The organism is Victivallaceae bacterium (assembly GCA_036659455.1).
Lineage (GTDB): Bacteria > Chlamydiota > Chlamydiia > Chlamydiales > Chlamydiaceae > JAVXCN01.
On sequence record JAVXCN010000001.1, the window covers coordinates 346,201 to 403,871 of the forward strand.

55 protein-coding genes (2 of these 55 only partly in view) are annotated in these 57,671 nt (G+C 39.2%); 26 read left to right on the forward strand and 29 right to left on the reverse strand.

Annotated elements, in window-relative coordinates; translation table 11 throughout:
* Positions 1-1,087, forward strand: partial view of a chromosomal replication initiator protein DnaA gene (gene dnaA, locus RSA43_01540; GenBank protein ID MEG2495970.1) — the 3' portion only. The gene continues 263 nt to the left of window position 1, outside the view; only the last 1,087 of its 1,350 coding nucleotides appear in the window; the start codon falls outside the window, past its left edge; the stop codon is at positions 1,085-1,087.
* A 25-nt stretch (positions 1,088-1,112) separates the two neighbouring features.
* The gene (locus RSA43_01545; GenBank protein MEG2495971.1) at positions 1,113-1,664 is read left to right on the forward strand and encodes a polymer-forming cytoskeletal protein; all 552 of its coding nucleotides are present in this window, start codon (positions 1,113-1,115) and stop codon (positions 1,662-1,664) included.
* Here RSA43_01545 and RSA43_01550 read toward each other — a convergent pair.
* The gene (locus RSA43_01550; GenBank protein ID MEG2495972.1) at positions 1,661-2,272 is read right to left on the reverse strand and encodes a hypothetical protein; all 612 of its coding nucleotides are present in this window, start codon (positions 2,270-2,272) and stop codon (positions 1,661-1,663) included. The two genes, RSA43_01545 and RSA43_01550, sit on opposite strands and share 4 nt — an antisense overlap.
* A 292-nt stretch (positions 2,273-2,564) precedes the next feature.
* On the opposite strand from RSA43_01550, the gene RSA43_01555 reads away from it, so the two are divergent.
* The 4 genes from RSA43_01555 to nqrE are packed head-to-tail and all read left to right on the forward strand — an operon-like array spanning position 2,565 to position 6,415.
* A complete protein-coding gene (locus RSA43_01555; protein ID MEG2495973.1) occupies positions 2,565-4,097 on the forward strand; it encodes a Na(+)-transporting NADH-quinone reductase subunit B in 1,533 nt (510 codons plus the stop codon).
* On the forward strand, positions 4,090-5,028 hold the full coding sequence (gene nqrC / locus RSA43_01560; GenBank protein ID MEG2495974.1) for an NADH:ubiquinone reductase (Na(+)-transporting) subunit C: 939 nt from the start codon (positions 4,090-4,092) through the stop codon (positions 5,026-5,028). Before RSA43_01555 ends, nqrC begins: the two co-directional genes overlap by 8 nt.
* Positions 5,025-5,669 (forward strand): NADH:ubiquinone reductase (Na(+)-transporting) subunit D, encoded by a 645-nt coding sequence (gene nqrD, locus RSA43_01565; GenBank protein MEG2495975.1) that lies wholly within the window; start codon positions 5,025-5,027, stop codon positions 5,667-5,669. The genes nqrC and nqrD overlap by 4 nt, the downstream gene beginning before the upstream one ends.
* 8 nt (positions 5,670-5,677) lie before the next feature.
* Positions 5,678-6,415, forward strand: coding sequence for an NADH:ubiquinone reductase (Na(+)-transporting) subunit E (nqrE, locus tag RSA43_01570; GenBank protein ID MEG2495976.1), 738 nt, complete (start codon positions 5,678-5,680; stop codon positions 6,413-6,415).
* A gap of 6 nt (positions 6,416-6,421) precedes the next feature.
* Here nqrE and RSA43_01575 read toward each other — a convergent pair whose 3' ends face one another.
* The 8 genes from RSA43_01575 to RSA43_01610 form a co-directional block, all read right to left on the reverse strand.
* Positions 6,422-6,886 carry a hypothetical protein gene (locus RSA43_01575; protein ID MEG2495977.1) on the reverse strand — a complete coding sequence of 155 codons (465 nt, stop codon included), beginning with the start codon at positions 6,884-6,886 and terminating at the stop codon, positions 6,422-6,424.
* The gene (locus RSA43_01580; GenBank protein MEG2495978.1) at positions 6,852-7,160 is read right to left on the reverse strand and encodes a hypothetical protein; all 309 of its coding nucleotides are present in this window, start codon (positions 7,158-7,160) and stop codon (positions 6,852-6,854) included. The genes RSA43_01575 and RSA43_01580 overlap by 35 nt, the downstream gene beginning before the upstream one ends.
* Positions 7,161-7,274: 114 nt before the next feature.
* Positions 7,275-7,634 (reverse strand): glycine cleavage system protein H, encoded by a 360-nt coding sequence (locus RSA43_01585; protein ID MEG2495979.1) that lies wholly within the window; start codon positions 7,632-7,634, stop codon positions 7,275-7,277.
* Positions 7,631-8,248 carry a hypothetical protein gene (locus tag RSA43_01590; GenBank protein MEG2495980.1) on the reverse strand — a complete coding sequence of 206 codons (618 nt, stop codon included), beginning with the start codon at positions 8,246-8,248 and terminating at the stop codon, positions 7,631-7,633. The genes RSA43_01585 and RSA43_01590 overlap by 4 nt, the downstream gene beginning before the upstream one ends.
* Positions 8,249-8,266: 18 nt before the next feature.
* The gene (locus RSA43_01595) at positions 8,267-10,354 is read right to left on the reverse strand and encodes a hypothetical protein (protein MEG2495981.1); all 2,088 of its coding nucleotides are present in this window, start codon (positions 10,352-10,354) and stop codon (positions 8,267-8,269) included.
* Positions 10,355-10,454: 100 nt separating this feature from the next.
* Positions 10,455-11,864: a phosphatidylserine/phosphatidylglycerophosphate/cardiolipin synthase family protein gene (locus tag RSA43_01600; protein MEG2495982.1), complete on the reverse strand. Its 1,410-nt coding sequence runs from the start codon at positions 11,862-11,864 to the stop codon at positions 10,455-10,457.
* A gap of 24 nt (positions 11,865-11,888) precedes the next feature.
* A complete protein-coding gene (locus RSA43_01605) occupies positions 11,889-13,292 on the reverse strand; it encodes a phosphatidylserine/phosphatidylglycerophosphate/cardiolipin synthase family protein (protein MEG2495983.1) in 1,404 nt (467 codons plus the stop codon).
* Positions 13,293-14,009 (reverse strand): hypothetical protein, encoded by a 717-nt coding sequence (locus tag RSA43_01610; GenBank protein ID MEG2495984.1) that lies wholly within the window; start codon positions 14,007-14,009, stop codon positions 13,293-13,295.
* A gap of 197 nt (positions 14,010-14,206) precedes the next feature.
* On the opposite strand from RSA43_01610, the gene RSA43_01615 reads away from it, so the two are divergent.
* On the forward strand, positions 14,207-16,735 hold the full coding sequence (locus RSA43_01615) for an ATP-dependent Clp protease ATP-binding subunit (protein ID MEG2495985.1): 2,529 nt from the start codon (positions 14,207-14,209) through the stop codon (positions 16,733-16,735).
* Here the strand turns inward: RSA43_01615 and mnmA are convergent.
* From mnmA to RSA43_01660, 9 genes are all read right to left on the reverse strand, one after another.
* Positions 16,704-17,795, reverse strand: a complete 1,092-nt coding sequence (gene mnmA, locus RSA43_01620) for a tRNA 2-thiouridine(34) synthase MnmA (protein MEG2495986.1) — start codon at positions 17,793-17,795, stop codon at positions 16,704-16,706. The genes RSA43_01615 and mnmA overlap by 32 nt on opposite strands.
* Positions 17,796-18,089: 294 nt before the next feature.
* Entirely contained in the window at positions 18,090-18,701 is a 612-nt protein-coding gene (locus RSA43_01625) for a hypothetical protein (protein ID MEG2495987.1), read from the reverse strand.
* A 68-nt stretch (positions 18,702-18,769) separates the two neighbouring features.
* Entirely contained in the window at positions 18,770-19,450 is a 681-nt protein-coding gene (locus RSA43_01630; GenBank protein MEG2495988.1) for a PTS sugar transporter subunit IIA, read from the reverse strand.
* 3 nt (positions 19,451-19,453) lie between these two features.
* Positions 19,454-19,939 carry a PTS sugar transporter subunit IIA gene (locus tag RSA43_01635; protein ID MEG2495989.1) on the reverse strand — a complete coding sequence of 162 codons (486 nt, stop codon included), beginning with the start codon at positions 19,937-19,939 and terminating at the stop codon, positions 19,454-19,456.
* Positions 19,940-20,398, reverse strand: coding sequence for a dUTP diphosphatase (dut, locus tag RSA43_01640; GenBank protein ID MEG2495990.1), 459 nt, complete (start codon positions 20,396-20,398; stop codon positions 19,940-19,942).
* Between the two features lie 17 nt (positions 20,399-20,415).
* Positions 20,416-21,339 carry an acetyl-CoA carboxylase, carboxyltransferase subunit beta gene (gene accD, locus RSA43_01645; protein MEG2495991.1) on the reverse strand — a complete coding sequence of 308 codons (924 nt, stop codon included), beginning with the start codon at positions 21,337-21,339 and terminating at the stop codon, positions 20,416-20,418.
* A gap of 66 nt (positions 21,340-21,405) precedes the next feature.
* Positions 21,406-22,032: a superoxide dismutase gene (locus RSA43_01650; protein ID MEG2495992.1), complete on the reverse strand. Its 627-nt coding sequence runs from the start codon at positions 22,030-22,032 to the stop codon at positions 21,406-21,408.
* A 30-nt stretch (positions 22,033-22,062) separates the two neighbouring features.
* Positions 22,063-23,829, reverse strand: coding sequence for a phospho-sugar mutase (locus RSA43_01655; protein MEG2495993.1), 1,767 nt, complete (start codon positions 23,827-23,829; stop codon positions 22,063-22,065).
* An 80-nt stretch (positions 23,830-23,909) separates the two neighbouring features.
* Positions 23,910-24,407: a DUF5070 domain-containing protein gene (locus RSA43_01660; protein MEG2495994.1), complete on the reverse strand. Its 498-nt coding sequence runs from the start codon at positions 24,405-24,407 to the stop codon at positions 23,910-23,912.
* Between the two features lie 37 nt (positions 24,408-24,444).
* Here RSA43_01660 and rnc point away from each other — a divergent pair, with 37 nt between their 5' ends.
* From rnc to RSA43_01675, 3 genes are read left to right on the forward strand one after another with little or no spacing between them, the layout of a single operon-like run.
* A complete protein-coding gene (gene rnc, locus RSA43_01665) occupies positions 24,445-25,194 on the forward strand; it encodes a ribonuclease III (GenBank protein MEG2495995.1) in 750 nt (249 codons plus the stop codon).
* The gene (radA, locus tag RSA43_01670; GenBank protein ID MEG2495996.1) at positions 25,184-26,545 is read left to right on the forward strand and encodes a DNA repair protein RadA; all 1,362 of its coding nucleotides are present in this window, start codon (positions 25,184-25,186) and stop codon (positions 26,543-26,545) included. Before rnc ends, radA begins: the two co-directional genes overlap by 11 nt.
* The gene (locus RSA43_01675) at positions 26,520-27,254 is read left to right on the forward strand and encodes a hypothetical protein (GenBank protein MEG2495997.1); all 735 of its coding nucleotides are present in this window, start codon (positions 26,520-26,522) and stop codon (positions 27,252-27,254) included. The genes radA and RSA43_01675 overlap by 26 nt, the downstream gene beginning before the upstream one ends.
* Here RSA43_01675 and RSA43_01680 read toward each other — a convergent pair.
* On the reverse strand, positions 27,235-29,328 hold the full coding sequence (locus RSA43_01680; GenBank protein ID MEG2495998.1) for an HDIG domain-containing protein: 2,094 nt from the start codon (positions 29,326-29,328) through the stop codon (positions 27,235-27,237). The two genes, RSA43_01675 and RSA43_01680, sit on opposite strands and share 20 nt — an antisense overlap.
* Positions 29,329-29,535: 207 nt before the next feature.
* Between RSA43_01680 and dnaX the strand changes: the two genes are divergently transcribed.
* Positions 29,536-30,861: a DNA polymerase III subunit gamma/tau gene (gene dnaX, locus RSA43_01685; GenBank protein MEG2495999.1), complete on the forward strand. Its 1,326-nt coding sequence runs from the start codon at positions 29,536-29,538 to the stop codon at positions 30,859-30,861.
* An 8-nt stretch (positions 30,862-30,869) separates the two neighbouring features.
* Positions 30,870-31,163: a YbaB/EbfC family nucleoid-associated protein gene (locus RSA43_01690; protein ID MEG2496000.1), complete on the forward strand. Its 294-nt coding sequence runs from the start codon at positions 30,870-30,872 to the stop codon at positions 31,161-31,163.
* A 5-nt stretch (positions 31,164-31,168) separates the two neighbouring features.
* Here RSA43_01690 and ptsP read toward each other — a convergent pair whose 3' ends face one another.
* From ptsP to RSA43_01705, 3 genes are read right to left on the reverse strand one after another with little or no spacing between them, the layout of a single operon-like run.
* Positions 31,169-32,908, reverse strand: a complete 1,740-nt coding sequence (ptsP, locus tag RSA43_01695) for a phosphoenolpyruvate--protein phosphotransferase (GenBank protein MEG2496001.1) — start codon at positions 32,906-32,908, stop codon at positions 31,169-31,171.
* 3 nt (positions 32,909-32,911) lie between these two features.
* Positions 32,912-33,223 carry an HPr family phosphocarrier protein gene (locus RSA43_01700; protein ID MEG2496002.1) on the reverse strand — a complete coding sequence of 104 codons (312 nt, stop codon included), beginning with the start codon at positions 33,221-33,223 and terminating at the stop codon, positions 32,912-32,914.
* Positions 33,220-34,032 carry a hypothetical protein gene (locus RSA43_01705; protein MEG2496003.1) on the reverse strand — a complete coding sequence of 271 codons (813 nt, stop codon included), beginning with the start codon at positions 34,030-34,032 and terminating at the stop codon, positions 33,220-33,222. Before RSA43_01705 ends, RSA43_01700 begins: the two co-directional genes overlap by 4 nt.
* On the opposite strand from RSA43_01705, the gene RSA43_01710 reads away from it, so the two are divergent.
* Complete coding sequence (locus RSA43_01710) at positions 34,024-35,508, forward strand: ComEC/Rec2 family competence protein (protein ID MEG2496004.1); 1,485 nt, start codon at positions 34,024-34,026, stop codon at positions 35,506-35,508. The genes RSA43_01705 and RSA43_01710 overlap by 9 nt on opposite strands.
* A 7-nt stretch (positions 35,509-35,515) precedes the next feature.
* Here RSA43_01710 and RSA43_01715 read toward each other — a convergent pair whose 3' ends face one another.
* The 4 genes from RSA43_01715 to RSA43_01730 all read right to left on the reverse strand — a co-directional run bounded on the left by RSA43_01715 (position 35,516) and on the right by RSA43_01730 (position 39,766).
* Positions 35,516-37,558 (reverse strand): thiamine pyrophosphate-dependent enzyme, encoded by a 2,043-nt coding sequence (locus tag RSA43_01715; protein ID MEG2496005.1) that lies wholly within the window; start codon positions 37,556-37,558, stop codon positions 35,516-35,518.
* 34 nt (positions 37,559-37,592) lie between these two features.
* Positions 37,593-38,756: a molecular chaperone DnaJ gene (gene dnaJ, locus RSA43_01720; GenBank protein MEG2496006.1), complete on the reverse strand. Its 1,164-nt coding sequence runs from the start codon at positions 38,754-38,756 to the stop codon at positions 37,593-37,595.
* A gap of 13 nt (positions 38,757-38,769) precedes the next feature.
* Complete coding sequence (gene rpsU, locus RSA43_01725; protein ID MEG2496007.1) at positions 38,770-38,946, reverse strand: 30S ribosomal protein S21; 177 nt, start codon at positions 38,944-38,946, stop codon at positions 38,770-38,772.
* Between the two features lie 175 nt (positions 38,947-39,121).
* Positions 39,122-39,766 carry a hypothetical protein gene (locus tag RSA43_01730; protein MEG2496008.1) on the reverse strand — a complete coding sequence of 215 codons (645 nt, stop codon included), beginning with the start codon at positions 39,764-39,766 and terminating at the stop codon, positions 39,122-39,124.
* Between the two features lie 224 nt (positions 39,767-39,990).
* Between RSA43_01730 and lon the strand changes: the two genes are divergently transcribed.
* The 8 genes from lon to RSA43_01770 all read left to right on the forward strand — a co-directional run bounded on the left by lon (position 39,991) and on the right by RSA43_01770 (position 51,333).
* The gene (gene lon / locus RSA43_01735; GenBank protein MEG2496009.1) at positions 39,991-42,483 is read left to right on the forward strand and encodes an endopeptidase La; all 2,493 of its coding nucleotides are present in this window, start codon (positions 39,991-39,993) and stop codon (positions 42,481-42,483) included.
* Between the two features lie 272 nt (positions 42,484-42,755).
* The gene (locus tag RSA43_01740) at positions 42,756-43,253 is read left to right on the forward strand and encodes a hypothetical protein (protein ID MEG2496010.1); all 498 of its coding nucleotides are present in this window, start codon (positions 42,756-42,758) and stop codon (positions 43,251-43,253) included.
* Between the two features lie 67 nt (positions 43,254-43,320).
* A complete protein-coding gene (locus RSA43_01745) occupies positions 43,321-44,253 on the forward strand; it encodes a ribonuclease Z (protein ID MEG2496011.1) in 933 nt (310 codons plus the stop codon).
* A 23-nt stretch (positions 44,254-44,276) separates the two neighbouring features.
* Complete coding sequence (locus RSA43_01750) at positions 44,277-45,257, forward strand: tyrosine recombinase XerC (protein MEG2496012.1); 981 nt, start codon at positions 44,277-44,279, stop codon at positions 45,255-45,257.
* Positions 45,258-45,306: 49 nt separating this feature from the next.
* Positions 45,307-46,893, forward strand: coding sequence for an ABC-F family ATP-binding cassette domain-containing protein (locus RSA43_01755; GenBank protein ID MEG2496013.1), 1,587 nt, complete (start codon positions 45,307-45,309; stop codon positions 46,891-46,893).
* A 47-nt stretch (positions 46,894-46,940) separates the two neighbouring features.
* Positions 46,941-47,531 carry a Maf family nucleotide pyrophosphatase gene (locus RSA43_01760; GenBank protein ID MEG2496014.1) on the forward strand — a complete coding sequence of 197 codons (591 nt, stop codon included), beginning with the start codon at positions 46,941-46,943 and terminating at the stop codon, positions 47,529-47,531.
* A complete protein-coding gene (locus RSA43_01765) occupies positions 47,513-49,246 on the forward strand; it encodes a HEAT repeat domain-containing protein (protein ID MEG2496015.1) in 1,734 nt (577 codons plus the stop codon). The genes RSA43_01760 and RSA43_01765 overlap by 19 nt, the downstream gene beginning before the upstream one ends.
* 2 nt (positions 49,247-49,248) lie before the next feature.
* The gene (locus tag RSA43_01770) at positions 49,249-51,333 is read left to right on the forward strand and encodes a hypothetical protein (GenBank protein ID MEG2496016.1); all 2,085 of its coding nucleotides are present in this window, start codon (positions 49,249-49,251) and stop codon (positions 51,331-51,333) included.
* 3 nt (positions 51,334-51,336) lie between these two features.
* Here the strand turns inward: RSA43_01770 and def are convergent, their stop codons facing one another.
* The 3 genes from def to tpiA are packed head-to-tail and all read right to left on the reverse strand — an operon-like array spanning position 51,337 to position 52,941.
* Entirely contained in the window at positions 51,337-51,873 is a 537-nt protein-coding gene (def, locus tag RSA43_01775; protein MEG2496017.1) for a peptide deformylase, read from the reverse strand.
* Complete coding sequence (secG, locus tag RSA43_01780) at positions 51,866-52,168, reverse strand: preprotein translocase subunit SecG (protein ID MEG2496018.1); 303 nt, start codon at positions 52,166-52,168, stop codon at positions 51,866-51,868. The genes def and secG overlap by 8 nt, the downstream gene beginning before the upstream one ends.
* A gap of 11 nt (positions 52,169-52,179) precedes the next feature.
* The gene (tpiA, locus tag RSA43_01785; protein ID MEG2496019.1) at positions 52,180-52,941 is read right to left on the reverse strand and encodes a triose-phosphate isomerase; all 762 of its coding nucleotides are present in this window, start codon (positions 52,939-52,941) and stop codon (positions 52,180-52,182) included.
* 198 nt (positions 52,942-53,139) lie between these two features.
* Here tpiA and xseA point away from each other — a divergent pair, with 198 nt between their 5' ends.
* The 5 genes in view from xseA to RSA43_01810 are tightly spaced (at most 15 nt apart) and all read left to right on the forward strand, a layout consistent with a single transcriptional unit that may run on beyond the window.
* On the forward strand, positions 53,140-54,636 hold the full coding sequence (xseA, locus tag RSA43_01790; GenBank protein ID MEG2496020.1) for an exodeoxyribonuclease VII large subunit: 1,497 nt from the start codon (positions 53,140-53,142) through the stop codon (positions 54,634-54,636).
* A 15-nt stretch (positions 54,637-54,651) separates the two neighbouring features.
* The gene (xseB, locus tag RSA43_01795) at positions 54,652-54,894 is read left to right on the forward strand and encodes an exodeoxyribonuclease VII small subunit (GenBank protein MEG2496021.1); all 243 of its coding nucleotides are present in this window, start codon (positions 54,652-54,654) and stop codon (positions 54,892-54,894) included.
* Positions 54,891-55,157, forward strand: a complete 267-nt coding sequence (locus tag RSA43_01800; protein MEG2496022.1) for a hypothetical protein — start codon at positions 54,891-54,893, stop codon at positions 55,155-55,157. The genes xseB and RSA43_01800 overlap by 4 nt, the downstream gene beginning before the upstream one ends.
* Positions 55,158-55,171: 14 nt before the next feature.
* Positions 55,172-57,088, forward strand: coding sequence for a 1-deoxy-D-xylulose-5-phosphate synthase (locus tag RSA43_01805; GenBank protein ID MEG2496023.1), 1,917 nt, complete (start codon positions 55,172-55,174; stop codon positions 57,086-57,088).
* Positions 57,085-57,671 carry the 5' portion of an NAD(+)/NADH kinase gene (locus tag RSA43_01810; GenBank protein ID MEG2496024.1) on the forward strand. 283 nt of this gene lie beyond the right edge of the window, so the window shows 587 of its 870 coding nt (coding positions 1-587); it begins with the start codon at positions 57,085-57,087; the stop codon falls past the right edge of the window. The genes RSA43_01805 and RSA43_01810 overlap by 4 nt, the downstream gene beginning before the upstream one ends.

The window sequence follows — 57,671 nt, forward strand, 5'->3', positions numbered from 1 at the left end:
CGTCATCAAAAAGGAAAGCGTTTATCCTGGAGTTTCGGAGGCTCCTCAAGAAAATTTACCGGAAGATTTCGTCTGCAAATTAAACACTTCTTATCGCTTCGATAATTTCATTGAAGGACCTTCCAACCAATTCGTTAAATCCGTAGCAACCGGCATTGCCGCTAAGCCCGGTCTTTCTTATAACCCTTTATTTATTCATGGAGGAGTGGGATTAGGGAAAACTCATCTTCTGCATGCTATAGGTCATTATATAAACGAGAATCACAAAAAACTCCGTATTCATTGTATTACTACGGAAAGTTTCATTAATAGTTTAGTTGATCATCTAAGAGCCAAATCCGTCGATAAAATGAAAAAATTTTATCGTTCTTTAGACGTGTTTTTAGTCGATGACATCCAATTCCTACAAAATCGTTTGAATTTCGAAGATGAATTTTGTTCAACTTTCGAGACGTTAATCAACTTAAAAAAACAGATTGTGATTACTAGCGATAAACCTCCTGCTCAATTGAAACTTTCCGAAAAATTGGTGGCTCGTATGGAATGGGGCTTGGTTGCTCATGTCGGAGTTCCGGATTTGGAAACGAGAGTGGCCATATTACAACACAAGTCGGAACAGAAAAATTTAAAAATTCCTCAGTCCATCGCTTTCTTTATTGCCGAAAATATTTACGGCAACGTTCGACAGTTGGAAGGAGCCATTAATAAATTAACTGCCTATTGTCGTCTTACCGGACATGAAATCACGGAACACATGGTTGAGGATACTTTGAAAGAACTCTTTCTGCCTCCTGTCAAGCAAAAAATATCCTTTGATGCGGTACTTAAAAGCGTCGCTACCGTTTTTCAAATCAAAACCTCTGATCTCAGAGGAACTTCAAGAACGAAAGAGATATCTTTAGCTCGTCAGGTCGCCATGTATCTGGCAAAAACCTTGATATCCGATTCCATTTCAGCTATAGGAAAAGAATTCGGTAAGACGCATTCCACGATTTTATATTCCTGTAAAACCGTAGAACAGAAATTAAAGGAAGATGAAGGTCTTAAAAGATACGTTCAACTATGCAAAAGACATATAGAATCATAAATTAATTTTTCGGAGAAGCACTCATATGTTTAAGAGAAAAGGTACATTTGATGATCCTCAAAGTTTATATGATGATGAAGCTCCCGTAATGCTGGGTTCTTTCAAGTATTCGGACAGAAAAGAAGGTCCTCCTAATATTTTCGATACGCGCCGCCCCCCTTATCCTACACATAAGGAAGACATTAAACAATGGTCCGGAGAATCCCCAACATCTCTGATGACTCCTATAGATAACACGGATGAAATACCCGAGACGACTCTCGGTGAGGGAGTATCGTTCAAAGGAGAGCTGGCTTTTGAAAGATTGTTACGTATAGACGGCTCTTTTGAAGGAACTCTCGTCTCTTCAGGAAAAATCATAGTAGGTCCTTCAGGAAGCATCAAAGCCGATATCGAAATGCAAGAGGCCATCATTGAAGGCCGTGTAACGGGAAATATCAAGGTTAAGGATAAAATCGAACTTAGAGGAGGAGCGGTCGTGGAAGGAGATATTACTGCAAAAACACTTTGTATTGACGAAGGTGTTTCCCTCATCGGTTTCGTTCGGGTAATCGGTGATTCCGTAGTCGAATCTTAGTGTAAAAACAAGAGCAGTCTATCAAAAAAATTACGATTAGGATTTAAAAAGCGATATCCCTTAAGACGAAATTGCTCATAAGATTCTCCTAAGATCAGTACGGTTTCGGTTGTCGAATTTCTTATTGTCGGATTATTGAAAGCCCTAATCTTTTTATTTTTAATATTCAGTTTTTCGGCAACCGCTCGTCCCAATTCAAAGATCGGATCGTATGTTATGCGACGATGCGATAACGAAATGATTGAGCTCGGTTTGAATTCGTTCATTAACGAACAATTGACGATTTTGTCCCTCAACCATCTCATAACGTCTTTATCCCCTTCCGATACGGCATGAATCAATTTCATTGATTGAAAAGAAGTTTCGAATAACACTAGGGATTTTCTAATTCCGAATGTCTCATTACACGTTTCACACAACATTCCCGTCTTCGGAGATTCCGAAACGCAAAATCGACAAATAGTCTCTTTAAACGGAAAAGATGCGAATCCGTCTCTGCATGCGTAACAAATACGATATCCTTTTTGATTGCAAAAAATGCAAAAAACGGGGAAAACGTGATCTACGAGTGTTCCGATAAAAATGCTTAAATTTCTGTTCCAATCCATAGTCGGAATACATGCAATCGCAAGGTAAAATATTAAGCCTTATACATTAACGAATATTCTTTAGTGAGTCATCGTAATTTCAATTTATTTTCCGAAGAAACAATAATCTTCCGATAATTGCGACGATTTTAACTCCAATACTCGCAAAACCGATTATTGAGTTTTTATCACTTAAATCAAAAATCAGTGCCTTGCCTTTTATGATTCTCCTGATCGACTATTTGCCTTTTTTATTTTTAAAATTCAAAAAAATTTGCTACGTTCTTATTGAATGCAAAATAAAGATAATACAATGCTACGCAAGCTGATCAATTATACACTGGTTAAACTCAACAACGGAAAATTCAAAAAACTTCATCCTCTGACGGACGCTATTGATTCCTTTTGTTTTGAACCGGCACTGAATGCCGAATCTCCACCTTTCATAAGAGATTCCGTCGATGTAAAACGATGGATGACACTTGTCATAGTTGCACTTCTCCCTCCGATTTTTGTTGCCGTGTGGAACGCCGGAGTACAAAAAATAATCTATTCTTCCGGAAACGGACAGTTAATGAATGATTTTCTTAAAGCTTCTTTATCATTAAAGAGCTATCTGAGGTTTACTTTTTCTTCAGGACGTTATCTTCAAATCATCAAAGCAGGCTCCTTAATTTTTTTTCCTCTCTTGATAATCAGCTATACGGTTGGGGGAATTTGCGAAATCGTTTTTGCCGTATTCAGAGGACATAAAATTGCCGAAGGCTTACTGGTAACCGGAATCCTATACCCTCTTACTCTTCCTCCGACCATTCCTTATTGGATGGCTGCTTTAGGGATAGCTTTCGGAGTGATTATCGGTAAAGAGATATTCGGAGGAACAGGTATGAATATCCTAAATCCGGCACTAACGGGACGAGCTTTTCTTTTCTTTACGTTTCCTGCTTCGATGACGGGAGATGTTTGGGTGGGAAGCAATACATCCGTGATCACTCAAAGTCTAAGACAAATGAATCATTCTCTTCAAATTCCTATTGAAGGATTTACGCAGGCTACGCCTCTTCAAACTTTAAACGCTCTTTCTCCGGCAATAAAAAAAGTTCACGTCGATGCCATCGCAGCTAATATCTTGCATAATTTAGATATTGTGAGTTCTCAAAAACTAATAATGCAACAATTTACCTTATGGCAACATACACATCCTGACCTAATTAACGGTTTTTTAACTTCTTCCGATCTTCAATCCTTTCTTTCCGCTCCATTTGAACAGGGGGGCTTGGCTTTAGCTCAAGGACAATTCGATTCCGCTTATTTGGCATCCGATCTGATTTACGGTTTAGGTAAATTTTCTAACGGTAATTTGTTCTGGGGTAATATTCTCGGCTCTCTGGGAGAAACATCAACCGTTGCCTGTTTAGCAGGAGCTATTTTTCTCATTATAACAGGTATAGGTTCTTGGCGAACCATGCTCTCTTTCGGACTTGGAGCCTTCTTAACGGCATGGTTATTCAAATTTTTAGGAATCGAATTAAGTTCTCAAGGAGCCGCTTGGGTTCCTGCTAAATTTTTTATTCCGGCTTATAGACATTTAATGATGGGCGGTTTGGCATTCGGACTTGTGTATATGGCAACCGACCCGGTTTCTTCCCCTTCTATGAAAAAAGGAAAGTGGATCTATGGCCTGCTTATCGGATGCCTAACCATAATCATTCGACTTACCAATCCGGCATACCCGGAGGGTGTCATGTTGGCAATATTAATGGGAAACGTCTTGTCACCTTTAATTGATTATTATTCCGTAAGAAGTTACAGAAAAAAAAGGAAGACCTGTGGCACAGATGCTTAAAGACATAAAAAACGTTATCAATAAGTCCTGGTATGTTCTTTCTTTCATTTTGATCTTGTGTTTTTTAAGCGGGCTTCTTTTATCAACAGTTGCTTATGCTCTTAGAAAAGCACAAGTAAAAGCCGTAGAATTCGATAAAAACAAACAAATGTTAATTGCAACACACGTTTTAAATTACAATGATATCTTCCTAAAACGAGACAACGATACTTTTGTACCCGCCTATTATGATGTCAAAGCCAAGATCTTAAAACCGTTTTCCTTAGGAGAAAAAATAGTCCCTTTAACTATGGGTGCAATTAATGAGTTCTCCCTTGCTTTCATTAAAAGTTTCGTTACGGATTCTCAAGGAAACATTTTTTCCTTGGAGGAAAAAAATTTAACGATTGACGATTTTTATTCTTCTAAGGAAAAGAAAAACAAAGGATTTTATCTTTTTTATGTTCTTTTAAACACGGCTACCGGCTCTTCTCCAATAACCTCGAAATCTCTGCTATCCGTTCCGAGTCCGATAGCTTCCATAATTATTCCGATTTCCGGATTCGGATTATGGAGTCCCATTTACGGATTTTTAGCTCTTGAAAATAATGGTGACACCGTATTGGGAACTACTTGGTATCTCCAAGGTGAAACTCCGGGATTAGGGGCAAATATTACGGATCCCTCTTGGCAAAAACAATTTTATAACAAAAAAGTATTTTTGAATTCTTCGGGCGTCACTAATTTTCAAACGGCTTCTCTAGGCATTAATGTAATAAAAGGAAGTGTTGCCGCTTCTCTAGCAGACTCCCCAAAAGCATCGGTATCCGTCGATGGTATCTCGGGAGCTACTTTGACATGTAACGGCGTTACGGAAGCCTATGCTTCGTCATTAAAACCTTACAGACAATTACTCATTAAATTTCATAATCTTAATGGTACGAATAAATGATGATTCCGAATAAAAAACTTACGTGTTTAAACGTTTTTCTCGATCCTTTGTGGGATCAAAATCAAATTCTGGTTGCCGTTTTAGGAATCTGTTCGGCTCTTGCCGTAACCACGACGGTCAAAACTGCTTTAACTATGGGTATTGCCGTCAGTTTGGTCACCGGATTCTCATCGTTAATCGTATCTTGTTTGAGGAAAATCACCCCCGATAGAGTACGTATGATTGCTCAGCTCATTATTATCTCTCTCTTTGTTATTACTATCGATCAGTTCTTAAAAGCTTTTTTTTATAATTTGGCCAAAACGCTTTCCGTATTTGTGGGACTGATCATTACGAACTGCATCGTTATGGGTCGAGCCGAAAGCAAAGCACGTCATGTTTCTCCGATCCTTGCATTTCTTGACGGATTGGCAGCAGGTTTTGGTTACGGCTGGGTCCTTTTAATCGTAGGAGTGATTAGAGAATTTTTGGGATTCGGGCAAATTTGGGGTATTCAAATTATTCCCCTAAATTGGTATGCCTCGGAGAATTTGCCCAACGGCTTCCAAAATCTCGGTATTATGGTTCTGGCTCCTTCGGCTTTTTTTATCCTCGGGTGTATGGTATGGATCATTAAGTCAAATAAGAATCGTTCACGATAGGAGGATATATGTGGTTGGGATCTTATCACTGGATCAACCTGTTCGGAATATTTCTGCAATCGACCTTCATACAAAATATCCTCTTAGCCAATTTCCTCGGAATGTGCAGCTATCTCGCTTGCTCCGATAATGTAGCTACGGCAAACGGTTTGGGCCTTTCGGTAGCCGTCGTTTTAACTTTTACCGGAAGTTTAAATTGGTTTGTCCATAACTTTATAACGGCTCCGGGAGCTCTTTCATGGCTATCCGAACTTTCTCCTATTTTTTCGGAACTGAACTTGGATTTTCTTGAACTCATATTGTTTATTGCCACTATTGCAGCTTTCGTACAAATCCTAGAAATGATTATCGAAAAATTCTCTCAGACGCTTTATCAATCGCTCGGAATTTTTCTTCCCCTTATTGCAGTTAATTGCGCTATTCTGGGAGGGGTATTATTCGGAACCATCAGAAATTATCCTTTTATTCCCATGACTATTTTTTGCCTCGGTGCCGGTGCCGGCTGGTGGTTCGCTATCGTGATCTTTGCCGTCATTAAGGAAAAGTTGGCTTATTCCAACCCTCCTTGTGGATTAAAAGGCATGGGACTATCCTTGATAACTACCGGATTGATCGCTATGGCTTTCATGGGTCTTACGGGCATTGATTTGACACGTAACGCAACCGTAAACACTGATACGGAAAAAATTTCGGAATTTCAAATCGAAGAAAATCAAAAAGAGCAGTCAAATGATATATCTTTATGAAATGGCTTAGAAGCTTCGTTTCAAATAATATCTTATCATTAAATTAACTAAGGCAACCAGAGAAGCAGTCCCTGCAATAACAATCTGCACCAGTCCCAGAATAGGGGTTAAAGACGAACCGAGCGTTACCACCAAAACAATTCCGAAGATAGGGATTAAAAGCAGTAGAACAATAAAAACTATGTTGAGTATTCGAATCGCTTCATAATGAGGAGCGATTTGCAGTTCTCGATCTCCCGAAGGCGGGCACCTATTCCAATCTTGAGCTTCCATAAGAGCAGGTCTCGCCTGTCCAGGACCTTGACAACGGAAGACGTGAAAATACCGATCATCCGATAAATTAACCGCCGTGAACTCGGAAGAAGATGAGTTTGCCTCAGGGTCTAAGCCTAAGGACCGATTATGAGTCTCAACTTCGGGAGAATCTGTCGATCTGCTATCGGAAATCGAATTGGTCGACGATATGGACATTTTTACTCCATTCTTTTTTAAATGATAAAGCCATAGCACTAAAAATCAAAGCTCCGGCAATGGCAACCGTAGCTATCGATATAATAGTAAGTTGAAGAGGCATTCCGGTAACCAAAAACACTCCGCCGATCAATAAGCCTAGGGCCACTATAAGACAACTGATAGCGACTATCGTACAATGTTTTGCAAATGAAGCCTCTACATCTCGATTTTCAAGAGTTTTAAAAGAATAGATCTGACCTACGAGATTTTCATAAACGACAGGAATTGACATTAATAACCGAACTAAAAAACGAAATCAAAAGAACATTGTAAATCAAAACTGACAATTAAATAATCAAAAAAATAAAAAAATTATAAGTTTTAATTTTTTTTTTATAAAAATGAACTAAGCATTCATCAAATAGTAGTCCTCACTGTTGAGAAAAGAGGTCAAATCCGGCTCGGACAATAGCTTCATTTTAACCAAAAATCCACTACCTTCAGGATCTTCATTGAGAAGTCGAGGAGAATGTTTTAAAAATTCATTAACGGCAGTTATCTCGCCGTAAACCGGCGAAGGAATCTCAATAGCAGCTTTTGAAGATTCCACAACCGACAAGATACTTTCGATTTCAAAAACGTCTCCTATATTGGGAAGATCGATGTACAAAATCGTACCCAAATTATCTCTTATGTACTTGGAAAGTCCCACCATGATTTCATCATCGTAATCCTTAATCCACACGTGAAACTGCGAAAACTTCATGAAACCGTACCGTTAAGAAAAAAAAAGCTCCAGAATAGAGAATTATCCTCCAAAAGAAAACCGGATTTTTCTTCAAAAGGAAAAGAAATTTTGCGATGATCCGAAATCAGTCTAAAAGCAAAGCCGATTCGATTCCGTTGCTCACCGGCATAGACGCAATCAAGTAAAGGGATACGAAATAAAACGACGGTTTCTCCCAATGAAACATCTTTCCTAAGATCAAAAGATCCACTTTTATGAGAATTTCTTTCCGAATGCCCATAAAGAGCCGTTTTCAATAAAGGATTGTCTTTCGAATCGGACCCAAATTTTAACGGCATACAATGAAAACGATAAAGAAGAGTCTGGGATTTCAACAAATTCTGATTTCGACAGTTCGAAAAATCGAAAAACAATTCTATCTTCTTAGGATTTCCGATAAAATCCGGTCCTTCACATGTTTTAATAAGAAATTTTAAAATCAATATTCCCTTGGAATGTCCTCCCCATACACTCAATCCGAATATTTGCGACTGAAAAATGGGATCGGAAAAAACAGGAACTTCCTTAGCACGAACGGAAAGCTCGAGGCAAGAAAAGATCATGTCATAGAAAAAAGTATAAGGGATATCCACAGCTTGATTCCGAATAACCTAAAAAACCGATATTCCTTTTAATCCTCCGGACACTTCGAAGCCGTTATAGATCTCTCTAACGCAGTTTTCTGAGATCTCATCTCCCAAAATATTACTAATGAAAGAGAGTTTATCCGAATCGAAAGCAAGATTGTAACAAGACTGCGAATGTACGATATAATAAAAAGGTCCTATCTCTTTGCTGATCTTCACCGGCGATCGTTTATTACCGTTTTCGACTACATTTTCGAAAGAATCGAAAAAAGTTTCGTGGCGGAAAATTTTTTTCGTTGATTTAATCGGATGACAATCGGCAAATACAATGGTTTCATTTTCAGAAAACCGCTCCAATATTGAAGCAGTCCGTCTTAAAATCAGTTCTTCATCGGATTTTTCCGGATAACGCTCCTTTAAAGCACTTAAAACATAAGTAACCCGATCATGATATTTTTCAGCCGCTGTATCAAGAATACCTCTTCGTCGAGCGTCTCTCAAAGACAATATCTCTTCTCGTTCCGATCTATTAATGACTTTAAATGAATAAAATAATCTATCATCCTGAGAATATGCTTCCAATTCCGTATAGAGAGACAGTAGTTCATCCAATTTCATACCGTCTTTAATCCCATCAAGAATCGGGTCTTTTCCTTTGCTTAAAATTATCGTTGCTCTTGTAACCGGTTTATTTTTCAGCATATTTTTAATCAAATCGGGTTTACCCAAAATAAGCTGCCGTCGAGAAAAAGAATCGACTTTTTTCTTAGTATTTTTATCTAAGGAAATAATTTCTCCGGAAGAAAGAAAAGGAAATTCGTGAACCAAAACCGATTTGTTAACGGGATCTCTTTGCCAATCTCGCAATTCCTGTACGGTAACTCCGGATTCCAGCTCCTTCAAAGATAGTACGACATAGTCCATTTCGTAAGATCGTCCAACAAGACGTTCTTCTTTTTTCTTAACATCGTTCGGAGAAAAACGGTTATCGGATAAATCCAAAAGATTTTTACAAGGAGGATAAACGGCATCTATATAAGCTTCAAAACTTGCCAAATCATCAATTGAAGACAAAATCAACTCTTGAGGCAAATGAACCAATTCCACATCAACGCTTTCTCCGGCCCACATCGAAAAATCTTTTATCGGATGAAAATCGAAAGGAGCCAATCCTTTCATGGATTGCATTAACTTTTCAAAAAGCATGATATCTCGATATATTTCGATCAAGACGGTCTCGGAACAGTCCAACTTCCTTAGATAGGCCAAAAAAAACTCATCGAAACTCCCTCTAAATTTTAGTTTCTCGCAACAGAACTTAAAAGATTCGTGAGCTTTAGCCAGCATAAAAAGTTTGGCTTCTTTTTTACTGATCTTAAAACCGTTCTTTTCCGCTTTAGACGCACCGCAACATACCACTCCGGCAATGGTTTTTATATAATCTCTTCCAAACCAATCACTCAAAGTTTTATATCCGAATAAGGAAAAAGAAGACGGATCTGAGTAAAGCCTCTGATCAACAGGAAGGCCGTACATTTCTTGTCTATATTGCAACATTCTTTGAAGAAAAGCCGGTGGGAATGCTTTTTCTTCAGTAAACAAGGCAACTCGAAGACGAAAACCTTCAACGGAAGAGGGTTCGTTATGATTCAAAAAATCGTTCAACGCCGAAAAAAATCCGGATGCCGAACTTTTCCAAACCTCTTCCGAAGCAATAAAAGGGGCATCTTCACGACGATAGAAACGATATTTTTTCTCAAAAGCATTTTTGGATTCGTAGATCTCTTTCAAACGAAGTTTTTCGAACACGATTTGTCCGAAAGATCTGTTTAGAAACCATTCGGAAACCAAACCTTTATTCAAAAAATTCCAATCCAAAGGATTACCGCCAAAAGGCGTAGACTCGACATCACAAAAATTCACTAAAGCCTTGAATCGAGTTTCTTTAATTTCAACACCTTCAGGAGTCGCAAAAACGGTTGCACCGCACTGCGAACGCTTTCCTAACCCCTCGACTAGTTGAAATATTCCTACGCTTACAAAAGAAAAAACAAGACTTGCAATAGCGACGATCATACAGGTTTTTTGATGTCTATAAAAAAACGACAACATAAGAAAACAGACCTTCCATAGGTTTAACGACTCACCTGAAGTTTAACTCAATAAATACAAGAACGCAAGATTCGACGAATCATACGCCCTTAAAATATAATCAAGCCGGCATAAGGTTAGTCAACGTATGTCCTAGAAAATAAATTTTCGGATCAAAAAACCATCCAATGGCACAATCCGCCGATATATGGGAAGATAACGTACGATCTTTGTCTAAAATCTTTAATACTTTTGCCCCGACCTCTTCGGAATCTATTACAAGCGCCCCTTCATAATCATAATACTCACTCTTAAGACATAAATTATAACTTCCTATAAGGAAGTACCGATCATCCACTAACATCACTTTCTTATGATATTGAGTTTGATACAAATAAAATTCATAAACCTTAGTGTTTTTCAAACCAACCTGAGACACTTTATACTTTTCCCATAAATAAAACGACCTTCCGTATAATATCGGAATATAATTGATACGATTTCCCCAACAGTAATGTTGCGTACAGTCCGGAGATAATTCGTGGATACCATTACTGATAAGCGTAAAATCAATACCCCTATTAACGGCGCCACGTATCGATTTCATGAAACGATCTACAGGTAGAAAATATAAATTCCCTATTATTATATTCCGCTGGGCACTAGCGATTAAATCACAATAAGCCTGTCCTATCGGATTGTTTTTGCCGATATGCGGCCCTGAAAATATCAGACGAACGCAAGATCCGTCTACGATCACTTTATCCGGGTGTTCATCAAAAACTTTAACAACGGTATCATAAATTCCCAAAGGAGTGTAATCGCAAGGAAGTCCCCAAGGATCCTTAACTAAACACATAGTTTTACTATAATGTCTCCATACGGCGAATAAACGGTAAAAAATTTCCCGCAAAGATTCGGCTAACTCCGTGTTCTTACAAACTACGTCCTGATCACGAAAAGCCAGCGGTCGTCGCATGTTCAAAAAACGTCTGGGAGAAGTGTTTTCTTCGGGAACAACATCGCCCGATGTACACATAAAGTCTTCCAGATTACTCCCTCCGAACATAAAATATTTTCCGTCTACGATACAAAACTTAATGTGAAGTTCTATAACATTAATTTCAGGGAAATTTAAAGGCACAAAGTCAGTGAAAACATAATGAAAACGATCCGGAAAAAGATTTTTCATTGCCTTGAGCTCTTCTCTGTCCCTTTCGTCAAACATGGTTGGTTGGATGATCATATGAACCGTTAACTCGGATTCCGTGTTCATGCGCTCTTTAAGAACGCTAAGGATTTCATAAAAAATCTCCCCCCCAATCATGCACGGACATAATTCAACTGAACGCTTTGCCTTTTGAAGGCAATCCAAGAACAAACGATACGACTCTTGTCCGTTATCGCTCAAAACGAATTCTGCCGGAGATTTTGTTCGAAAAACCGTATGAGCCTCGTCTGTAAAGGCAAGGTTACCGAAAACACAACCTGAAGAAATGATGAAAAATAAAAAACGTCTAAAAATATTCATAATTTATCAACCGATACTGTTAACTTAACTTTGTAAGCTGTTTTGAGAAGTGCCCAAAAAATGATAACCGAAATTAAACTGCCATGATTCGGCTTCCTCTCGAGTCACTTTTTTGGATAAAGCTATATCTTCTTCCATAATCTTAATTAAAAAGTTAGCTAACTTCGAAGATTCGGCTTTAAAAACGACCTCATAATCATAAAGATGACTTCTTCTGCCTAAATTATAACTCCCGATAATTATACTCTTACGATCAACGACTAAAATTTTCTTATGATATTCCACGCGATCTACGTGGTATTCATAAATCGAAACATTTTTTTCGCTTAATTTTTTTGAATAGCCAAAGTCCCAGATATTGAAATACGAATAACCGAGCATTATGGGTAGATAGTTGAATCTATTACCCCAACCGAAAAAACCCACAATCCCCGGAGCTTTATCATGACATCCATTAGTCACGATCTTAATGCAAACTCCTTGCGAAGCCTTTTTAACCAAGGCCTCTTTTAAACATTTTTCGAGCATGAAATAAAGATTTCCGATAATGATTTCTTTTTCGGCTTTATCGATCAGCTCAATATAAGCTTGAGTAATCGGATTGTCACCCTTGTTATGAGGTCCCGAAAACAAGCAAGTTGCTTCACCCGTTTCGGAATTCAAATGAGCTATGTCATTGGACACCTTATCCCAATCGTAAACATTACACGCTGCCAAAACCGGGTCAAAAAGACTGATGTGGACATAATCGGAAGGACACATAGAATCGCAATGTTCTCTATTAACCTCAAAGGTCTGCCATAATCCCCATTGACGATAGAATTCTTTCCTGATTTCTACGGCTAATGATCCTCTTCCCATAATGTCCTGATCTCGTGCTCCGAGAGATCTGTCGTTTATTATCATATGCTCTCTAAAAGGCGCAAAATCGGTTAGTGGCTCGGTCCCACGAGAACACATAAGTTCTTCGAAATTAGTCCCCCCCAAGCAAAAATATTTTTCGTCTATGACAAAGAATTTTTGATGATTTTGATAACAGTTCATATCCGGAAACCTGGAAGGGATGGTGTTGACGTACAGATAATCAAACCGTTCGGGGTAGGAAGTTTTGAGATTATTCAGGAGGTTTTGCTCATTTTCATCTAAAAAAATACACCAAGCCATCAATTTGACCTTCAAACAATCGACAACTTCCAGTCTATGGGAAATTATTTCCATAATCTTCCTGAACGGCTTGCCTCCGGCAAAACAAAATGAAATTTCAATGGAACTTACGGCCTCAGCCAATATGGGTAATAGACGTTCCAAAGTCTCTTGGCTATCACGACAAATATAAACATCGTTTATATGGGAAGCCTCTCCGACAACAGCGATCCCGAAAAAACAAAGAACAGTAACAAGTCTTTTTAATAAAAATTTTATAATCATCTATAACCTTTCTTTCATAATTTCGATTAAATCCTGTCGCAATTCCTTCCTCACTTCTTCAAGATAATTAGGGCAGACTTCCTCTCCTAAAGGAAAAAAAGAATACTTTCCAAAATCATGGAATAAAATCTCGGCAATATCCGATTTGAAAACATCATGAAAATTCTTTTCGGAAGGACGCGATAAAAACATCGTCCCCTGATGCAAAAATCCATGTCTACTCGTTCTTTGAGCCGCTCCGCCTACTTTTTTACCGTCTAAAACAACATCATATTTCGTTATCTTCGCCATACAGAAATTACGACTGACTTCGTTGTCACTTTCCCCGTCTCCGGAAGTCAAAACAACGGTTTCACCGAAAAACTTTCGAAAAACCTCAACGAGACACGAATTGACGAACCGATAATTCAAAACGATTTCTCTAGAAAATTTGACGTGATGCGAAGGCATGAAAAAAGAAAAAGCAAAATCTCCGTTATGAAAAACTATACCCCCTCCTGTAGAACGTCTGGCGATATCCCAGTCATTCCTTAAATTGGCATCAAGAAAAAAATCTTCTTCTCGAATAAAATATCCGTATGTCAAAGACGATCGTTTCCAATCATACAGATGTAAAATCGGATGACTGCGATGAAACATTTCCTTAAATAAAGCAGCGTCGAAAGCCATATTCTCTGAGGCTCTCCCGACTCCCGTGTTAATAATTTCGCATTTCATTAATAAAAATAAATCTGAAAACCAGTGATTTTAATTATAAAATAAAAATCAATCAATGATTTTTATTTATAAATTCGATATCCGAGTACGGAACATGCATTATCATTTTTAAAAAATTTAATAGTAACAACACATTCATAGTGTTGCACGAATATGTCCAATATCGTATATGCTTATTAAAAACCGTTCGGATTTCTATGTTTGATAAGTTCACTAATAGAGCAAAACAAGTCATTAAGTTTGCTAAGAAAGAGGCTCAGAGATTAAATCATAATTATCTCGGTACGGAACATCTTCTTCTTGGGCTTCTCAAATTGGGGCAGGGCATAGCAGTTAATGTCCTGAGGAATTTAGGGATCGATTTTGAGCTCGTTCGCCGGGAAGTCGAACGTCTGGTAGGCTATGGTCCGGAAATCCAAATTTACGGAGATCCGGCTCTAACGGGTCGTGTCAAAAAAGCCTTTGATTCAGCTAATGAAGAAGCTATTGCTTTGGATCACAATTATGTCGGTACGGAACATCTTCTTCTTGGGGTTTTAAATCAAGCCGACGGAGTTGCTGCACAAGTTTTGGAAAATTTAAATATCGATCCCAAAGAAGTACGAAAAGAAATTTTAAAAGAGCTAGAGACGTTCAATCTACAACTTCCGCCGTCGAGCTCTTCTTCTCGACCTCCTTCTCAAAATTCGAAGTCTCCTTCAGGAGCTTCTCTGGGAATGGATAGATCCGGAGAAAAATTATCGGCTCTTAAAGCTTACGGTTACGATTTAACCGAAATGTACAAAGAGTCAAAGCTAGATCCTGTTATCGGTAGAAGCGCCGAAGTCGAACGTCTGATCTTAATCTTATGCCGAAGACGAAAGAATAATCCCGTTCTCATCGGTGAGGCCGGAGTAGGCAAGACCGCTATAGTCGAAGGACTGGCACAAAAAATCGTGAAAAACGAAGTACCTGACAGCTTAAGAAAGAAAAAATTGATTACCTTGGATCTAGCTCTTATGATCGCCGGAACCAAATATCGAGGACAGTTTGAAGAAAGAATCAAAGCAGTCATGGATGAGGTCCGTAAAAACGGAAATATTTTACTGTTTATCGACGAGCTGCATACCATTGTAGGCGCAGGAGCTGCGGAAGGGGCCATCGACGCTTCGAATATTTTAAAACCTGCTTTAGCTCGCGGAGAAATTCAATGCATCGGCGCAACCACTATCGATGAATACAGAAAGCATATAGAAAAAGATGCTGCTCTTGAGAGAAGATTTCAAAAAATTGTCATCCATCCTCCCAGCGTGGACGAAACGATTGAAATTCTGCGAGGTCTTAAGAAAAAATACGAAGAACATCATAACGTTTTCATAACCGAAGAAGCTTTACAATGCGCAGCCTCTCTTGCCGATCAGTACGTTCACAGTCGTTTCCTTCCTGATAAAGCCATCGATCTTCTTGACGAAGCGGGAGCTCGAGTACGTGTAGCTACTATGAACCAACCCACGGAGTTGACTAAACTTGAAGAGCTTATTGAAACGACCAGAAAACTCAAAGAGCAGGCTATCAACACTCAGGAATACGAAAAAGCTGCGGGTCTAAGAGACGAAGAGAAAAAGCTTAGAGACAATCTTCAACAACTTCGTTCCGAATGGGAGACCAGAAAGGACGAACACCAGGTACCCGTGGACGAAGAAGCGGTTGCTCAGGTGGTGGCTTTACAAACCGGAATTCCTTCTAACAGATTAACGGAAGCCGAAAGCGAAAAATTATTGAAATTGGAAGAGGCTTTAAAAGAAAAAGTTATTGGGCAAGATCCCGCTATAATCGCCATTTGCAAAGCCATACGCCGAGCAAGAACCGGAATTAAAGACCCCAACCGTCCGACAGGATCATTCTTATTTCTAGGTCCTACGGGAGTCGGTAAAACTCTTCTGGCAAGAACCTTGGCCACTCAAATGTTCGGCGGAGAAGACGCTTTGATCCAGGTCGACATGTCGGAATATATGGAGAAATTTTCAGCCACCAAAATCATGGGTTCTCCTCCGGGATATGTGGGTCATGAGGACGGCGGTCAGTTGACTGAACAAGTAAGACAAAGACCTTATTGCGTCGTTCTTTTTGATGAGATAGAAAAAGCTCATCAAGACATTATGGATCTAATGCTTCAAATTTTAGAAGAAGGGCGTTTAACGGACTCTTTCGGAAGAAAGATCGATTTTCGACATTCGATTATTATCATGACTTCAAATTTAGGTGCCGATTTGATCAAAAAATCCGGCGAAATAGGCTTCGGAGCTCGTGATCATATGAATTATCAAGTCATTGAAGAAAAGATCGATAAAGCCATGAAAAAACACTTAAAACCGGAATTCATTAATCGGTTGGATAGCAGTGTAATTTTTCATCCTTTAGCCGAAGAATCGCTTTGTAAAATTATCGATTTGGAACTCCAAAAACTTTGTTCCAGAATTGCCAAACGAAATTTGTTCATCAATATTCCTCAAGAAGTAAAAACTTTTCTTATGAAGGAAGGAAATTCTCCCGAAATGGGAGCACGTCCTTTAAGAAGAGTCATCGAACAATATTTGGAAGATCCCATTGCGGAGTTTGTATTGAAAGAAGCGGGAAGACAACATCAGGAGCGATTAGTTTTACAAGCTCGTTTAGCGGAAGATAAGATTATTTTTGAGAGAGAAGAAATCGTAATCAAGGAAGAACTGGAGACATCGGAAGTATAGAAACGTCTATGCTTCCCCCTCCCAAACAAAAGTCTCCTGAATAAAAGACGATTGTTTGACGAGGAGTAATCGATGATATAGGTCTTTGAAAAACGACTTTAACGTTTTTAGGATTTGTCTCATCTTCCGTTAAATAACACGGTTCATCTTCCGATCGGTAGCGAATTTTTGCCGTGCACTCATACGGAAACTTGGGTTTTGAAAACCAATTAACATCGGTTGCCGTTAGCTGATCTTTCAAAAGAGCTTCGGTCCCTTTTTTGTTAACAACATAGATAATATTCTCATTCATATCTTTACCCACTACATACCAAGGACCTCCAGGACCGCCTATCTCAAGACCTTTTCTTTGTCCTATCGTAAAAAAATGCGCCCCAGGATGCTGACCTAAAATAGATTTCGTATGCCAATCGATCAACAATCCTTGTTTCTCAGGTAAATATCGTCCTAAAAAATTCTTAAAATTTCTTTTTCCTATAAAACAAATTCCGGTACTGTCTTTTTTTGTTGCCGTAGAGATTCCCGCTTCCGATGCAATTTTTCTTACTTCGGATTTTAACAAATCTCCAAGAGGAAATAAAACCTTGCGAAAGCAGTTTCCGGGAGTTATCGAAAGAAAATAACTTTGATCTTTTGACAGATCTTTGGCCTTCATGAGAACGACGTTTCCGTCAATAAAAGTCTTTCGACAGTAATGACCGGTTGCCAGATAACCGCCTAATTCTTCGGCTTTTTTAAGCAAAAGTTTGAATTTAATCTCGCTATTACACAACACATCGGGATTAGGAGTATACCCCTGAGAATATCCTTCCAATAGATCGGCAAATACATTGTTTTTATATTCTTTAACGAAAGAGACCGTATAATAAGGGATATCCAAAAATTCACAAACGGCCATTACGTCTTCATAATCTTGAGCAGATGAGCATCCTTCGTCTTCATCTTCTTCATCCCAATTCTTCATAAACAATCCGATGACATCGAATCCCTGAGATTTCAATAAATAAGCGGAAACGGAAGAATCGACTCCTCCGGATATGCCGACTACTATCTTATTCAAAATTTACCCTTAACAATTTTTATGATTTAACAACAATTTTTGCCGATAAGGACCCAATAACCGACAATTAAGATTCATAAGAGAGATTTTAAAAACTCCGAATCTCAAAAAATTTCGATAGGTCATTTTAATTCAATCGGTAATATTTAAGAAAAGATCTTTCGATCTCACAAGCAGCTCTAGTTCTTTTTCCGAAACAACAGAAAAATTTTAAAAAAAATTTACAAGAAATACCGAAATCGAAGCCTTTTAAAAAGATCGAAAACATTTTCAAAAAGTATGTGCTCGGTTATCTCAAGGAGTAGGCGTTGCGGCCGTACCTGCAGAAGAAATGATCAAAGCAGCCGCTATAATAGCTGCTACGGCAACACCGAAAGTAATCCCGGAGATTCCGCTATGAGTTCTTTTTTTTGACATACAAGCTTGACAATCGGAATCCTCGCATTGCACTGAAGAGACTCCTTCAAAAGACCCCATATTATTACTAACGGGACCCTTTTTTTGTTTTGTTCGGGTATTACTGGCAATTAAAGATTTCTTTGTCTTGGGAGAAAGCTCAGAAACAACACTTTTTTCAACCAAAGGTTCTTCCGTAACCTTTTCGTTAGAGGGCGGAACTGTCGTCTCCGAAGCAAGTCGGACTGATGGGGTTTCCGTTTCGATAAGAGCTTTTTCGGCGCTTTGACTTTGCAAAACGTCTTTGACGACACCTTTAACTCCCGATTCCGTCACTTCCGCTAATTCCTCCTCATCCAAAAGATTACTTTCAATAGACTGAGACAACTCAGTCAAAATCTTGAAAGTATCCTGAGAATTTGAAGCAAAAGAGACGCTCTGAGAAAACATTAAAAAAATCGAAAGAGCGGCAATTTTCAGACAAATACCCGGGCGCACACAAACCTCCATACAAGCTCCTTGAACCTCAGATTACCAATATAATTTATTTTATACAACGAGATTAACGGAAAAAGAAGTCACACTTGATTGAGACGACCCTCCCAAGACTTTATAAAATTCAGAAATGTTTCTTTCGAAGGCTTCGTTTCAAAAAAACTTCGCGCAGATTCATCCGAAGATAAATAAGCAATCTTTCCCAACAAATTCAAATGACTTCGATCATCACAAGCGAATAAGAAAAACAGCGTCTCTACAAGCTTTCCGTCCAAAGACTTAAAATCAATCGGATTTTTCAGAAAAACAACAACTACGATATTGTAATGAATAGGCAAGAAAAAATCTCTTGCGTGAGGGATAGCAACTCCTCCTCCTATTCCGGTAGACATCATTTTTTCTCGAGAAATCAGCATCTCGGACAGAACTTGAGAATCCAAACTAAAATTTTCCGACATATGATCGCAGACCGCACGAAAAATATCAGACACATCATGAGCTTCAATGTTAGAAAAAACGAAGCCTTTATAAATCGATTTATACAAACCGTATTTCAAATAGCAATTTTCAAGAAGTTCTTCTGAGGAACGCTCTTCGCTTAACACACCTTTGTTATTAAAGATCCAGTTTTCGATTTCTTCTTGATTAAAGCGGTATTCGCCATGCATACGATAACAAGGAATGCTGTCCGACTCCACCCAGGATTTCACTTTATCTTCGGTTACATTTAAAAGAGTCACCAATTCATCCAAATCCAAATCCATACTCTACGCTCCGGAAAATAATTCTATTATTTCTTCAGGTTCGCACGCTTCCAACATTTTTTTTCGTCGAACGTCATCCTTCAATGCGAAAGTCAACTCGGAAAGCAAACGTAAATAGGCCGATTGCTTGCACTCCGGTCCTCCAATCATAAAGATTAGTCTCACCAAAGTACCGTCTATGGCATCCCAAAGAACTCCCCGACGATGAATGCCGATGACAACGAAAAAATCCTTGGAATCCTGAAGTTTAGCATGAGGAACAGCCACTCCCATCCCTATACCGGTAGATACGATTTTTTCTCTTCGGAGAAGAGCTTTATAAAAAAAATCCTTGTCGGACAAAAAACCTTCTTTTACGGTCAAATCCACGAGAGTTTTCAAAACCTCTTCACGAGTATCTTCATCTAAAAACGATATTAACTTAGGAGATAAGTAAGAAGGAATTAAAGAAAAGGTTTCCCGACAATTTTTTTCTTGATAAGCGAGCATTTACTTCTCCCCAGTATGACCGAAGCCCGACGAACCTCTCGTGGTATCGTCATTAACGGACTCTACCTCCGAAAAACAAACCTTACATACGGGAGCTACTACAAGCTGAGCGATTCTTAATCCGGGAGTTACTCTAAAATCTTCGATGCCGTGGTTTATCAAAATAACACCCAATTCACCTCGATAATCGGAATCGATAGTCCCCGGACTATTCAAAACGGCAATACCGTATTTTAAAGCCAAACCGCTCCTGGACCTAACCTGGATTTCGTAACCTTTAGGAATATGAAAAAACAAACCGGTCGGAATTAAACAATGAGAACCCGGACTAATGATAACATCACTTAAAACGGCTGCTCGAACATCGGCTCCGGAAGAACCTTCGGTCGCATAAAAAGGAACACTTGCCCCTTCGGAGGTTTTACAAAAAACCGTGATTTCATCCAGCACAATATTCATAAGGAGGGGATCATTGCTTATTCTTTTTCATCTGTCAATAAAAAAAACTCTTTAAGCTTATCCGATAAAAGATCATTTCCCGGAGAAATATCACGAACACGAGGTCGCAGATAACCAAGTAAAGTCCCTAGAGTACTCTTCAACTCTTTGCGTCTAACGATTTTATCTATCATACCTCTTTCCAACAGAAATTCCGATTTCTGAGCTCCGGGGGGCAACTCTTCTCCGACAACTTGCGTTACGACGCGTGGCCCGGCAAAACAGATCAAAGCCTGAGGCTCTGCTATGATAACGTCACCAAGAGAAGCGAATGAAGCAGTCACTCCTCCGGAAGTGGGATTAGTAAGAATGGAAAAATAAGGCACTCCTGCTGCATGCAATTTAGCCAAAGCTGCTGAAGTTTTAGCCATTTGCATAAGGGAAAAGACGGATTCCTGCATACGCGCCCCCCCGGAGGCGCATACGATAATCAAAGGAACGGAGATATTCAAGGCCTCTTCAATCAAAAGCGTTAACTTCTCTCCCACAACCGATCCCATAGATCCCGCCATAAAACTGAAATCCATGACACCCAGAGCTACGGAAATTTGTGCTATTTTACACTTTCCGACCATAACACCTTCACTGGCAGTCCCTGACTTCTTCCGGGATTTCGATAACCTGTCTTTGTATGATTCCGTATCCACGAATTCCAAAACGTCGACGGAAACCAGATTTTCGAATAAAGGAACCCAAGTTCCTTCATCAGCCAGAGAAACAATCCGCTCCTTAACCGAAAGTCGATAGTGATAATCGCATTTGGGACAACAATTACAGTTTTGAGCCAGCTCATTCGCATGAATCATTTCATGACAATGAGTACACTTTACCCACCCGCTGAAACCGTCGGTCTTTGTAGTTTGTACTTTAATTTTAGGCTTATCGTTTGAAAACAATCTCACTAACTACCTGATAAAAATCAAATTGTTAATTTTAAATCAATTTAAACTAATTCAGCAATCAAAATTTTATTTCCGTTCCAAAATTATTTCCTGAAACTTTTGTTCCGAAAAATGCCAATTAATTATTTTCGGAATGGCTTTTAAATAATCAATTCGAAGATTTTTATACTGTAAATAATAAGCATGCTCCCATAGATCGATTCCGAAAACGGGATAAACACCTGTAGTAGGTTCCAAAGGATCCTGATTATCGGTACTACGCATGCACAGTGTTTTATTTACCGGATCATACCCAAGCCATGCCCATCCGGAACCTTGATGAGGAACAGCAAATTCAATAAATTTCGTTAAGAAATTCTCAAAACTACCCCATTTTTCTTCAAGAGCCTTCAAAAGCGGGCCTTTCGGAAGCTCTCCTCCTCCTTTGCTTTCAGGGGTTAACATCTCCCAAAATAAAGAATGATTGATATGCCCCCCCCCGTTGAAACGAATCGTTTTTTGAAGAGCGATGATTTGATTCAAATCGCCGCCGGAATAATTTCTCTCCAGTTGTTTCAAAGCGGTATTAAGGTTATTCACGTAACCGGCATGGTGCTTCAAATAGTGAAGCCTGAGAATTTCTTCACTGATAACGGGTTCCAATTCGGCAAAGCCGTAAGGTAATTCGGGTAAAGTATACTGTAATGTTTCCATAATCGAATTGGGGTCCTCAAAGTTAATATTTTAATTAAAATTCCAAGTAGAAAAAGTTTGTTTTATAAAATCATCGAGCTCGGCTTCGACTTGAATCATTCTTTCTCGACTTAATGCCGAATCGGCAATATTTTTATCGTATTTTCGACATAATTCAAAATAAAATTTCATTTTAGGCTCCGTTCCGGACGGACGACACACCACCCGACAACCGTCTTCGGTAAAAAATCTGAGTACGTTAACTGCATACGTAAATTTACCCGTAGAATAATCTTCGAAAAGTAAAACTTTTTTACCGCCTATATTCTTTTTATCTTCTCCGTATTGACGAAATACGGTCATGAGATCCTTAATTTTTTTATCTCCGGCTTTCCCCTCAAAAGTTTTGGAAACAGTTTTACAAGCATAAAATCCGTGTTCGTTATAAATCTCGTAGAGAACGTCCAGAAGAGTTTTTTTTCGATTTTTAGCTTGCAAAGCGGCTTCTGCTATCAAAGCGGCTGCTGCTGCGGCATCCTTATCTTTAGCATATGTTCCGTATAAGTAACCGTAAGACTCTTCCGCTCCGAAAACGTAAACCGTCTCCGTACCCTCCCAAAGAGCCATTTTCTCTCCGACGTATTTAAAACCCGTAGGAACGTCGACAACATCGGCACCGTATTTTTGAGCTATATTTTTCAATAACTCCGTAGTTACAATCGTTTTGACCAGCTTATAATTGTCATTAAGACGAATGTTTTTCGCTAAGGCTCCCAAAATATGATGAGCCAGAAGACAAGCTATTTGATTACCGTTGAAAATAACAACTTCACCTTTATCAAGAATGACGACACCTAATCGATCGGCATCCGGATCCGTTGCAAGAAAAAGATCTCCTTGATTTTTTTTCAACACCTCAATTCCCATTGACAGCGCTTCCTTTTCTTCTGGGTTAGGACTGCCGATCGTGTGAAACAAACCTTGATCCGGAGCTTGCTCCTTAACGATCTCCAGTCCTGAGAACCCCCAGTCCTTCAACAATCGCGGGACAATATCCATTCCCGTACCGTGTAAAGAAGAATAAATCACGCTTAAAGAGTTTCCTAACGCAAGATCGTCGTCGCCGTATAAACGTAATTTATCGACCGTTTCAAGATACGCTTTATCCATATCTTCGCCTAAATTACGAATAAGGCTCGGATTGTTTTTTGGTACGTCTACGAATTTCACACAATTGAATTCTTCAATAATTTTTTTATCGAAGGGCGAAATCACCTGACCGCCGGTTTCCATATAAACTTTATAACCGTTATATTCTGGCGGATTATGAGAAGCAGTGATCATAATACCGAGGCTACAGTGTTCCCGAATCACTCCGAAAGACACCATGGCAACCGGACGCGGTTTATCAAATAAAAGCACTTCTATTCCGGAAGACGACAATACGGCGGCAGTCTCCCAAGCAAAAGCTTGAGATTGTGCTCGGGTATCGTATCCTACGATTACCTTATGACGAAGACTATTTCCCGGAATCTGTCTGGTTATAAGACTATTAACAAGAACCTGTGTCGCTTTGCGAATATTAAAAACATTGATGCGGTTAGTCCCTATACCGACAATGCCTCGCATCCCACCGGTACCGAATGTTAAATTTCGATAAAAAGCGTCCGTTAAAGACGCGGGATCTTTTTTCAATCGAGACAAAATTTCTTGTTTGACTTGATCCGGAAAATTACCGAATAACCAACTTTTAATATTATCGGCCGTTAACATATCGAAATTATCGGCTAATATGTCGTTGATCTCATCAATATCCATAATTCTTCTCCACCGATCGTTGATAACCGTCTTGCAATAATCTCATTACACTGCCGTCGTTGTTTCCGCAACGAAAAAATTTATGAGCAATTAAACATCGGACAATGCTGAGGCATTCTTACGTAAGAAAAAGACAACAGAAGAAAACCGTTACCCGGACTCTGCCTTGAAGAAACGGATTCGGGTAATTTTTCGCAAAAAAAGATACCGTCTCCGATATTTTCCTTATGCCTAAGGTTCAGGAGAAGTATGCAATCTTCGTGATCCTTTTTAACATACTCGACGCTTCTGGGATAAGGCATGAATTCATCATATACCAACCACAAAGGACGTCGACTCAATAAAGCAGAAGCAAAATCAGCCAATCCCTGTCGATAAATGAATCTTTCCACGGAAGGAAGTGAACGAAACAAACACCGATAAGAACGGTCATCGCGAGAATCGGTTTTTTCTTTAATAAAATTACTTATCTCGCTATACAAAGAGCGACAACTCGTAGAGTCGGCCAGTTTAGTAAAAAAAACACTCCCTCTCGTATTGAATTCCGTTTGATAACCGGGAGCTAAAACAAAACGCATAAAGAGTCCCTCTGTCCGTGGACCGAGATTGTATCCCATGAACAATAAAATTAGCAAGACCGAACGGCATTCCGACGATTCTCATTTTTTCGAACGACATCCCAATGTTCTCCTTTTACAAGAAAGGATCGGATTGACGTTTATAAATCCCTTCCTCGGTTTTGAAGCTTTAGTCCATTCTTCGTTTCAAAACGAGTCTGACGTAAACGTTAACAACGAAAGACTTGAATTCTTAGGAGACACCGTCTTCAATCTTATAGTAAGCGAGTATCTTTTTTTAAACTTTCCCGACGTTTCGGAAGGAACGTTATCCAGATACCGATGTCGGATTATATCTGCCGAGTCCTGTGCATCATTATCCGAACAATTAAAAATCGGCGAACTTTTAATTTTGGGACGCGGAGAAAAACTTAATGCTTTAAGAGGCCGTTTGACAGCCTATGCCAATTTATTTGAAGCTGTTATCGGAGCCGTTTATCTTGATCAAGGTTTAGATATCGCCAGGCAGTTATTAAAGGACCTTCTTCCTACGGCAGATAAACTTGTTTCAGATCCCTCTCAACCCGCTAAAAACGAGTTACAGGAACGCGTTCAAAAACGTTTCGGAATACTTCCCGTTTATAAGATCATCCTAACTCGAATTACGAATGAAAGCTCCTATTTCGAGGCAGTAGTTAAGATTAACGATCGAATTATCGGCAGAGGTGCAGGAAATTCTAAAAAAACGGCAAAAAAACAAGCGGCTGAAGATGCCTTAAAACATCTAACGGAGAATCATGTCGACTAAACCGAAAATCATCTGGGTTTGCTCGGAATGTGGGTTATCTCAACCCAAATGGATTGGGCAATGTCCGCAATGTTTGAACTGGAATTCTTTCGGAGAAGAACCGATGTTCACGAAACATTCCCACAACATTTTGAATCCGATTGAACCCATCCCTCTCAACGACGTATCGGAAACGGAAACCGTCCGTTTTTCTCTAGGGATGCCTGGTTTGGATCGTCTGACGGGAGGAGGAATCGTCAAAGGAGCTTTGACTTTAATCGGAGGTGATCCGGGTATCGGGAAATCGACTTTGCTGTTACAGATTTCTCAAAAGCTGGCAAATCCCCGAACGAAAGTCCTTTATATCTGCGGAGAAGAATCCATTCTTCAAACCTCTTTAAGAGCCGGTCGACTAGGAATTCGTTCTTCGGACATTCTTCTTTTTTCCGAAACCAATTTCGAAATCATAAGAGATAAAATCGTAAATTGCAGGCCTTCCGTATTAATCATAGATTCCATTCAAATCATGTATGATCCTCTAATCTGTTCCTCACCGGGTTCCGTTTCCCAAGTTAAGGAAATTACGAGTCAACTTTTAAAAATTGCCAAAAGAAATGAAATCACGACTTTTGTTATCGGACACGTAACGAAATCGGGGGATATTGCCGGTCCTAAGGTTTTGGAACATCTCGTTGATACAGTACTTTATTTTGAAGGCGATAGTCATTTAAATTATCGCATGATCCGTTCCATTAAAAACCGCTTCGGTCCAACAAACGAATTGGCATTATTCGTTATGCAGGAATTGGGTCTCATCGAAATCGTTAATCCTTCAGCTATGTTCCTAAAAGAACGCAATACGGAATTTCCGGGATCCGCCATCGTTCCCGTAGCTGAAAATTCTCGTACCATTCTCGTAGAAATACAAGCCTTGGTTTCCAATAGCCCTTACAGCAATCCTTCAAGAAAAACGTCAGGGTTCGATCAAAACAGGTTGGCTTTGTTATTAGCCGTGATGGAAAAAAGAGCCAAATTATATCTTCACGATAAAGACGTCTTTCTTTCGATCGCGGGCGGATTGAAAATCATCGAACCCTCTGCCGATTTGGGAGCACTTTTATCGGTAGCTTCTTCTTTAACGGGTAAAATCATCAACCCCGGATTCACGATCTCAGGAGAAGTCGGTTTAGGCGGTGAAATCCGCAATGTTTCGGGGGTCGAACAAAGACTGAAAGAAAGCATTCTTATGGGTTTTTCCACGGCCGTTCTACCTCAAGGTCAAGTGGCGAATATTCCGGACAAAATCAAAAAAGAGATTGAAATTATAGGAGTTAAAAATATCAAAGATGCCCTTAAATTTCTTTCATTCTGATATCGAAGCTCTAATTCAAGGAAAGAAACCGTTACGTTTGGCCGGAAGAAAATCACCGCTTTCCGTCATACAAATCTCTGAAATCGAATCCACGTTGAAAAAAATCTACCCTCGCATGCAATTCGAACGAATTCTCGTGGAAACCATGGGAGATCTGGATAAAACGACCCCTTTACGACTTATTAAAGCGGAAAACTTTTTTACGAACACCGTAGATCGGCTAATCTCCTTAAAAAAATGCGATGCGGGCATCCATTCCGCGAAAGATCTTCCTCAAACCCTTCCTTCCGACCTCACTCTTGTTGCCGTGACAAAGTCAATTGCTTCCGGCGACAGTTTAGTTTATCACCCTTCTTTATCGCTTCCTTTACCGAAACGACTCATTATCGGAACGTCTTCCGCAAACAGATATAGGACGGTCAAAAATCTTTTTCCCGATTGCATCGTTAAGGACATTAGAGGTAACGTCAATGAAAGACTGTCCCGACTTTATCAAAAAAAGTTCGATGGCATAGTAGTTGCCGATGCGGCTTTGATACGTTTAAAAACGGATATCAAACATAAAATACCTTTACCTCCTCCCTATGCGCCTCTGCAGGGTTCTCTTGCAATTATCGCTTTGAAAACACGTAAGAATCTCAAGCTTCTTTTCCGAGCTATCGATATCGTCGTCTGTCGAAAAACACTTCCTAATGATCAAGGACCTTAGGTTGCGCATCTTTTCCGATCAATAATATGTTTTGTTCCGGTAACGCCTCAGGATACTTTCGGCGAAGATGAAGCGCACCGAACAAAGTTTTAAGCATCGCTTGCTTACACAATTTCAACTCAGCCAAAGTTAAGGGAGAATATTCGAACTGACCGTCCGAAAATTTTTGAGCGACTATTTTATCGAGGAGCTCCGATAACGATTTTTCGGTTACCGTACCTAAAGAACGAGAAGCCGCCTCAAAGGAGTCCGCTAACATAATGATCGTCGACTCGATGGTTGAAGGCTTTTTACCTTTATATCTAAAAAAATTTTCATCTAAAATCCGTTCATTTTCCTTGGGCTTAGAGTTCTTATAATCATAATACAATGAATGAACCATCGTAGTGCCGTGGTGTTCTTTAATTACTTTGATCACCGTTTCCGGTAAATGAATTTTCGAAGCAAGATTTATGCCTTCGGAAACATGAGAGAGGATAATTTCCAAATCCTTTACGATATTCCGACATTCGGGATCTTCAGCAATCCCGGAAGAGCGATTCTCAACGAAAAAGGAAGGATTGACGAGCTTACCTATATCGTGATACTGGCCCGCTACCCGACATAAAAGACCGTCTCTTTGAATTGCATTAGCAGCGGCTTCCGCCATACAACCGACTAAAACCGAATGCTGGTAGGTTCCTAAAGCTTCCGTAAACAATCTTTTAAGATATTCTTGTTCAGGATCGAGCAAGAGAAGCAATGCATGTTTCGAAGACGACCCGAAAAAAACATCTAAAAGAGGAACCAAACCTATAACAAAAATAGCCGTCACAAAACTAAAAATAAAATTAAATAAGGCATCCCAAACAAAAATTCCTATATTCCATTCGCAATCAAAAATACGAATAACGGTCGTTGCGGCAAGTGTCGGAAACCATAACTTCACGCACACCTTGAAAATCGAATTGGATCGGTGGATTTTACGAATCATTAAAAACGAAAAACCGACGGATAAGATATTAATGGAATTGAATATTGTATTATTCCAAATATCGGCTCCTAAAGTATAAATCAACACAAGACAACTGCATACGAAAGCGGACAAAGGAATTCCCAAAAATATCCCGATTAAAATAGCGGAAAAAGGTAAAATAATCGGATAAGGGATATTTCTTACGAGGTTCAGACTTCCCGAAGCAAAAAGAACCTCGATAAACTTTACTCCGATCAAAGAAACGATACAAATTGCAATAAGAACGGTAAATTTCCTGTGATCCGAAAACACTTCTTCGAAAAAGAATTTAAGAAAAAAGTATCCCAAGCATAGTATCGCTCCGGACAGAAAAAGCGTTACCGGCCAAGGACGTAAGTTCCACAAAACACTACCCGAAGATTCATTCCTTAAAAACTCGAATAAAGCTCGCTCCCTCAGACCTATCTTTTGGTATTTTTTAACGACAACGTCTCCACTCTTGACGATTTCGGCTTGTTTTCGATAAGGAGATTCTTGAATAATGAAACGACTAAGTCGATCATCCTGCTGCACATAGACCTGTCCCCTAACTTCGGCAATGACTTTCGCAATAACTTCCGGATCGAATCGGGAATCCTTCATCAATTCATTTTTGAGAAAATCGAGGCCGGTTTCATAGATTTCGTATTCCGAGAGGTTGGAGGAACGAAAAACGTGAAAACCGATGCTCTCGGGCACAAGGCCTTTTTTCGCTAATTCACGTATATAATCATGAGTCGCGGCATCCACGAATCTGCATGAAGACAAAAAGTCACACACGCGAGACATTATGTCCGACATGTTCTCCGGCAGTCTTTCCGAAATACTTTCGGTTAATAACCCGGATTGCGGAAATGAAAAAACATAGACCTTCCCGAAATCCTTATTCCGAGAATCATCGAGGGAAGCATCCCATGAGAAAACTCCATTTACCGGAGATACAATCGTCCTCCCGGAAAACCCTCCGGTCTCAAGATCCAGGAAACAAAAGACCTTGAATTGCAAAAAACCAAAAATGCAAATCCCAAAACCGATGGCCGCACTTAAACGACAAAAAAAACTCAATGCTTTGGAATTCAAAAACAAAACCCTTTAGTCAAAGCCGGCATACATACGATCCAGTGATTCAGTCAAAAAAAATCTTTGGAAGGTTACGGTATTTTTTACATTTTTATCAAACTATGTTGTATCAGGCGATAAAAACCTCCTTTATATTTGTAAAAGAAAACTTTCCGGGCTATCATCCGAAACTTATAGAAAACGGAATTGCGTGCGGATTCTGCGTTTATGTCTTTTCATTTAGCATCTTATAGAAAATATCGTCCCGGAATTTTTTCGGAAGTACTCGGTCAAAAGGCAGCCGTCACCTTATTGAAGAATGCGATCGTCTTGGGTAAGACGGCTCACGCCTATCTTTTCTCAGGAACGAGAGGTGTCGGAAAAACGACTCTGGCACGATTATTTGCCAAAGCTCTTAATTGCGAGTCTCTTTCTACATGCGGAGAACCCTGTTGCTCCTGCATCTCTTGTAAAGAAATTGCTTTAGGCAATAGTATGAACGTTATTGAAATCGACGGAGCTTCCCATCGAGGGATTGATGATATCAAACAAATCAATGAGACGGTTTTTTTTACTCCTGGGAAATCTCGTTTTAAAGTGTACATAATAGATGAAGTCCACATGCTCACGAAAGAAGCTTTCAACGCTCTTTTAAAAACTCTCGAAGAACCTCCTTCTCACGTAAAATTTTTTTTAGCCACAACGGAACCCCATAAGATCCCCTTAACCGTTTTAAGTCGTTGTCAAAAAATTAATTTAACAAGAGTTCCGGAACCGTTAATTACACAAAAACTCAAAACGATACTATCCGATACAACTATCGAATATGAGTTATCCGCAATCGAAAGAATCGCTCAATCCGCTCAAGGAAGTTTACGTGATGCGGAATCATTCCTGGATTTAGTGATTTCTTATAGCCCGACCAAAATCGATATGTCAACGGTTAATGAAACTATGGGTCTTCCGGATGACTATATCTTTGAAAAAATAAATACCTCCATCTTGCAGTCGGATTACCGAACTCTTTTCGATACGACGAAATTTATTTTTGAAAAAGGTTATGATATTACGCAATTCCTGAATAACCTGACGCTTCGCTATCGCGATCTTTTGCTCACCGGTTCCCCTACGGGTTATTCCGAAGAGCAGCTCCTCTATATCGTTGAATTTCTGGGTGAAGCTTCCTTCAAACTCAAGCAGACCGTTTTCGAAGTCGTTTTTCTGGAAACCGTTTTGCTTCACTTAATCAATTATAGGAAACGACCTTCGTTTTCACAAATTCTGGAATTGAAAAATCTTCCGATTCGAAAAGACAATTACGAACTTGAAGATCGGTATAAAAAAACTTCGGCACTTCAAACTTCTCGTGTCTCCGAACCATCGATGTTGCCGAATAAAGTCGAAATTAAGGAACGGATTCAACATTCCGATATATCCGATCCTAATTTCGCCCAAACTCAAGAATCTCAACCAACTCATCTCGAGATGGTTATTTTTGATAATCTTTTGCAATTCGGAGCCGTCGAATTACAAGGCATTTTAACCAAGAAATAAAGAAAAATATGGGCAGTGGATACTCTAAAAAGAAAAAAGAAGCTCGTTTAATGGAGCAACACTTTCAATCGATGGAGCAGGATATGCTCTCGCAAAGATACATCGGCACTTCCGGTAACGGGTTGGTCACCATCACGTTGAACGGAAAACTGGAGATTGTATTAATAAACATCAAACCGGAATGCATAGACCCGGAAGATCCGGAATGCCTCCAGGATTTGATAATATCTGCGCACAAAAACGCGGTGTCTCTTATCGAAGAGGAAAAAAAACAAAATTCACGATTACTACCGTTCGGATAGCGGTTCTAGGAAGAGCTTAATAATGACATTAAATCGGCATAAGTAGTCGTTTTAAGAGCTTCATCGGCTAGTTGTCTTGCTTGTTCGAAATCAAATTTGGCAACGGTTTGAAGAACGGATGTAAAAGCAGGAGGAGAAACCGACAACTCTTCCAATCCCAATCCCCAGAATAGAGATGAGAATTGTGGGTTAGCAGCAATTTCACCACATAAAGAAACAGGAATACCGTGCTCCTTAGCAACTACCATCGTTTTGCCGATAATCCTTAAAACGGCGGGATGAAGAGGACAATTCAGATAATCCACATCACCCGATTCTCTTCCTATTCCAAGGGTATACTGTGATAAGTCATTGCTTCCTATCGAAAAAAAATCGCATTCTTCGGCCAGCTCTTTAAGCATCAACCATGCAGCAGGCACTTCAATCATACATCCTATTTTAAGATTGGACATCACTAAACTTTTTTCGTCAGAAGACATGATGCCGACAAACATCTTAATGATTTCCTTAACGCGTCTTAGCTCAGTAATATCAGCAACCATAGGCAATAATAATTTGATCGGTCCGGCGAGAGAAGTTCTTATCAGAGCTTTAATTTGAGATTCGAAAATCGACTTATCCCTGAATAACAATCTTAAAGCTCGTTCTTTAAAATTAAATCCCGGAATAACCTTATCTCCGCCGAAATCGAACAATCGAATAACAGGAGGGGTATGAGCCTTACGTAAGGTCAATTTCATGTATATATCGAATTGTTCTTCTTCAGAAGGGAACTTTCCCGCGTTAATAGCTAAATATTCCGTACGAAATAATCCTATCCCGACATCCGGGAAACAATCGTCGATCATGTCAAAATCCTGATAAGAATCAATATTCAAAGACACCCTTCTTTGAGGACGCATTTCGCGAATATAATTGACTCTATCGACTTCACAAGATTTATGAGAAACGGAAATGGAGGATCTGTTCTTACTTCGATAATATTCCAAAGTATCAACCGACGGATTAATGACAATCTCTCCCAAAAAAGCATCGACAATCACTAAAGGAGAATCTTCCGTCAATCTTCTAAGTAACTGTATGTCTATTCCCGATATATAAGGAATTCCCTTAGCCTGAGAAACGATCGCCATATGAGAAGTGGGAGCACCGATTTCGGTAACAAAAGCTCGAATATACGCTGGGTTTGAACACGCAGCATCGGAAGGAGTCAATTTTTCGGAAATGACAATAATGTTCTGATCTAACGTCCCCAAATTTTCTCGATCGGTGCAACATAAATGACTGATGATTCTTCCGGTAACATCTTGAATATCCTGCAATCTATCGATAAAAAAAGAAGTACGAGTCTTATTGATACGTTCTTCTATTTCTCCTAGAACCGCCGTAACGGCATACTCGGCATTTTTTCCGTTGTTTTTAATCGTATCGACAACGTTTTTCGTAAGCGAAGGATCCTTAATAATCTCAAGATGCGACTTTAAAATGGAAGCAATATCATCACCTCCGCGCTGACTTTCTGCCTGTTGTTGTAAAGAAAGAATATCTACTTTCGAACGGTTAAGAGCCTTATAATAACGATTGATCTCATGCGCAATTTCTTCTTGAGGAACAGTCAATTCGTTAATTTTAAACGCAGTGGGAGTGTAGAAAAACGGCCTGCCGATAGAAATCCCCGAAACTATCGTTAATCCTTTAAGTCTAATTTCTTTCGAAACTTTCTCAGTATGGACCTTTGATTCCATCGATTACGTTTCCCCAAATTTATTTTCAAAAATTTCTCTTAAACGCTGCATGGTTTCCGGCGTGTTCTTACCCTTGATTCTTACGAGAATCCTAGCTCCCTCCGATGCACCTAACGTAAGTATACCTAAAATACTTTTAGCGTTGACTTCCTGAGAATTATAGCAGAATAAAATTTCATTCGGTTCGTCCTGCAACGCTCTAACTATCACCCCTGCCGGTCTAACATGAATACCGAGAGCATTTCGAACGATCAAGAAAGATTCCGAGTATTCTTTTTCGTCGGTTTCATTTATCTCTACACCGTTTTCCGTCATCTCCATCCTTTTTTTAAATAGCAGGTTAACCAATCAAGGAAGCGATAATGGCATCCGTCGCTTTCATCGAATTTTCGATTTCCATTTAGAATTTCAATCACTTGATTTAAATCGTTGTCGAGAACGCATATACTCGCATCTCCCATACCCATCACAATTTCCGGGTCGGATAAGAAACATTGATACTCGTTAAGCCCCACCGATTCATAAAAAGGAAACAGACCAAAACCGTCTTCGGCAAAAAACGAATATGAACTTGAATCGGAGATCAAACGATTTCGCACGCGTTGATACGTTCTGGAAAGATTCTTAGTACTTACTATCCCCCCGTCATCGTTTAAGGAAAAACCGTCATGAAGCAAAAAAAAAGCTCTATACTCAGGAGAAAACGTCTGATTGAATCTTTTCTGAAAAAAAGCCTCTATATCACCCGAAAAAGGAGGACCTCCCTGAAAAAATCCATTACCGCCTTTTAAAGAATATACCATACGGAGATCCGAAAAGACATTCATCTCCGTCTTGAAAGCATAAATGCAAATACTGTCCAGACAGTTAAAAAAATCATCTATAATCCCAAGAATTTCCTTATGAATATCGAATAAAGTAAAACAATTTAACCAAATGTCTTTAATGAGTGCCGTTCGATCGGAGTCATCTAAAAGAATGAGCTCATACCATCCTTTCGTTAACAAGGGAATATCGATTATCAATCTTTCCCAAGAAGGAATCGTTGCGGATTGAAAATCAAGTCCTTTATAATAAAATACTTCTTTATCCAACCTGATTCCATCGCAATAATCATGTTTCACAAAATTACCGAAACCTATTTCAAATTTCCTTTGTCGACCGTTCGGACGGCTTTTCAAAACTTTTACGACAAACACCCGTTATTTCGTTACGCCGTTTATTGGATTCTAGGAGCCATCTCCCATTCGCAATTTTCGTCAGGAATCGTAATTTTATTACTATTATTAATCCTGGAAAAAAAGATGCCGAAAAAACTTCCTCTTGCCTTATTCGTTATCTCTTTTTTACTAGCCGGAACGATCCATCCCTCCAAAAATTCAGTTATCGAAGGCAACGGAGTTTTTCGAGTCTTGTCAACGAAAAAAATAAAAGACTATTACGTATGTACGGGAAAATTTCTGAATTTTCGAAAAAAAAACTCCCGAAAAAAATATAAAAATATTCCCTGCTCCGTTTTATCGAATAAAAAACAACAATCAGGAACGGATTATATCCTTTCAGGAAAATTAAAATATATTACTAATAGCAACAAATACTCGTTTAAAAAAAACGCCGATTTCATAAAGTCGGAACCTCGCCAATTGATGTCTAATCCCCGAACTTTCATTAGGAATAAAATCATTCAATATATTGGAACAAATTACCCTAGTCCTGAAGTTCAATCTCTTTTAACGGGAATTTTTTTAGGAAAATCACCCCCAAAGGACTTAAAGGAAAAATTTCAAAAACTCGGACTGGCTCATCTACTGGTCGTTTCGGGATTCCATTTTTCTTTTTTTACAAAATTATTATTACCGATAACTTTTCTTTTTAGGAAAAATCATCGCGCAATATTCCTGATTGTCATGAGCTCTCTATTTCTCTTAATTCAAGAAACCACACCATCCGTTATGAGAAGTTGGATCTGCGGAGTCGTACTGTTTTCCGACTCTTTTTTTAAAGGAAGATGCTCCGGAATTAATCGATTGTCTTTAGCGCTTATTCTAATATCCGCTTTCGATCCCTCGTCACTTTTTTCCCTAAACTTCCAGTTAAGCTTTTTAGCCACGGCAGGAATCATGTTTTTATATAATCCGATAGCCAAATTTTTAAAAAACTGTCTCTTGGGATACTCGTCTTTATCGCGTAACGTGATCAAACGATTGTTACAAAAAATCGGACTATCGATATGTGACATAATGGCAGTTGATCTTGCCGTACATATATTTTTATGGCCAATTTTATTAAAATATTTTCTATGTATACCTTTAAACGGTGTTTTTTATAATTTATTCGTCCCTTTATTGACATATCCCGTTTTCATACTTACATCAACCGGAGCCGTCCTGAATCTCAAGGTTATACATACCTTAAATCATTATTGGTGTACGAATCTTTTGTCCTTGATTAACGATCCTCCCATTACATTTAAGGAAATTCGATCGGAACAACAACTGTCTCAGGAAATTGTTTTTATCTATGTAATAGCCGTCATCATTATAGGCATCATATTAAACGAAAAAACACGACACTTTCCCGAAGAAGAAAAATTCTTATAAAACCCGACTAATAAGCAGCTAACTCACGAACCGTTTGTTCTATCGAATCTTTTTGAGGAAGAGTCTCGTTTTCAAGAATTTTACTGTAAGAAACGGGGCAATCCTGTCCACAAATTCTTTTTATTGGTGCATCCAGAAAAGTAAAAGCCTCTTCCGAAATTTTAGCCACAATCTCAGCTCCAAAACCACACTGCCGAGAAGCTTCATGGACCACTAAAAGCTTGCCGGTCTTCTTGACCGAATCCAGAACGACTTCGGAATCCCAAGGTACAAGAGTCCTTAGATCAATAAGTTCTACAGAAATACCTTCTTTTAATAAATCTTTGGCAATTTCGAAGCATATGGCCAAAGTCATTCCCCAAGAAACAATCGTAAGATCATTGCCTTTAGTCACTATAGAAGCTCTCCCTAAAGGCAGAGTGTAATCCGAAGAAAACAATTCCCGTGCACTGAAGTTTCTTCTTTGGTAAAGGGCCTTATGCTCAAGAAATATCACGGGATTCGGATCGCGAATAGCCGATTTTAAAAGAGCCTTGGCATCCGCCGCATTGCTCGGATAAACAATCTTTAATCCCGGACAATGAGCTAAAAATCCCTCTATATTTTGAGAGTGATAAGGCCCTCCTTGAATATATCCTCCGCAAGGAGCTCTAATGACCAATGGGACAGCCCATTCTCCTCTGGAACGATAATGAATGCTCGCAGCCTCACTAAATAATTGATTGATTCCGGGCCAGATATAATCTGCAAACTGTATTTCAACCACGGGCTTATAAATACCGTCAAACGATAAACCAATGGCCGTTCCGATTATCGTAGCTTCGGCCAGTGGTGTATTGAAACAACGTTGCTTCCCGAATTTTTCAGTTAGTCCTCGAGTAACTCCAAAAACCCCCCCCTTAGGATCTGCTACGTCTTCTCCAAAAACTACGATATAAGGATCTCTAGCCATTTCTTCGGAAATAGCTTCCGAAATCGCATCGCGCATCACTTTTACCGAAGACGAATTCGTTGTAATCGGAGACGGTTCCTGAACGGATTCATAACTGATTAAAGAAGGAACGTAAGGAGCAAAGACATGCAACTGACTACTTCCTTTACTCGGAGAAGGAATATTTTCTGCTTCGGATAAAGCTTGGTCTATTTCAAGAACCGCTTCGCTTTTCAGCAGCTCCAAATCTTCTTCGGTTCCGATTCCGGAAGACAAAATTTCTCTTTCAAGACACAAAATGGGATCTCTCACGGATTCCGAAGATATCATCGAATGTTCCTTATATCTCTCATGATTATCGCTGTTACTATGAGAAAATAGCCTTACGACGTTTGCCAACACGACTGAAGGACACGACTCTTCTCGAGCCTTGCCGAAAGCTTTTCGAAAACAAGTTGTCAGATCATAATAATTTCCACCGTCTACGGAATAAACGTCCACTCCTTTATAACTACGTGCAAGAGCGCCCAAATCTCCCCCGCACTGATCCTTAAAAGGCACGGAAATAGCCCAACCGTTATTCTGAACCACGATGACTAAAGGAAGTCTATTTAGCGAAGCAAAATTCAGTGTTTCATAGAACTCTCCCTGAGAAGTAGCTCCTTCTCCTCCTGAGACATAAACAACTTCGGACTTACCGGAATCCTTGACTCCCCAAGCTCGTCCCGCAGCTTGAAGAAACTGCGTACCGACTACACTGGATTGACAGCAAATTCGTAATTTTTTATGTGAATAATGATAAGGCATCATCCTACCGGATGAATGATTAACTGTTGCTTTTGCAAGAAATGAGCCGAAAAGCTCCACAAAATCACAACCCAGCCCTACAGGAAACCCTTGATCCCTGTAATAAGGAAAGCTCCAGTCTTTTCCTACCGACATCTCAAGACCTGCAACTATTCCGACCAATTCATGACCGGCACAAGAAAGCTGAAAAGAAGCTCCTTTATCAGCTTGCCTAGACAAATTCAACATTTTGGCATCGGCTATACGAGTTTTATAAACCAACTTAAGGACATTAAGTAAATTACTGGAGATTTTTTCCTTAAAAATCGTCACAATTGCCCCCAAGTTTAAAGATTAAAAAATCAATCTATACAGCGAAATCCGAAAAAAAAGCTTTAATTTTATCCATAAAAGTCCGCTTTTTCGGGAAATTTTCAATTTTTTCCGTAGCTGCAAATTTATGTAAAATTTCTTTTTGTTCTTCCGAAAGCTTTGTAGGCGTCTCAATTATTGTTCGAACTAAAAGATCCCCTCTTCCTCTTCCTTGTAAAGAAGGAAATCCTTGATTTTTCACTTTCAGAATCGTTCCGCTCTGCACACCTTCGGGAATACTCAAAAGACAAGTCCCCTCATTTAACAGCGTCGGAATTTCTTTTTTGGCTCCCAATGCGGCATCTACGAAACCGATGGGCAAATCTAATGAAATATCCGTACCGTTTCTTTCAAAAACGGCATGTGACTTAACTTCGATATATACAAAAAGATCTCCGAAGGCAGCATCGTTTTGCCCCGCATCACCCCGACCTTCCATCTTGATACGCATACCGGTATCGATTCCGGCAGGAATTTTAACCGTAATGGTTTTCTTCTCTTTTACTCTTCCTTGTCCAGAGCAACTCTTGCAAGGGTCCGTAACAATCTGTCCTTCACCTCCGCATTCCGGACATGTAGAAGCCATAGAGAAAAATCCCCTATTTTGAATGACCTGCCCAGTTCCTTTACAACGAGAACATTTTTTAATTCCGTGAGCGGATGAAGCCCCTTTTCCCAAACAAGCCTTACAAGGGACATACAAGGACAATATGATTTCCTTTTCAACCCCCTTAGCCGCTTCTTCAAACGTAATCGTTAAATTAACTTTTTTGCTGGCTCCTTTACGTTGAGCTCCCGGCTCACCGCTAGCGCTACCACCGAATCCACCGAACAAACTATCGAAAATTGACTCTTCACCGCCACCTCCGCCGAAAGCACCCATGAAAGTTCGAAGAGCGTCTTCCATATTACCGAAACCACCGCTAAATCCATTTGCACCGACACATGCCCCGTCTTTTCCGAATCTGTCGTAATTCCCCCTTTTCTTAGCATCACTCAGTACTTCATAAGCTTCGGAAATTTCCTTGAAACGACGCTCGGATTCAGCATCACCGGGATTTTTATCAGGGTGGTACTTAATGGCAAGTTTACGATATGCTTTCTTGATTTCATCGGTGCTTGCACCTTTGGAAACCCCTAAAATCTCATAGTATTCCATATTCTAAACGCAACTATCTGGTTCTGTATTTTGCGGCAGCTTTTGATTTTGCTCGTTTTTTTACGGAAGGTTTGTCATAAAAACGATGCGCTTTGGCAGACTTCATAACACCTTCTTTATCCAATTTCTTTTTCAAAATTCGCAAAGCTTTATCTACCGGTTCTCCGATTCTCACTTTCACGCTTGGCATTTCACCAACCCCTTCCAATTAAAATTTAAACTTGCTTTTCAATATAAAATTCGGACTCCTCAAAAACCGAAAATAAAATACACTTAGGCAATCAAGGAAGCTCTGGAATTTTAGCACAAAAAATCATTACCATTCAATGTCAAAATAGCTTCCGTAAAAAAATAAAAATAAATTTTTATTTCTCGGCTTTTGCAAAAATGACTTCTCCGTAATCTATTTCTTTGTTTTCAAAATAATCGTTTCTTTCAAAAAAAGATTTATAAACTCTAGACAAACACCTGGAAGAGAATCGAAGATCACAAAAAGAAAATTTGACCATTTTGTTCATAAGGCTCGAATTCGAAACGATAACCGTAGAACAGTCCCAGTCGGAGCAAAGTTTTTCAAGATCTTTAAGATCAATCGTAACGTTTACCCCTAAATCGGAAACAAACGCTTCGGATATCTTTTTTCTAAGAGATACATGCACTTTACCGGCAGAGGAAGGAACTGCGGCAAAGAATTTTTCCCGAACCCCTTCCGAATACATAATTTCGGTCGATTTCCACCCGAGAACGGGAACATTGAGAGCAGCTCCCAATCCTTTACAAAACGATACTCCGACACGCAAGGCAGAAAATCGACCGGGTCCGCGAGAAACGGATAAATATAATTGCCGGTTTTCGAAAGAAAAATCCTCCAAGATTCCGGCAACGCAATTCCGCAAAAACTCTCCGTTATCTTCTTCGGGAGCAGCTATACGATCAAACAAGACTTTGTTTTGTCCGAATAAAGAAACCCATGGCAAATCCCACCCTGTATCCACGACCAAAAAATACATTGACCTACGACCGAAATCACAAAAATACAACGATAATACGACAATAATATATAACACGCCACTAGATACAAAAAATCCCTAGGATTGTTCGCAGAAAAAAACGATTTTGTGCTAACCTAAGGCGACACGGTAGTTTGCCGTATTTTCGGGTAAGAACACGTTTTTCTTCATCTTATTCGTTCCCCGTTATAGAGTTTCGGCGATTCAAAGACTAGAGGATTGGTTTGACTATAAATAATAACGATAACGAGCATCTTGACGAACAAAACGCTTCCGCAATGGAGAACATTCTGGAAGAAACCGACATCCGACAAGAAGAAAAAAGCCAGCAAGAAGGAGCTCTTCCCGACGAACTCTTCATTCTTCCTTTAAATCGAAGACCTTTCTTTCCGGGTATGGCTGCCCCGATGTTAATCGAAACCGGACCATTTTATGAAGTTCTTAAACTTATAGCAAAAAGTTCACAGAAATATATCGGTTTGTTTCTGACAAAAAAAGAAAATGTAAACATAGCAAAAGTCAATTTTCAAAAATTATACAAAACCGGTGTGGCCGCCCGTATTTTAAGAATCATGCCTCTCGAAAACGGAGGTGCTCAGATTCTTCTTAATATAGAAGAAAGAATTCAAATTGTCGAACCCCTGGTGAAGGATAAATATCTTAAAGCCAAAGTCAGTTATCATCCCGATAGTCGAGTTATAACGGATGAACTTAAAGCTTATTCGGTCAGCATAATATCCGTTATTAAAGAATTATTGAAATTAAATCCCCTCTTCAAAGAAGAGCTTCAAATTTTCCTTGGTCACTCGGATTTCACGGAACCCGGAAAATTAGCCGATTTTTCAGTAGCTTTAACAACAGCTACAAGAGAAGATCTCCAAGAGATTTTAGAAACGACTCAAATGCATTCTCGTATTGACAAAGCGCTCGTATTGCTTAAAAAAGAACTTGATCTAAGTCGATTACAAAGCAGCATCAATCAAAAGATAGAAGCTACCATCACTAAGAGTCAGAAAGAATTTTTTCTGAAGGAACAACTCAAAACGATTAAAAAAGAGTTGGGGCTCGAAAAAGAAGATAAAGCTATCGACATTGAAAAGTTCTCGGAAAGACTTAATAAAAGTATGCCGCCCGATTATGCGATGGAGACGATTCGAGAGGAAATGGAGAAATTACAAACGTTGGAGACGGCTTCCGCCGAATACGCCGTTTGCAGAAATTATCTAGATTGGTTAACGATTATTCCATGGAGTATTCAAAGTAAGGAACATTTGAATCTGGATAAAGCCGAGAAGGTGTTGAATAAAGATCACTACGGGTTGGAAGATATCAAACAAAGAATTCTGGAATTGATCAGTGTCGGAAAGCTTTCGAAAGGGCTTAAGGGCAGCATTATTTGTTTGGCTGGTCCTCCCGGAGTAGGAAAAACGAGCGTAGGAAAAAGCATAGCCAGAGTATTAAATAGGAAATTTTTCCGTTTTTCCGTCGGCGGCATGAAAGACGAAGCCGAAATCAAAGGTCATAGACGGACATACATTGGTGCCATGCCCGGAAAAATGGTTCAGGCTTTAAAACAAAGCCAGACCATGAATCCCGTTATCATGATTGACGAAGTCGATAAAATAGGTATGAGCTATCACGGCGATCCTGCTTCCGCTTTGCTCGAAGTTTTGGATCCCGAGCAAAATAAGGATTTTTTGGATCATTATTTGGATATTCGGGTCGATTTGTCCAATGTCCTATTTATTTTAACGGCAAACGTTTTGGACAATATTCCCGAACCTCTTTTAGATAGAATGGAGGTTCTTAGATTGTCCGGTTACATTTTGGAAGAAAAAGTACAGATTGCCAATAAATATCTTATACCTAAGGCAAGAAAAGAAACGGGATTGAAAGCCGATAACGTATCGTTTTCATTCGAATCCATCAAGCAAATGATAAATAATTATGCTAGAGAAGCCGGCGTACGTAGTCTTGATGCCAACATTAAAAAGGTTTTGCGGAAAGTCGCTCTCAAAATCGTTCGAGATAGTGAACGATCCAAACAAAAATCCGACAATGAAAAAATCAAATATAAATGTAAAAAACAAAATATTACATGCAGTAATTTGGTCGATTATTTAGGAAAACCCCTTTTTACCAGCGATCGTTTTTACGAAGAAACTCCTATAGGAGTAACTACTGGGTTGGCTTGGACCTCTTTAGGGGGAGCTACGCTTTATATCGAATCCGTCGCCACCCCTGCTTCAAAAACAGAGATGCGACTAACGGGACAAATCGGAGACGTCATGAAAGAGTCTTCGCAAATCGCTTGGACTTATCTCAATAGCACCATAGATAAATATGCGCCCGGATATACTTTCTTCGATAAATCCCAGGTGCATATACATATTCCCGAAGGAGCAACCCCTAAAGACGGTCCTTCTGCCGGGATAACTATGGTTTCTTCATTGTTATCACTGCTACTGAACCTGCCGGTTTTTGAAAACTTAGGTATGACGGGAGAAATCACTTTAACGGGTAGGGTTTTGGGAGTCGGAGGCATCCGAGAGAAATTAATCGCAGCCAGACGTTCGAATCTGAGCACCTTAATTTTCCCTGAAGACAACAGACGTGATTACGATATGCTCCCGGATTATTTGAAAAAGGATTTAAAAATTCATTTCGTTTCTCACTATGACGATGTGTTCCCAATCGCTTTTCCGGATCTCGATTAAAATTGTTAGTTTAAGGGTATCGCCGTCATCCCGAACATAAATTTCGATCGTCGATATCCATCCAATCATATTACTCGAATCGAATGAATCCAATATATGGATAGACTTTGCTCATAGAGACAAATGGAAGGATTCGAATTTAGATTTAAAAAAAATTCGTTAATCACAAAATATCAAGGAAATCCGAAAAAATGTTGAATACCTTTAATCCTATTTTCATCAATAATCTCTCTTAGTAATTATTTTGTTATGTAAGACTGACACTTAAACATATGACTCAGGTAACCGAACATACGTCAAATACAACACAATCTCTTGTACAGGCACCTTCACAAAAGTCGAAAACTCCTTTATGCATGAAAATCTGGATTATCGTGTCCATAATCATCGTCTTACTTATTGTTGTCGTTTCTTGTCTGTCTTTAGCCTTGATAATTCCGGCTTGGTCGATTTTTGTTGCCATCGGAGCATTGTTGATATCCTCAATCATAATTAAAATTCTGTCCGGTAGAACAAAAAATCTTGAAACTGCCACCCCTCAAACTTCTTCTTCGGAAAGTCCTAAGATGTCCGAAGTTCAACAGCCTCTTGCCGAGCAAGCCTCCGACAAAGCGAACGAATCGACTCCGGAGGATCGTCCCTCTTCTCCCATTACTCACATGGAAAGAATGATTGAAAAAATTTCCTTAAAATCTTCCGAAGAAACGGCATTGAAGGGACCTGCTATAACTGTAATCGCAAACGATGTGTTCAAAATAGTAGAGGAATAAGCATCCGATCTTCTATCCTCCTCGTTCTTAAGAAAGATTCGATTTATATTAGGGGTATGAGAATCGTATGAGTTCCAGAGAATTAATCGTTTTAGGGACATCAAGTCAGCAACCGACACGCGCAAGAAATCACGGTGCTTATCTTTTAAGATGGAACGGCGAAGGCCTACTTTTCGATCCGGGAGAAGGGACACAAAGACAATTTATTTTTGCCAATATCGCTCCTACGACGGTTACGAGAATTTTCGTCAGTCATTTTCACGGTGATCATTGCCTGGGATTAGGTTCCATGTTGATGCGTTTGAATCTCGATAAAGTTAAGCACCCGATTCATTGCTATTATCCCGCATCGGGAAAACAATATTTCGATAGGTTGCGTTATGGGACCATTTATCACGAGATCATAAAAGTGATTGAACATCCTGTCGAATCCGAAGGAATTGTTGAAGATTTCGGTAACTTTCGTATAGAAGCCCTTTATTTAGATCATCAAGTACCCAATATCGGATGGCGAATTACTGAACCGGACACAGTGAAATGTTTCCCTGAAAAATTAAAAGAGCTGCAACTCGGCGGTTCCGTTATGCAAGAACTGTTAAAAAACGGAAAACTGCTTCATAACGGTCAATTAATCAAATTGGAAGACGTAAGCTATATAAGAAAAGGCGATAGCATTGCCGTAATTGCAGATACTCTTCCATGCAAAAATGCCGTTACTTTAGGACAAAATGCGCGAATGATCATCTGTGAAAGCACCTATCTGGAAGAACATGCGCATCTTGCCCAAACGCATTATCATTTAACGGCGAAGCAAGCAGCGCAAATTGCTTCGAAGGCAAATGCTCGAGAACTCATACTAGTACATTTTTCAGCCAGATATTTAAACATTAAAGATTTTGAGAAAGAGGCTCGAACAATATTTCCTAACACTCAAGCCGGTCAAGAATGCAAAATATATCCCTTTCCAAAAAATGAACGGGTAGATAAATCGCGATCGTAAAGAGGAGTTTTCGTTTCGATTCCATGATTCAAGCCGCCTATCTTTTTCTTGAAGAATTAAAACTCGTCAGAATGTTTTCGGAACATACCCTGCGCAACTATGCATCCGACCTTACGCTTTTAAAAAATTTTATCGAAACGGAAGTTCTTAAAAAATCTCCGGAAGAAACATCCATTCCCATTTGTCATAAAACGTTCTGCGAAAACGGAATGGATCTTGAGAAAATTCAGGATCCGACTCTATCTTTAATCTCCTTGGATTTATTAAGAAAATTCCTTACCGTTCAATCCGTCAAAAGTAAAAAAACTCTTGCGCGATATCTTGCTTCAATTAAAAGTTTTTTAAACTTTTGCGTACGTAAAAAATTAATCTCTTTCAATCCTGCGGAAACCATTAAGACGCCTAAAATCGGAAAATCATTACCGCAACCCTTATCTTATTCTCAAGTCGAGATATTGTTTTCGATTCCGGAGATTTCGAAATATTTCGGTCTTCGAGATCGTTGTATCCTAGAACTTTTTTACAGTTCGGGTATTCGAATCGGAGAATTGGTAGCTTTGAATCGACCGGATCTGGATTTGCATTCATTACTACTTAGAGTCAAGGGAAAGGGAAAAAAGGAGAGAATCATTCCCATAACCAAAAATGCCGGCGACTGGATTCAACGTTATTTAGAAGATCCAAGAAGATTCATCAATGCAAAAGGAGAAGAAATTCCATGCGATTCTTCGGCAATTTTTTTAAACCGATTCGGTAACAGAATAACCCTTCGATCCGTAGACCGAACGTTTCGTTGTTATTTAATCAAAAGCGGTTTATCCGGTAATATTTCTCCACATACCATCCGACATACGATTGCCACTCACTGGTTGGAAAACGGCATGGATCTGAAAACAATCCAAACCATTCTCGGACATTCTTGTCTCAATACGACTACGATTTATACACACGTTTCTTTAAAACTTAAGGAAAAAGTTTATAAAAACACACATCCTCACGCTTAAATTTTTTAGATTCTTGTTTTTTTCAAAATTCTCCGGTAACCTTTTTGTCATGAGTATTGTTTTAGACAGAATAGGCAAATCTTTAGGGACGAGAGTCTTATTTGACGATGTCTCCGTCGTTTTCAACCCGGGAAATCGCTATGGCTTAACAGGACCGAACGGAGCAGGAAAATCTACTTTATTAAAGATAATCATGGGTGTCGTCGAACCGACGAAAGGACATGTTTCTTTACCTCGCAGAATCGGTATTTTACGACAAAACATCGAAGAGTTTCATAATAACACTCTCTTGGAGTGTGTTATTATGGGCAACACAAAACTCTGGGACACGATACAAAAAAGAGATGCTCTTTATCTTGAAGAGTTCGACGATGCTAAAGGCATGCTTTTAGCCGAGCTAGAAGAAATCATAGGAGAAGAAGGAGGCTATGTTGCCGAGCAGGAAGCCGAATCACTTCTCATCGGAATCGGGATCCCTTCTGCATTTCATGACAAAAAAATGTCAACCGTTCCTCTGGATTTTCAATTTCGAACTTTGTTATGTCAAGCCTTATTCGGTAGTCCCGAAGCACTTCTTCTTGACGAGCCGACTAACCATTTGGATTTACATTCGATTCAATGGTTGGCCGAATTTTTGAGAACTTATCCGGGCACGGTAATTGTCGTAAGTCACGATAGGCATTTCCTAAATAAAGTAACGACTCATATTGCTGATATCGACTACGACACCATCATTATCTATCCGGGGAATTATGATGATATGATAGAGATGAAAACAGCTGCCCGCGAAAGAGAAAAAGCGGATATTAAATCTAAGGAAACCAAAATTTCTCAATTAAAAGATTTCGTAGCCAAATTCGGAGCAGGCACTAGGGCTAGTCAGGTGCAGTCACGAATTCGAGAAATAAAGAAACTGCAACCTCAAGATCTCAAAAAGTCTAATATTCAGCGTCCGTATATTCGATTTGAAACGCCGGATCAATCTTCCGGGAAAGTCGTTTGTAAGTTGGTAAACGTATCCAAGAGTTACGGAGACAATTGCGTCATCAAAAATTTTTCCTTAGAAATTCATCAAAACGACAAAATAGGTATCATCGGTAACAACGGTTTAGGTAAGACGACACTATTGAAATTAATAAGTGGAGTTTTAGAACCGGACTCGGGAACCATTAATATCGGTCATCAAGTTAAGCAGACGTATTTTCCGCAAAATCACTCCGATATTCTCGGAAATAATCGTAAAGAAAAACTATTTGATTGGTTGAGAAACAAAAAGCAGGGCGTTTACGATCAGGAAATCAGAAGCGTACTCGGAAAGTTATTATTTGCCGGGGATGATGCTTTCAAGTGTATAGAGGCTTTATCCGGAGGAGAATCCGCACGTTTAATTTTAGCGGCGTTGATGCTTGAGCCTCATAATTTCATGATTTTAGACGAACCGAACAATCATTTGGATTTGGAGGCCGTCTCCGCATTGGCCTGGGGCATAGACGACTATAAAGGAACGGCGATTTGCGTCAGTCATGACAGGAGCTTAGTTGAAGTTTTTGCAAAAAAAATCGTTGCTTTTGAAGAAAGCGGTATTCGCATTTATGACGGTCCTCTAACCGAATACCTGGAAAGAACGTCAAGATAAAAATTTCGGTCCGTCTTTAAATAAGAAAAAAAGATACAAATTTTGACATGTTACCTCAAATTATTCTCGGTTCTCAATCACCCCAAAGAAAATTAATCCTTGAACACTTTAAGATACCGTTTTTAACGATTGTTTCTCATTTCGATGAGACTTCCGTTCTTCAGAATACCGATATCGGTCAATATGCGATAAACGTTTCTTTGGGTAAATCCGAATCCTTACAAAAAGAATTTTCTAAAGATTGTCTTATCATTACGGCAGACACGGTCGTTTATCAAAAAGGTGAAATATTTCATAAGCCGATCGATGAAATGCATGCCGTTGACATGCTTCGCAGATTAGCTTCTAAGCCTCATTGGGTTTTTACCGGCGTTACCGTTTCCTTAAATTCGGTGACTGTTTCCCGGTATGAAAAAACGGAACTTATCCTACGATCCGTCGATGATAAACATCTTATGAACTATGTAAAAGCTTTTAATACCTTAGATAAGTGTGGAGGCTATAGTGTTCAGGACGGCGGAAGTTTGATTGTCGAAAAGATTAACGGATGCAGTTATAACGTGAGAGGTCTTCCCATCAACACCTTGTATCAACTTTTACTTCAATTAGGTATTAATTTGTGGAATTTCATTTCTTAATGTTAAGAAGATTTTTTTGGGTTTTCTTATTTGTCTTGCTGTGTAATCACAATCCGAAAGTCTATGGAGATTATACGTGTGTCGTTAAAAATAAAATTTTTTCGGAAACCGTTTATAAAACTCCCGAAAAATCGTTTGCAATCTATCTGAAACACTATCGACAAGTAGGTTATCACGATTTCCGTTTACTTAGAAAAATGTCGGAATTCATTCTCAACATCGGATATCAAACAAATGACCCTTATCTGAAAAAATGTTGCGTTTTGGGCGCCGGTATTTCGGGTTCTTCGTCATCTTTGGAAATTTTATCGAAAGCAGCTGAAGAATCCGACTATGTCCTACAACTCCTAACCTTGTCGGTATTAAATAATTTCACCGGAAAAACGGTAGAGTCCATTCTCCTAACAGCTTCCGGCTCTCCCCATCCCATTGTCAAAATGGAAGCCATTTATAGATTGGCATTATTAAGATATCCCTATGTCATAGATCGATTAAGAACATTTTTAGATAAAATTCCGCATTCCTTTAAACCTCTTATAGGGAACATATTAATCCATATAGAAAATGAAGAATCGAATGCGTATATCAAACAGTTGTTATGCGACTCCGATCCGGTTATCCGTAGTCAAATCGCTGTGTTGGCTGCAGAAAATAATCGCGATTATTTTCTTAATAACGTGCGCAATCTAGCTCACGGGGCTCATCCATGCGAGCGAGAAGCCGCCGCTTTTGCTCTCGGCAAATTACAAGATTTTTCATGCTACGAATACCTAAAAACAGGTCTGAACAAAAAAAATTCATATGTTAAAATCGCTTCCGCTTTGGCATTGGGATTATTAGGTCGAGATACCGAGGTGGTTGAAATTTTAAAGAGAGAAATTCGTGACAACAACAATCCGTTTGCCGTTCATGCTTTTCATTATTTTCCTAAGGAACATGCCGAAAAAATACTCCTTCCCATTTTCAAAACTACGGAGAATGAAGAGATCAAATTCAATTGTGCAGAAGTGTTGACTTCACTTCAGGTCCTTGATCCGGCTCCTTATGAATACATTACCGAAATTTTATTATCCAAAGAACACCGACCTTTTTTTGTTCCTGCTTGTTCTCCCGGATATTCTCTCTCTTATTATAAAATGATTTCAAATTCACAATCACTTAAAATGCTTTATGAAAATTCATACGCTCTAAACGATCAAATCTATGCGAAACTTTTGAAAAATCTCATTTCCGCACCCGATTCTTATTTATCCCGTGACACTGTCATCAAGCTTTTAAAAACGCAGGAAGAAAAATTAAATCCGATTCTCATGAATTTTATCGGGAATAGAGGGAGTATCGAGGATTTAAAAATTCTTGAAGCTGCCTCGGAACTGCCTGGAATTCCTTTTACTCGAGCTTACGCGAATATGCTCTTGTATAAAATCACGCAAGATCCTCAAAAAGCCGCCGTACTTCGAAATTGGGTTAAAGAAGCCGTAACAAACACGGTATTGTTGGAAGAAAAGGAATCTTCTTCCGATTTCAAAAAGAAACCTTTTCTTAAATTTATGGTTACACCCGAACAAAAAACACAACTTTTAGTCGAAGCTCTCGAAACTCTCGTTCAATCAAAAAAAGAAGAAGACATCGCTCTCTTCTTGGAAATGTTAAGTCATAAAGAAAATAAGAATTTTTATCTTCTTGTCGGATTACTGATAAAAATCGCAGAATAATAATGAAGAAGAAAAAATACTTTTACCTTTCGGCAGCTCTTATTTTCACCTCTCTTTTTTCTTATTCACATACGGACGGTTTTGAAACTTTTGAGAAATCCGGAAAATATCTCAATCAATTAAAGAAACTTCCGGGAGCCATTGATATCGAAGATGGTTCCATTACCCTAACCGATAATTTAACGATTCAAGCCAATAAGTTTCATTCCGAAGAAAGCAAATCAGATGGTTTCGTTTTAAAAGCTTCCGGAAACGTCATGGTCTCATATAATCGCTATACATTTATCTGTGATGAATTTGAATATAACGAAAAAAATGAAATCGCTTGTCTGACGAACGGAAAATTTGCCGTATTCCCTTGGTTCATCGGAGGCAAAAGCATCATTATTAAAAATTCCGGAATAAAAGTTAAAAAAGGATATGTGTCCACATCGGAAGGCCCTCAAAAAAATGTCGTCCTCAGTAGTCCCCTTATTTCTTTTTCCTCAAACGATATTCTAACTATTCATAGAGCTGTTTTAAAAATTAAACATATTCCGGTCTTCTTCTTCCCTACTATTTCTTTCAATCCCAATAAAATCAAACGTCCTCCGTTTTCTCTAAGAGGAGGAGGAGGAGGTTTTTTGGGCTCTTACGTAGGGATCAATTACTGTCCTTTCTCTTCCAAAACATTTTCCAAGACACTGATCTTCGATCACTTTTTCGGCAATGGGGTGGGATTCGGGTCGAATTTAAGTTATAAAAAAAGTGATTGTCAGTTCATTGATTTAAAAAATTATTATGCTCATAGCTTATGCATCGATACTCCGAATTCTCATGATCGCTATCGACTCAAGGGAAAGTATTTATTCCGAAACGATAATTCGAATGCACTCGTTTTCCGGGGGTGCTATCATGTTACCGATAGCTGGGAAACTATTGCCGATATTTCTCCACGAAATTTTTCTCTCCCGAATACCGGCCCCACTGAATTTTCTCTTTATCGAAATACGAACCTATCGCATTTTCTTTTAAGAACCCGTTTTAAAGTTAATGATTTTCAAAGTGTTGAGAAAGAACTTCCTTATGTTTTCGTGAATAAGAAGGCAGGATCTTTTAAAAACCTTTTTTTCTTTGAAAACAGTTTTGATATAGGCTACCGCGATTATTCATTCAGTTATAACATCCCTAATGCCAAATCTTTTTCATGCCTGAGAGCCTCTTTAAACCCACGATTTTATACTTTGCTTCCTATAAAAATGGGTTCTCTTTCCCCCGGAATAGAATTTATAGGCATCTACTATAATAAAACCCCGGAAGGAATGCCTGAACAGCAATTAGTGGGAAAATACTCTCTCGATTACAAATGGGCATTAATGAAAAAATTTTCCTCAGGAAAACATTTTGTAGAACCTTACGTGACCTGTAAGGGAATTACACATCCGCAATTGAAAAACAATGAACATTATATCTTTTCGGTGAGGGACGCCTTTAATATTCTTCATTTATTTAAGTCCGGTTTCAGTTCCGTTTTTTTAAATACGCAAGGCGTATCTTTATTTAACTGTGACATAGGAACCCTAACTCTCTGGAATAATAAAACAACCGGTGATCTCTTTCCTAAAATTTACGTAAAAGGAACTTTATCCCCTACAACAACTTCTAAGATAAATCTGGAGACTGAATGGATTACAAAAAAACACACTTGGGATCACTGGAATATTTCATGGAAATGGGCTCCCGGAAAAAACTTGGCCATATCCTCGGAATTCTTGCATAGAAGCAAATACAGCTGGATTAAATCGGATAAGTCGGATTTTGTTTTGGACGTATCCAGAACGGAAAAAGAGCTTCTTCAATCTCCCCTTTCGGACGCAAGAAACCTTCTGCTTTCAAAAATATTCGTTCGATTACATCCCGGTCTTAGCTATAAATTATTTTTAAGACACGGTCGCAGAGAAAAAGACAAACCCGGATATTTCGAATATCAGATGACCTTAGTCTCGAAAATCTTCGAACACTGGTGCCTGGAAACGATTTATGAACATAGGGAAGCGGATAATCGACTGTTTTTCCTATTACAATTGGATGGGGGCTATAAGATCTAAAGGTTAACGAAAACTTGCATATTTTTTCTTAATCAAAGCCAAATCTTTTTCCAGCTTTCTTCGTTCTTCTTTTTTAAGACGATCTATAAATAAAACACCATTCAAATGGTCGTTTTCATGCATGAGTACGCGAGCACTGAACCCGGAATATGATCGATGAAATGATTCTTCTTTTTCATTTTGATAAGAAATATCGATGGATTGGGGACGAAAAACCTGTGCTTTAAGTTTCGGTATTGACAGACACCCCTCGGAAGCTATTAAATTTTTTTTTCCGGGATTTTTTAAAATCGGATTGATATAAACCAAAGGTTCATCATAAAACATCAACTTTTGCTCTTCATCTTCTCCCTTGATGCAAGAGATAAAGACTCTCAGTGAAACACCTATCTGAGGAGCAGCTAAGCCAATGCCTTTAGCAGCAGCGACCGTTTCTTTTAAATCATCGATCAAATGAAAGAGAGAATCGTTAAAGTCGACTACCGGAAGAGCCTTAGCTCTCAAAATCGGATGATCGTAATAACATAGATTCCTAATCATCTGGATTACCGACAGGATTTTCTATAGACCCTAACTCATGATCAGGTAATTTTTTGCCTAAAGCGCTAGTCCAAACCGACAAGATTACACATCCCAATACGAAAATCACCGATAGCCATGCCGTTATTCTTTTTAAAACGACCGGTGTTGAAACTCCAAAGACGGAATCTCCCGAATCCACACCGAAAGAAGCCCCCAATCCCATACTTTTACTTTCTTGTATTAAAACTAAAAAGCACACGGACACGGACACTAATAAAAGAAAAAATAAAAAAGCGTAGTATAAAAATAACATAATTCAAACTCTTATATTGAGGAATAGTTAGACACAATTTCAAAAAACGAAACGGGTGACAATGAAGCTCCGCCGACCAATACACCGTCAATGTTAGGCAAAACGGAAATTTCAGATATGTTGGTCGCGTTTACCGAACCTCCATACAAAACGGAAATCCCAGCAGCTTTCTCAGGAGCCATCACTTCACCCAAAACTTGTCTGATAAATTGATGAATGTTTTCAATTTCTTCATTTTCGGGAACGTTGCCCGTTCCTATAGCCCAAACAGGTTCATAAGCCAAAACAAAATCATTACCGATATCCACTTTGGATAACCCATCGGTAATTTGTCTCCTTAGAACATTTTTCGTTAAGTTTTGCTGTCTTTCTTCCGCAGTTTCTCCTATACAAAACACAGGAAGCATTCCGGCAAGTAAAACCCTCCGAATCTTGAGAGAAACAATGAAATCCGTCTCACCGAATAAGATTCGTCTTTCGGAATGACCTACAATAACGAACTCCGCTCCGGCTTCCTTAAGCATACATGAAGAAATTTCTCCGGTAAAAGCTCCTTGTTCTTCCGATGAGACGTTTTGCGCTCCGGGCAATACTCTTCCGGAAGAAGCCAGATCCGCAGTCAAGGACAATGCGGTAAAAGGTACCGCTATTCCGATATACCCAGGAAACAAGTGCTCCTGCATTAAAGAAACAAATTCATCGAAAAAAGCAACGGATTCAAGACAAGTCTTATGCATTTTCCAATTTCCGAGAATATAATTTTTACGAGACACGAAAACAACCTCAGATGACTTTTAAACAAGAAAACAATGAGATTTTATCATCAATATAAAGAGGAAGTCAAGTAATAGACTCAATCGAATCTTCTTATTGCAAAACAAATAATTTACGAAATGAACACAAAGTTGATATAATCCTTTGAGATTTTAGACCGACTGGAAGAAAAGCGAATGACCTTAGGAACTTCTATCATGACAGTCAGTGATCTAACGGCAGGGATCAAGCACGCTCTTCAAACCGAATTTTCCTCCATTACGGTCAAGGGTGAGATGAGCAATGTCACCTTACACTCGCGCGGACATCTATATTTCGATCTTAAAGATTCGCAAGCTAAAATAGCTTGCGTTTGTTTTCATTTTAAAACGAAATATGCCATAACCCCTAAAGAAGGTGATGCCGTCGTTATCCAAGGAAGCGTCACCGTTTATGCTCCTCAAGGTAAATATCAGATCGCGGTGGATCGCCTTACTTTTTCGGGACTCGGAGAATTACTTTTACGATTCGAACGTCTAAAAAATTTCTTTTCGGAAAAAGGCTATTTCGATTGTTCAATAAAAAAGGCTCTGCCTCAATCACCCGTAAATATCGGTGTGATTACGAGTCCGACAGGAGCCGTTATCCGAGATATTATTAACGTGCTTTCAAGACGAAGTCGTTCTTTCCGACTAATTTTGAATCCGGTACGCGTTCAGGGTCCCGGATCGCCTGAAGAAATAGCTGATGCTTTGAAAATATTCAACGAACGCCAAGCGGTTGATGTTATCATTCTGGCACGAGGAGGCGGCAGTATAGAAGATCTTTGGAGCTTCAACGAGCCTATCGTAGTCGAATCCATTTTCAAAAGCCGAGTACCCGTTATTTCTGCGATCGGACATGAAACCGATTTCACTTTATCGGATTTTGTTGCCGATCTAAGAGCTCCCACTCCATCCGCCGCCGCTGAACTTATCACCGTTGAAAGCATTCAAGAAGAGATACGTCTATTAAATCTCTTTAAACAAGCTTTTAACAAAGCTTTGTTCCGATTGAAACAGGCCCATAATCAATTACTTTCTCTGAAAAAACAATTGGAGCTTTCCGATTTTCATCGTTCCGCAAGCCAGCGGTCGGATTACTTGAAAGACGCTCTCGACAGAAGTTTTCGCGCCCGACTAGATAGGGGCATTCTCAAATTATCTCTTATTAAGCGTAGTGCGATTCATGCGTTTTCCTTTAACAACTTCAGTGAACGGTTGTGGAGACTCCTCGAATCCTTAAACCCATCGATTGCAAATACGATTCTTCAAACGAAACAATTGCTCTTGGGATACCGAAACATCATGGAGCACTTATGTTTTCGTATTAAAAACCGTAGTTTCTGTTTAAAAGATTTATCTCATAGAGGAGATCAATTAAATTACGGGATAATCAAGACAATCTCGTCTTCAAAAAAAATGTTGGATCTTTGCGTACAAGAGGCCGGTCATATTTTCCATTCGAACTTGAATTCTCATAAACAACGCTTCGAAAGATGTCGAGAGCAACTCGAAGCCCTTCATCCTGACCGTGCTTTTAAACGAGGGTTCTCAATGCTCTTGGATTTTAATACTCGTTCGGCTATTTTTTCCAAGCAGGATTTACTTCCGGAGACTCGAGTCTTAGCCGTGTTTCGTGATGGGGAAGCTTCGCTTTTCGTAGATAAAAACTAAAAATAGGTACGATTCATGACAAAAAAACAAACTCTAGGTTTTGAAGAGGCCGTTGCCCGTCTGGAAGAAATCATTGATTTTATGAACTCAGGTAAAACGTCCTTGGACGATTCGTTAAAGCTTTACGAAGAAGCGAATGAACTCATGACTTTTTGCGACAAAAGAATTGCCCAAGTTGAAAAAAGAGTCGCCGATTTAAATAAGAAAAGAACTTCCGATCTTGATGTCTTGGCGACTGGGGACAGTTGCGATTCATGACGGACGATATCTCGACGCCGGAGTCCTTAAAGAAAAAATTGACTTCTCTTATGGAATCAATGGACAACGATAATTTTTGTTTTGAGGAATTTTTTGAAATTTACGAACAATTCGTTGATAACCTAAAACTCGTTTTAAAAAACGAACGAAAGGAATGTCGTGAACTGAAGATAATAGCGAAAGATGATGTCGGAAATGTTTTAACATCGGCAAACGGGGATCTCGTTGTAAATGATTTTAATCTTGGGAGAATCATCGATTGAACATCGAGACCGTTATGAATAAAGAATATCCTTATCTCGAAAAAATCCATTCACCGGATGATTTAAAAAAATTTTCTCTACAAGAACTTCCTGAAGTTGCAGATGACATCCGAAGAAAAATTATCAATGTCTTAGCTAAAACCGGAGGCCACCTCTCCTCTAATCTAGGAGTCATCGAGTTAACTTTGGCTCTTCATTACGTTTTTGATTCTCCGCACGATAAATTTATTTTCGACGTGGGTCATCAAATGTATACCCACAAATTGATTACCGGAAGAAACAACGATCAATTTTTGAATATACGTTCGGATGGGGGGTTAAGCGGCTTTTCCTGTCCTACCGAATCGGAACACGATCTGTTCTTTTCCGGACATGCCGGAAATGCTCTTTCACTGGCTTTAGGACTGGCAGCGAGATCAGAGTCTTCGAAAGACCACGTGATTCCTTTTATAGGAGACGCTTCTTTATCATGCGGACTGTCATTGGAGGCTCTAAACAATATTTCCGAAGATACTCCGAATTTAATCGTCATTTTAAACGATAATAAAATGTCCATCTCGGAAAACGTCGGTAAAATCGCTCATGTATTGATTAAATTATTGAACAACCCAACAGCCAGCAAATTGACGAAAAAATTGGAAAAACTGGTAAAAAAAATACCCGGTTACGGATTGAAGTTAATGGAATACGGAAAACAGCTTTCGACATCCTTAAAAAATCTTTTTTCACCGGCACCCTTCTTTGAGCAGTTCGGTTTATCTTATATCGGCCCCGTCGACGGACATGATATCAGAAAGTTAATTCCTCTTTTGCAATCCGTGAAAAATCAACCTTTTCCTATTATTATACATGCAGTTACGGTAAAAGGCAGAGGCGTGGAAGATGCTCAGACCAATCCTTCATTATATCATGGAGTATCTCCTAATTTTGACAAAAAATCATGCGAGTATGTGACTCCGGAAAATGCCGCTAAACAAACGTTTCCGAAAATTTTCGGACAACAAATCGAGAAATTGGGCGAACTCTATCCCGAATTGCATGTCATTACTCCGGCTATGTCATTGGGTTCTTGCCTCGAAGATTTTAAAATGAAATACCCCGAACGATTTTTCGATGTCGGTATAGCCGAAGGTCATGCCGTTACCTTTTCGGCAGGCATTGCCAAACAAAAATCAAAAAAAATTGTCTGTTCCATTTATTCGTCATTTTTATCTCGCGCTTTCGATAATCTCTTTCACGATGTCTGTTTACAAAATCTCCCCGTAATCTTCGGTATAGACCGAGCAGGATTAGCTTACGGAGACGGTATGAGTCACCAAGGTATTTACGATATAGGATTCCTTCGTTCCATGCCTAATATGATCATCTGTCAACCTCGAAACGGCTTATTGCTCAGGGAATTATTGATTTCTTCTCTTTCTTGGAATGTTCCTGTAGCCATTCGTTACCCCAACAAAGAAACGCAAGATCCTAAATTGACTCCGATAACGAGAGAAATAGGAAAAGGAGAAATTCTAACCCGCGGAGAAGATCTTCTTATTATCGGATTGGGTCATATGGCAGACTTAGCGTTGACTTTAAGAGAAATATTCCTATCCGTTGGTATCCTTCCCACGGTGTTTGACCCTATCTTCGTAAAACCTTTAGATAAAAATCTGTTAAGTCTTCTCTTAATGTCTCATACAAAAGTAATCATCATTGAAGAACACTCAGTGAAAACGGGACTGGCTGCGGAATTCAATGAATTTTTGGTTAATTATCATTTTAAAGCGGACGTACTTAATTTCGGAGTTCCGGATATATTTCTTTCTCACGGAAAATCGCAAACTGTTTTAAAAAATATCGGGTTAACCGCCGAACAAATTTTCACCAAAAGCATGACTGCATTCGGCATGAAACAAAACAATAGATCATCCGGTATTAAACTATGAGCGTTTTGATTTTCGGTAATCCCACCAAATCCGATTTTCAAAGAACGGTTTTGAAACTTCTCCCCTTATTGAAAAAACTCAATCTTCATGCCGAAACCACTTCGGAATGCGCGAAAATTCTGAATTTGCCTTTGTTCGATAAAACTGCACCTAAGAATTACTCTATGATTTTATCTCTTGGAGGAGACGGAACTATTCTTCGTGCGGTTAGGGCGTTCGATAATGATGTTCCTCCCATAGTAGGCTTGAATTTAGGTCGCTTAGGATTCATGGCAGATATTTCAATAGATGAAAGTTTAGACGCATTAGAAACTCTTCTCGATTCGCATTCTCGAATCGTCAATCAAACTACCATATCGGGCTCTGTGGCAAGCGCAGAACATAGCGAAGAACATACCGAGTTTGCTTTGAACGATATCATCATTCACAGAGGCAATATTCCCCATCTTATTGATCTAGCCGTTTTCGTAGACGGTTGTCTGATTAATACTTTTTCCGCCGATGGTATTATTTTTGCAACACCTAACGGATCTACCGCTTATTCATTATCTGCAGGCGGACCTATTTTGGATATTAACGTTGA

What these genes read in the sequence shown, in the direction of transcription:
- RSA43_01545 (MEG2495971.1), top strand. Translation starts at nt 1,113, where the DNA reads ATGTTTAAGAGAAAAGGTACATTTGATGATCCTCAAAGTTTATATGAT.
- RSA43_01550 (MEG2495972.1), bottom strand. Translation starts at nt 2,272, where the DNA reads ATGGATTGGAACAGAAATTTAAGCATTTTTATCGGAACACTCGTAGAT.
- RSA43_01555 (MEG2495973.1), top strand. Translation starts at nt 2,565, where the DNA reads ATGCTACGCAAGCTGATCAATTATACACTGGTTAAACTCAACAACGGA.
- nqrC (MEG2495974.1), top strand. Translation starts at nt 4,090, where the DNA reads ATGCTTAAAGACATAAAAAACGTTATCAATAAGTCCTGGTATGTTCTT.
- nqrD (MEG2495975.1), top strand. Translation starts at nt 5,025, where the DNA reads ATGATGATTCCGAATAAAAAACTTACGTGTTTAAACGTTTTTCTCGAT.
- nqrE (MEG2495976.1), top strand. Translation starts at nt 5,678, where the DNA reads ATGTGGTTGGGATCTTATCACTGGATCAACCTGTTCGGAATATTTCTG.
- RSA43_01575 (MEG2495977.1), bottom strand. Translation starts at nt 6,886, where the DNA reads ATGTCCATATCGTCGACCAATTCGATTTCCGATAGCAGATCGACAGAT.
- RSA43_01580 (MEG2495978.1), bottom strand. Translation starts at nt 7,160, where the DNA reads ATGTCAATTCCTGTCGTTTATGAAAATCTCGTAGGTCAGATCTATTCT.
- RSA43_01585 (MEG2495979.1), bottom strand. Translation starts at nt 7,634, where the DNA reads ATGAAGTTTTCGCAGTTTCACGTGTGGATTAAGGATTACGATGATGAA.
- RSA43_01595 (MEG2495981.1), bottom strand. Translation starts at nt 10,354, where the DNA reads ATGTTGTCGTTTTTTTATAGACATCAAAAAACCTGTATGATCGTCGCT.
- RSA43_01600 (MEG2495982.1), bottom strand. Translation starts at nt 11,864, where the DNA reads ATGAATATTTTTAGACGTTTTTTATTTTTCATCATTTCTTCAGGTTGT.
- RSA43_01605 (MEG2495983.1), bottom strand. Translation starts at nt 13,292, where the DNA reads ATGATTATAAAATTTTTATTAAAAAGACTTGTTACTGTTCTTTGTTTT.
- RSA43_01610 (MEG2495984.1), bottom strand. Translation starts at nt 14,009, where the DNA reads ATGAAATGCGAAATTATTAACACGGGAGTCGGGAGAGCCTCAGAGAAT.
- RSA43_01615 (MEG2495985.1), top strand. Translation starts at nt 14,207, where the DNA reads ATGTTTGATAAGTTCACTAATAGAGCAAAACAAGTCATTAAGTTTGCT.
- RSA43_01625 (MEG2495987.1), bottom strand. Translation starts at nt 18,701, where the DNA reads ATGGAGGTTTGTGTGCGCCCGGGTATTTGTCTGAAAATTGCCGCTCTT.
- RSA43_01630 (MEG2495988.1), bottom strand. Translation starts at nt 19,450, where the DNA reads ATGGATTTGGATTTGGATGAATTGGTGACTCTTTTAAATGTAACCGAA.
- RSA43_01635 (MEG2495989.1), bottom strand. Translation starts at nt 19,939, where the DNA reads ATGCTCGCTTATCAAGAAAAAAATTGTCGGGAAACCTTTTCTTTAATT.
- dut (MEG2495990.1), bottom strand. Translation starts at nt 20,398, where the DNA reads ATGAATATTGTGCTGGATGAAATCACGGTTTTTTGTAAAACCTCCGAA.
- RSA43_01650 (MEG2495992.1), bottom strand. Translation starts at nt 22,032, where the DNA reads ATGGAAACATTACAGTATACTTTACCCGAATTACCTTACGGCTTTGCC.
- RSA43_01655 (MEG2495993.1), bottom strand. Translation starts at nt 23,829, where the DNA reads ATGGATATTGATGAGATCAACGACATATTAGCCGATAATTTCGATATG.
- RSA43_01660 (MEG2495994.1), bottom strand. Translation starts at nt 24,407, where the DNA reads ATGCGTTTTGTTTTAGCTCCCGGTTATCAAACGGAATTCAATACGAGA.
- rnc (MEG2495995.1), top strand. Translation starts at nt 24,445, where the DNA reads ATGAACAATAAAATTAGCAAGACCGAACGGCATTCCGACGATTCTCAT.
- radA (MEG2495996.1), top strand. Translation starts at nt 25,184, where the DNA reads ATGTCGACTAAACCGAAAATCATCTGGGTTTGCTCGGAATGTGGGTTA.
- RSA43_01675 (MEG2495997.1), top strand. Translation starts at nt 26,520, where the DNA reads ATGCCCTTAAATTTCTTTCATTCTGATATCGAAGCTCTAATTCAAGGA.
- dnaX (MEG2495999.1), top strand. Translation starts at nt 29,536, where the DNA reads ATGTCTTTTCATTTAGCATCTTATAGAAAATATCGTCCCGGAATTTTT.
- RSA43_01690 (MEG2496000.1), top strand. Translation starts at nt 30,870, where the DNA reads ATGGGCAGTGGATACTCTAAAAAGAAAAAAGAAGCTCGTTTAATGGAG.
- ptsP (MEG2496001.1), bottom strand. Translation starts at nt 32,908, where the DNA reads ATGGAATCAAAGGTCCATACTGAGAAAGTTTCGAAAGAAATTAGACTT.
- RSA43_01700 (MEG2496002.1), bottom strand. Translation starts at nt 33,223, where the DNA reads ATGACGGAAAACGGTGTAGAGATAAATGAAACCGACGAAAAAGAATAC.
- RSA43_01710 (MEG2496004.1), top strand. Translation starts at nt 34,024, where the DNA reads ATGTTTCACAAAATTACCGAAACCTATTTCAAATTTCCTTTGTCGACC.
- dnaJ (MEG2496006.1), bottom strand. Translation starts at nt 38,756, where the DNA reads ATGGAATACTATGAGATTTTAGGGGTTTCCAAAGGTGCAAGCACCGAT.
- rpsU (MEG2496007.1), bottom strand. Translation starts at nt 38,946, where the DNA reads ATGCCAAGCGTGAAAGTGAGAATCGGAGAACCGGTAGATAAAGCTTTG.
- RSA43_01730 (MEG2496008.1), bottom strand. Translation starts at nt 39,766, where the DNA reads ATGTATTTTTTGGTCGTGGATACAGGGTGGGATTTGCCATGGGTTTCT.
- RSA43_01740 (MEG2496010.1), top strand. Translation starts at nt 42,756, where the DNA reads ATGACTCAGGTAACCGAACATACGTCAAATACAACACAATCTCTTGTA.
- RSA43_01745 (MEG2496011.1), top strand. Translation starts at nt 43,321, where the DNA reads ATGAGTTCCAGAGAATTAATCGTTTTAGGGACATCAAGTCAGCAACCG.
- RSA43_01750 (MEG2496012.1), top strand. Translation starts at nt 44,277, where the DNA reads ATGATTCAAGCCGCCTATCTTTTTCTTGAAGAATTAAAACTCGTCAGA.
- RSA43_01755 (MEG2496013.1), top strand. Translation starts at nt 45,307, where the DNA reads ATGAGTATTGTTTTAGACAGAATAGGCAAATCTTTAGGGACGAGAGTC.
- RSA43_01760 (MEG2496014.1), top strand. Translation starts at nt 46,941, where the DNA reads ATGTTACCTCAAATTATTCTCGGTTCTCAATCACCCCAAAGAAAATTA.
- RSA43_01770 (MEG2496016.1), top strand. Translation starts at nt 49,249, where the DNA reads ATGAAGAAGAAAAAATACTTTTACCTTTCGGCAGCTCTTATTTTCACC.
- def (MEG2496017.1), bottom strand. Translation starts at nt 51,873, where the DNA reads ATGATTAGGAATCTATGTTATTACGATCATCCGATTTTGAGAGCTAAG.
- secG (MEG2496018.1), bottom strand. Translation starts at nt 52,168, where the DNA reads ATGTTATTTTTATACTACGCTTTTTTATTTTTTCTTTTATTAGTGTCC.
- xseA (MEG2496020.1), top strand. Translation starts at nt 53,140, where the DNA reads ATGACAGTCAGTGATCTAACGGCAGGGATCAAGCACGCTCTTCAAACC.
- xseB (MEG2496021.1), top strand. Translation starts at nt 54,652, where the DNA reads ATGACAAAAAAACAAACTCTAGGTTTTGAAGAGGCCGTTGCCCGTCTG.
- RSA43_01800 (MEG2496022.1), top strand. Translation starts at nt 54,891, where the DNA reads ATGACGGACGATATCTCGACGCCGGAGTCCTTAAAGAAAAAATTGACT.
- RSA43_01805 (MEG2496023.1), top strand. Translation starts at nt 55,172, where the DNA reads ATGAATAAAGAATATCCTTATCTCGAAAAAATCCATTCACCGGATGAT.